Annotated in this window: 44 protein-coding genes and 1 tRNA gene; 26 read left to right on the forward strand and 19 right to left on the reverse strand. The window is 62.5% G+C overall.

What is annotated here, in order from left to right; all coding sequences use genetic code 11:
* Both AC5ZG1_RS38350 and AC5ZG1_RS38355 read left to right on the forward strand, forming a co-directional pair.
* The coding region (locus tag AC5ZG1_RS38350) for a carboxyl transferase domain-containing protein (protein ID WP_496135995.1) at window positions 1-273 on the forward strand (273 nt) is incomplete at its 5' end.
* A gap of 111 nt (window positions 274-384) precedes the next feature.
* A complete protein-coding gene (locus tag AC5ZG1_RS38355) occupies window positions 385-699 on the forward strand; it encodes a hypothetical protein (protein WP_456647235.1) in 315 nt (104 codons plus the stop codon).
* 14 nt (window positions 700-713) lie between these two features.
* Here AC5ZG1_RS38355 and AC5ZG1_RS38360 read toward each other — a convergent pair whose 3' ends face one another.
* Window positions 714-1,175: a VOC family protein gene (locus AC5ZG1_RS38360; RefSeq protein ID WP_456647234.1), complete on the reverse strand. Its 462-nt coding sequence runs from the start codon at window positions 1,173-1,175 to the stop codon at window positions 714-716.
* Window positions 1,176-1,563: 388 nt separating this feature from the next.
* Between AC5ZG1_RS38360 and AC5ZG1_RS38365 the strand changes: the two genes are divergently transcribed.
* Entirely contained in the window at window positions 1,564-1,737 is a 174-nt protein-coding gene (locus AC5ZG1_RS38365) for a hypothetical protein (protein ID WP_456647233.1), read from the forward strand.
* 275 nt (window positions 1,738-2,012) lie between these two features.
* Here the strand turns inward: AC5ZG1_RS38365 and AC5ZG1_RS38370 are convergent, their stop codons facing one another.
* The gene (locus tag AC5ZG1_RS38370; protein WP_080663701.1) at window positions 2,013-2,237 is read right to left on the reverse strand and encodes a GCG_CRPN prefix-to-repeats domain-containing protein; all 225 of its coding nucleotides are present in this window, start codon (window positions 2,235-2,237) and stop codon (window positions 2,013-2,015) included.
* 244 nt (window positions 2,238-2,481) lie between these two features.
* Complete coding sequence (locus AC5ZG1_RS38375; protein ID WP_028164064.1) at window positions 2,482-3,177, reverse strand: ArsR/SmtB family transcription factor; 696 nt, start codon at window positions 3,175-3,177, stop codon at window positions 2,482-2,484.
* A 179-nt stretch (window positions 3,178-3,356) separates the two neighbouring features.
* Here AC5ZG1_RS38375 and AC5ZG1_RS38380 point away from each other — a divergent pair, with 179 nt between their 5' ends.
* Genes AC5ZG1_RS38380 through AC5ZG1_RS38390 form a run of 3 tightly spaced genes read left to right on the forward strand, consistent with a single transcriptional unit; the run spans window position 3,357 to window position 4,896 of the window.
* Entirely contained in the window at window positions 3,357-3,665 is a 309-nt protein-coding gene (locus AC5ZG1_RS38380) for an NIPSNAP family protein (RefSeq protein WP_496135996.1), read from the forward strand.
* 31 nt (window positions 3,666-3,696) lie between these two features.
* Window positions 3,697-4,047 carry an antibiotic biosynthesis monooxygenase family protein gene (locus AC5ZG1_RS38385; RefSeq protein ID WP_496135997.1) on the forward strand — a complete coding sequence of 117 codons (351 nt, stop codon included), beginning with the start codon at window positions 3,697-3,699 and terminating at the stop codon, window positions 4,045-4,047.
* Window positions 4,048-4,080: 33 nt separating this feature from the next.
* Window positions 4,081-4,896: an isocitrate lyase/PEP mutase family protein gene (locus tag AC5ZG1_RS38390; protein WP_496135998.1), complete on the forward strand. Its 816-nt coding sequence runs from the start codon at window positions 4,081-4,083 to the stop codon at window positions 4,894-4,896.
* Window positions 4,897-4,961: 65 nt separating this feature from the next.
* Here AC5ZG1_RS38390 and AC5ZG1_RS38395 read toward each other — a convergent pair whose 3' ends face one another.
* Window positions 4,962-5,369 carry a hypothetical protein gene (locus tag AC5ZG1_RS38395; protein ID WP_496135999.1) on the reverse strand — a complete coding sequence of 136 codons (408 nt, stop codon included), beginning with the start codon at window positions 5,367-5,369 and terminating at the stop codon, window positions 4,962-4,964.
* Between the two features lie 387 nt (window positions 5,370-5,756).
* Between AC5ZG1_RS38395 and AC5ZG1_RS38400 the strand changes: the two genes are divergently transcribed.
* From AC5ZG1_RS38400 to AC5ZG1_RS38430, 7 genes are all read left to right on the forward strand, one after another.
* Complete coding sequence (locus AC5ZG1_RS38400) at window positions 5,757-9,248, forward strand: indolepyruvate ferredoxin oxidoreductase family protein (RefSeq protein WP_496136000.1); 3,492 nt, start codon at window positions 5,757-5,759, stop codon at window positions 9,246-9,248.
* 246 nt (window positions 9,249-9,494) lie between these two features.
* Complete coding sequence (locus AC5ZG1_RS38405) at window positions 9,495-10,652, forward strand: thiolase family protein (RefSeq protein WP_130230346.1); 1,158 nt, start codon at window positions 9,495-9,497, stop codon at window positions 10,650-10,652.
* Window positions 10,652-11,041: a Zn-ribbon domain-containing OB-fold protein gene (locus tag AC5ZG1_RS38410; RefSeq protein WP_028164057.1), complete on the forward strand. Its 390-nt coding sequence runs from the start codon at window positions 10,652-10,654 to the stop codon at window positions 11,039-11,041. The genes AC5ZG1_RS38405 and AC5ZG1_RS38410 overlap by 1 nt, the downstream gene beginning before the upstream one ends.
* Window positions 11,042-11,240: 199 nt before the next feature.
* Window positions 11,241-12,101 carry a MaoC family dehydratase gene (locus AC5ZG1_RS38415; RefSeq protein ID WP_496136001.1) on the forward strand — a complete coding sequence of 287 codons (861 nt, stop codon included), beginning with the start codon at window positions 11,241-11,243 and terminating at the stop codon, window positions 12,099-12,101.
* Between the two features lie 183 nt (window positions 12,102-12,284).
* Complete coding sequence (locus AC5ZG1_RS38420; protein ID WP_496136002.1) at window positions 12,285-13,163, forward strand: SDR family oxidoreductase; 879 nt, start codon at window positions 12,285-12,287, stop codon at window positions 13,161-13,163.
* A gap of 106 nt (window positions 13,164-13,269) precedes the next feature.
* Complete coding sequence (locus AC5ZG1_RS38425) at window positions 13,270-14,226, forward strand: dihydrodipicolinate synthase family protein (RefSeq protein ID WP_496136003.1); 957 nt, start codon at window positions 13,270-13,272, stop codon at window positions 14,224-14,226.
* Window positions 14,227-14,356: 130 nt separating this feature from the next.
* Window positions 14,357-15,157 (forward strand): NUDIX hydrolase, encoded by an 801-nt coding sequence (locus tag AC5ZG1_RS38430; RefSeq protein ID WP_496136004.1) that lies wholly within the window; start codon window positions 14,357-14,359, stop codon window positions 15,155-15,157.
* Between the two features lie 121 nt (window positions 15,158-15,278).
* On the opposite strand, the gene AC5ZG1_RS38435 is transcribed toward AC5ZG1_RS38430, so the two are convergent.
* On the reverse strand, window positions 15,279-16,646 hold the full coding sequence (locus AC5ZG1_RS38435) for a hypothetical protein (RefSeq protein WP_496136005.1): 1,368 nt from the start codon (window positions 16,644-16,646) through the stop codon (window positions 15,279-15,281).
* Window positions 16,647-17,213: 567 nt separating this feature from the next.
* Here AC5ZG1_RS38435 and AC5ZG1_RS38440 point away from each other — a divergent pair.
* Entirely contained in the window at window positions 17,214-19,895 is a 2,682-nt protein-coding gene (locus AC5ZG1_RS38440) for a PAS domain S-box protein (protein WP_130228664.1), read from the forward strand.
* Between the two features lie 203 nt (window positions 19,896-20,098).
* Here the strand turns inward: AC5ZG1_RS38440 and AC5ZG1_RS38445 are convergent, their stop codons facing one another.
* Complete coding sequence (locus tag AC5ZG1_RS38445; RefSeq protein WP_028164051.1) at window positions 20,099-20,449, reverse strand: GrlR family regulatory protein; 351 nt, start codon at window positions 20,447-20,449, stop codon at window positions 20,099-20,101.
* 365 nt (window positions 20,450-20,814) lie between these two features.
* On the opposite strand from AC5ZG1_RS38445, the gene AC5ZG1_RS38450 reads away from it, so the two are divergent.
* Window positions 20,815-21,153, forward strand: a complete 339-nt coding sequence (locus tag AC5ZG1_RS38450) for a hypothetical protein (protein WP_245474950.1) — start codon at window positions 20,815-20,817, stop codon at window positions 21,151-21,153.
* Between the two features lie 150 nt (window positions 21,154-21,303).
* On the opposite strand, the gene AC5ZG1_RS38455 is transcribed toward AC5ZG1_RS38450, so the two are convergent.
* Complete coding sequence (locus tag AC5ZG1_RS38455; protein WP_496136006.1) at window positions 21,304-21,690, reverse strand: VOC family protein; 387 nt, start codon at window positions 21,688-21,690, stop codon at window positions 21,304-21,306.
* A gap of 339 nt (window positions 21,691-22,029) precedes the next feature.
* On the opposite strand from AC5ZG1_RS38455, the gene AC5ZG1_RS38460 reads away from it, so the two are divergent.
* On the forward strand, window positions 22,030-22,626 hold the full coding sequence (locus tag AC5ZG1_RS38460; RefSeq protein ID WP_496136007.1) for a hypothetical protein: 597 nt from the start codon (window positions 22,030-22,032) through the stop codon (window positions 22,624-22,626).
* Window positions 22,627-22,870: 244 nt separating this feature from the next.
* Entirely contained in the window at window positions 22,871-23,368 is a 498-nt protein-coding gene (locus tag AC5ZG1_RS38465; protein WP_028164048.1) for a hypothetical protein, read from the forward strand.
* 16 nt (window positions 23,369-23,384) lie between these two features.
* Here the strand turns inward: AC5ZG1_RS38465 and AC5ZG1_RS38470 are convergent, their stop codons facing one another.
* From AC5ZG1_RS38470 to AC5ZG1_RS38485, 4 genes are all read right to left on the reverse strand, one after another.
* A complete protein-coding gene (locus tag AC5ZG1_RS38470) occupies window positions 23,385-23,765 on the reverse strand; it encodes a hypothetical protein (RefSeq protein ID WP_496136008.1) in 381 nt (126 codons plus the stop codon).
* Window positions 23,766-24,113: 348 nt separating this feature from the next.
* Window positions 24,114-26,354 carry a xanthine dehydrogenase family protein molybdopterin-binding subunit gene (locus tag AC5ZG1_RS38475; RefSeq protein WP_496136009.1) on the reverse strand — a complete coding sequence of 747 codons (2,241 nt, stop codon included), beginning with the start codon at window positions 26,352-26,354 and terminating at the stop codon, window positions 24,114-24,116.
* Window positions 26,351-27,367, reverse strand: coding sequence for an FAD binding domain-containing protein (locus tag AC5ZG1_RS38480; protein WP_496136010.1), 1,017 nt, complete (start codon window positions 27,365-27,367; stop codon window positions 26,351-26,353). The genes AC5ZG1_RS38475 and AC5ZG1_RS38480 overlap by 4 nt, the downstream gene beginning before the upstream one ends.
* Window positions 27,364-27,879: a (2Fe-2S)-binding protein gene (locus AC5ZG1_RS38485; RefSeq protein WP_464346079.1), complete on the reverse strand. Its 516-nt coding sequence runs from the start codon at window positions 27,877-27,879 to the stop codon at window positions 27,364-27,366. The genes AC5ZG1_RS38480 and AC5ZG1_RS38485 overlap by 4 nt, the downstream gene beginning before the upstream one ends.
* Window positions 27,880-28,431: 552 nt before the next feature.
* Here AC5ZG1_RS38485 and AC5ZG1_RS38490 point away from each other — a divergent pair.
* Both AC5ZG1_RS38490 and AC5ZG1_RS38495 read left to right on the forward strand, forming a co-directional pair.
* Window positions 28,432-29,187: an AraC family transcriptional regulator gene (locus tag AC5ZG1_RS38490; protein ID WP_496136011.1), complete on the forward strand. Its 756-nt coding sequence runs from the start codon at window positions 28,432-28,434 to the stop codon at window positions 29,185-29,187.
* A 1,040-nt stretch (window positions 29,188-30,227) separates the two neighbouring features.
* Window positions 30,228-31,217 (forward strand): alpha/beta hydrolase, encoded by a 990-nt coding sequence (locus AC5ZG1_RS38495; protein ID WP_496136012.1) that lies wholly within the window; start codon window positions 30,228-30,230, stop codon window positions 31,215-31,217.
* 9 nt (window positions 31,218-31,226) lie between these two features.
* Here AC5ZG1_RS38495 and AC5ZG1_RS38500 read toward each other — a convergent pair whose 3' ends face one another.
* Complete coding sequence (locus tag AC5ZG1_RS38500; protein ID WP_496136013.1) at window positions 31,227-33,044, reverse strand: glycosyltransferase family 2 protein; 1,818 nt, start codon at window positions 33,042-33,044, stop codon at window positions 31,227-31,229.
* Window positions 33,041-34,768, reverse strand: a complete 1,728-nt coding sequence (locus AC5ZG1_RS38505) for a sugar nucleotide-binding protein (RefSeq protein WP_496136014.1) — start codon at window positions 34,766-34,768, stop codon at window positions 33,041-33,043. The genes AC5ZG1_RS38500 and AC5ZG1_RS38505 overlap by 4 nt, the downstream gene beginning before the upstream one ends.
* Before the next feature lie 649 nt (window positions 34,769-35,417).
* On the opposite strand from AC5ZG1_RS38505, the gene AC5ZG1_RS38510 reads away from it, so the two are divergent.
* Window positions 35,418-35,807 carry a DUF1330 domain-containing protein gene (locus tag AC5ZG1_RS38510; RefSeq protein WP_496136015.1) on the forward strand — a complete coding sequence of 130 codons (390 nt, stop codon included), beginning with the start codon at window positions 35,418-35,420 and terminating at the stop codon, window positions 35,805-35,807.
* A gap of 68 nt (window positions 35,808-35,875) precedes the next feature.
* On the opposite strand, the gene AC5ZG1_RS38515 is transcribed toward AC5ZG1_RS38510, so the two are convergent.
* A tRNA-Arg gene (locus AC5ZG1_RS38515) sits at window positions 35,876-35,958 on the reverse strand.
* Between the two features lie 83 nt (window positions 35,959-36,041).
* Here AC5ZG1_RS38515 and AC5ZG1_RS38520 point away from each other — a divergent pair.
* From AC5ZG1_RS38520 to AC5ZG1_RS38530, 3 genes are all read left to right on the forward strand, one after another.
* A complete protein-coding gene (locus AC5ZG1_RS38520) occupies window positions 36,042-36,620 on the forward strand; it encodes a bifunctional transcriptional activator/DNA repair enzyme AdaA (RefSeq protein ID WP_496136016.1) in 579 nt (192 codons plus the stop codon).
* Between the two features lie 18 nt (window positions 36,621-36,638).
* Window positions 36,639-37,109, forward strand: a complete 471-nt coding sequence (locus tag AC5ZG1_RS38525) for a PaaI family thioesterase (RefSeq protein ID WP_496136017.1) — start codon at window positions 36,639-36,641, stop codon at window positions 37,107-37,109.
* 163 nt (window positions 37,110-37,272) lie between these two features.
* The gene (locus AC5ZG1_RS38530; protein ID WP_496136018.1) at window positions 37,273-38,091 is read left to right on the forward strand and encodes a pentapeptide repeat-containing protein; all 819 of its coding nucleotides are present in this window, start codon (window positions 37,273-37,275) and stop codon (window positions 38,089-38,091) included.
* Window positions 38,092-38,328: 237 nt separating this feature from the next.
* Here AC5ZG1_RS38530 and AC5ZG1_RS38535 read toward each other — a convergent pair whose 3' ends face one another.
* Both AC5ZG1_RS38535 and AC5ZG1_RS38540 read right to left on the reverse strand, forming a co-directional pair.
* Complete coding sequence (locus AC5ZG1_RS38535) at window positions 38,329-38,562, reverse strand: hypothetical protein (RefSeq protein ID WP_496136019.1); 234 nt, start codon at window positions 38,560-38,562, stop codon at window positions 38,329-38,331.
* A 213-nt stretch (window positions 38,563-38,775) separates the two neighbouring features.
* Window positions 38,776-39,039 (reverse strand): hypothetical protein, encoded by a 264-nt coding sequence (locus tag AC5ZG1_RS38540; RefSeq protein WP_496136020.1) that lies wholly within the window; start codon window positions 39,037-39,039, stop codon window positions 38,776-38,778.
* Between the two features lie 212 nt (window positions 39,040-39,251).
* Here AC5ZG1_RS38540 and AC5ZG1_RS38545 point away from each other — a divergent pair, with 212 nt between their 5' ends.
* Window positions 39,252-39,464, forward strand: coding sequence for a hypothetical protein (locus AC5ZG1_RS38545; RefSeq protein ID WP_496136021.1), 213 nt, complete (start codon window positions 39,252-39,254; stop codon window positions 39,462-39,464).
* Between the two features lie 413 nt (window positions 39,465-39,877).
* Here the strand turns inward: AC5ZG1_RS38545 and AC5ZG1_RS38550 are convergent, their stop codons facing one another.
* Together AC5ZG1_RS38550 and AC5ZG1_RS38555 are read right to left on the reverse strand one after the other, a co-directional pair.
* Window positions 39,878-40,165, reverse strand: a complete 288-nt coding sequence (locus AC5ZG1_RS38550; protein WP_496136022.1) for a hypothetical protein — start codon at window positions 40,163-40,165, stop codon at window positions 39,878-39,880.
* Window positions 40,166-40,634: 469 nt separating this feature from the next.
* Window positions 40,635-41,381 carry a hypothetical protein gene (locus AC5ZG1_RS38555; protein WP_496136023.1) on the reverse strand — a complete coding sequence of 249 codons (747 nt, stop codon included), beginning with the start codon at window positions 41,379-41,381 and terminating at the stop codon, window positions 40,635-40,637.
* A gap of 383 nt (window positions 41,382-41,764) precedes the next feature.
* Between AC5ZG1_RS38555 and AC5ZG1_RS38560 the strand changes: the two genes are divergently transcribed.
* Complete coding sequence (locus tag AC5ZG1_RS38560; protein ID WP_496136024.1) at window positions 41,765-41,950, forward strand: hypothetical protein; 186 nt, start codon at window positions 41,765-41,767, stop codon at window positions 41,948-41,950.
* Between the two features lie 448 nt (window positions 41,951-42,398).
* Entirely contained in the window at window positions 42,399-42,626 is a 228-nt protein-coding gene (locus AC5ZG1_RS38565) for a hypothetical protein (protein ID WP_130230575.1), read from the forward strand.
* Window positions 42,627-42,748: 122 nt separating this feature from the next.
* Here the strand turns inward: AC5ZG1_RS38565 and AC5ZG1_RS38570 are convergent.
* The coding region (locus AC5ZG1_RS38570; protein ID WP_496136025.1) for a hypothetical protein at window positions 42,749-42,946 on the reverse strand (198 nt) is incomplete at its 5' end.

Here is a 42,946-nt window from a genome sequence, read left to right on the forward strand (position 1 = left end):
GCCTGGCCGACCGCGCAGATCGCGGTGATGGGCGCCAAGGGCGCGGTCGAGATCATCTTCCGCTCCGACATCGGCGACCCCGACAAGATCGCCGCGCGCACCAAGGAATACGAAGACCGCTTCCTGTCGCCGTTCATCGCCGCCGAGCGCGGCTACATCGACGACGTCATCATGCCGCATTCGACCCGGCGCCGGATCGCGCGGGCGCTGGCGATGCTCAAGGACAAGAAAGTCGAGATCCCCGTGAAGAAGCACGACAATCTGCCGTTGTGATGATGCCGTAGGGCGGATTAGCGTCAGCGTAATCCGCCATCTATGCTCGCGGTTATGTTGCGGTGGATTACGCTGATGCTAATCCGCCCTACAAAATGTACGGAGGATCACATGCCCACTGCGTTTTTCATCGTCCGTGCCACCGTCTCCGACCCCGCGAAACGCGCTGCCTTCGACGCCTGGTATTCGCGCGCGCATTTGCCGGATGCGCTGAAATCGTTCCGGGCGCAGAAGGCGTGGCGGCACTGGAGCGCGACCGATCCGTCGCAGCATCTGGCGACCTATCAGTTTGCCGACCAGGCCTCGCTAGAGCGTGCGGTTGGTGGCGAGGAGATGAAGCGGCTGATTGCCGACTTCAACCGCGATTGGCCTGACGTCACGCGGACGCGTGAGGTGCTGGTGTTGGCGGAGGAGATTGCGGCCTGATCGCCGCGTCGCGCCTACGCCGCCTTGCCCTGGTTCTTGAACATCTCCGCCGCGCGCTTCTTCAGTTCGTCGGGTGCGACGTCCTCGATGTGTGTGCCGAAGAACCAGCTATTGCCGGCGACATCCTTCACGCCCCCGGTGCGGTCGCCGTAGAATTGGTCCGCCGGCTCCATGATCGAGGTCGCGCCGGCCTCGATGGCGCAGCGGTAGGCGGTGTCGACGTCGGGCACGTAGAGATAGAGCATGGCGGGCATGGCCTTGGCGTGCTCGCAGGCATCGGCAATCATCACCATGGAATCGCCGATCCTGAGCGTCGCGTGCATGATCGTGCCATCGGGCCGCAGGGTCGGCTCGTGGTGCTTTCGGGCACCCAGCGCCTGCTCCAGGAAGCTGATGATCTTCTCGGCACCCTCCACGATAAGATAAGGCGTCACGGTGTGAAACCCGTCTGGAGTCGGTCGCGCCTTTGCCGCCATGGCGTTCTCCTTCGGAATTGGAGCTGACCCGGTTAACGCCGAGCGTCCATTTTGGTCGCATCGTGCCGGCAAAAAAAGATCGTGGCGAGTCCGCGGATGCAGAGGCGCGCGCGATTGCCGCGGCGCTTTTTGTCGCGCCCAGCGCACGCGCAAAGTTCAGCGGGCATTCATCTCACGGCGGCAACACTGTTCGAGCATCACATGCTGAGCAAGAAAAGGACAATGTTCATGGAACGCCGCCACTTTTTGAAGATTGCATTGGGCGCTGCCGCAGGTGTGGCAACCTTTGCTGCAACCGCGCAAGCCGCGCCGATGATGCCACTAAGCGAAGACGCGCGGCGGCCTTCCAGCCCGGATGCCCATCCTGCGGTTTCCACCGGCGATGAAGTTGAAAAGCTCAAGCCCGAACAGGTGCAATGGCATGGCGGTCACGGGCATCGCGGTCATGGGCATGGAGGTCATGGACATCGTCGCCACTGGCATCCTCACCGGGGCTGGCGCCATCGCCATCGCCACTGGCACCGTCGGCACTGGCGTCGCTGGTGAGGCCAATCTAGTCTAGCAGGCCCACTAATCGAAAAAGGGCAGGGACCGCGAGCCGCAGTCCCTGCCCACTATTGTTTGGCCGCTAGAGTTTAGCGCGCTCTGCTCGGCCATCTGATTGGCCGAGCTTTGTTCGACTAGAGCTTCGGTTCTGATGGAATCAGATCCGAAGCTCTAGATTCCAGTTTTGACGCGTTTTCTGCGCAGATAAGTCTACGCAATCTGCGTAAACTTGATTGCTATGCGAACCGGAGTCCACTTCGCTCGAAAACGCTCTACGCTTTAACGACAAGTTTAGAAAGGCCGGCAACGGCCATGGCGCCAAATGAAGCCGCGGGGGCAGACGCGAGGCGCCACCACCATTCTCGGTGCAGGCCGCACGTAGACGGCGCGGTTGGGTCGGCAACCGCCATACGGACCACGGTGAAAGCCGGGGCCGCAACCGCCCGCCGCGTTTGCGGAGCTGAAGCTCGCGACCATGCCAGCCGCAACGACAGCCGCCGCCAGAACATACTTCATTCTTTTTCTCCCATTGAGTTCTCGCCGCACTCGAATGCGACAGTGATTCGCCGCGCTGGAGTGTCGCAGACGCCGCATCACTTGTCGCGGAGCATAGTTTCCAGGGCTGAATGCGATGTGAACGGAGCGGTTACTTCTTACCGTGGAGCAAAGAAACCTGCTACCAAGTTAGCGTTCTGCAGCATTTGCCGGTGCAAATGACGAAGCAATGACGGCGCCAGTTCTTCGCTGCGCTCGCGTGCCGCTATTCGCCAGTCCCGAATAGCGCAGCAAATCGCTTTTCGCCGTTCCGCGAAAAATTCACCACGCGGCTGCCCGGCGTCGTGTCGCGCGCCGCCCATTTCAACTCGGTGAAGCGCTCCATGATCGCAGCGCCCAGCGTGCCCGCCAGATGATGCCGCCGCTCGCTCCAGTCGAGGCACGCCTTGCATACGGGGCGGCGAGGATGGAGTAGCGCGTCGGCGTCGATCTGCAGCGCCTTCGCGATGAAGCGCTTGCCTTCGCCGGTCAGCTCCATCGCGTCCTTGCTCTGCCGGATCAGCCGCTGCTTCTTCATGCTGTCGAGCATCTGAACGCCGAGGTCGCCCGCGAGGTGATCGTAGCAGATCCGCGCGCGGCGGAGCGCGGGGTCCTTCGGCCCGGTGCGCACGCGCATGTGACCGGCGCGCGCGGCAAGCCCCGCAAGCCCCTCCAGCACGCCTGCGACGTCGGTGCCGGTGAGGCGGTAATAGCGGTGGCGGCCCTGCTTTTCCGGCTCGATCAGCCCGCCGGTTTCGAGCTTTGAGAGATGCGAGCTCGCGGTCTGCGGCGTAATGCCAGCTTCCTGCGCAAGCTCGCTCGCGGTAAGTGCCCGGCCGCTCAACAGCGCGGTGAGCATGTTGGCGCGCGCGGGGTCGCCGACCAGCGACGCGACCATGGCGATGTCAGGACCAGCTTTCATACTTCGATCTTAGCCGAAGCATTAGCGTCGAGCAAGGCGTTATCATTCGCGCAACCTGATCGAAGTGTCGCACCGGTGCGAGGTGTCGCACCGGTGGCGACGAGGCGGTCCATCATTCCGCGTGCGCGGACGGATGCTTCCGCCTTCGCCCGCAACGACGCAAGCTGTGGGAGCAACCCATGACCATCACCGCGTTCATCCGCTACCAGCTCGATCCCTTCAAACGCGCGCAGTTCGAGGAATATTCCAGGCGCTGGCTCACCATCATTCCCAAATGCGGGGGCGATCTGATCGGCTACTTCATGCCGCATGAGGGCACCAACAACATCGCCTTTGCGCTGATCTCGTTCGAAAGCCTTGCCGCCTACGAGGCCTATCGCGCACGGCTGCGCGAGGACGCCGAAGGCATGACCAATTTCAACTTCGCCGAGGAAGAGAAATTCATCCTGGCCGAAGAGCGGACTTTTTTGCGGCCGGTTACGTTGTAGACTGTCGCCTTCCGGAACGAGGGAGGTGCCGATGATTGCCGTGATCTTCGAGGTCTGGCCGAAGCCCGAACTTCGGCAGCAATATTTCGATCTTGCCGCCGAGTTGCGGCCGATCTTGGAGAGCATTGACGGCTTCATTTCCGTGGAGCGCTTCGAGAGCCTGACCGAGAAGGGGAAGTTCCTGTCGATATCGTTCTTCCGCAATGAAGCCGCCGTCGAGGCCTGGCGCAATGTGGTGGAACATCGCAGGTCTCAGGCGAAGGGCCGCGCGGTCATATTTGAGGACTACCGGATCCGGATCGCCAGTGTGATCCGCGACTACGGCATGAACGATCGCGCGCAGGCGCCCAGGGACAGCCGTGCCGTTCATGAGCCGCCCTAGCTCGCAATACCAATCATCGAAAGGAGAGCAAACATGCCGGTCACGATTGCCGAGAAGCGCGCTGCGTTCAGGAAGCTGCATGAGAGCGGCTGCTTCATCCTGCCCAACCCCTTTGACGTCGGCAGCGCCCGCGCACTGCAGCAACTCGGCTTCAAGGCGCTCGCCTCTACCAGCGCCGGCTTTGCCTGGACCATCGGCAAGGCCGACAACCGCGTCACGGTCGATGATGTCGTGGGCCATCTGACGGCGCTCTGCGCCGCCGTCGATCTGCCCGTCAACGCCGATTTCGAAGGCGGCTTTGCCGTAGAGCCGGACAACGTTGCAACCAACGTTGCCCGCGGCGTCAGGACAGGGGTTGCGGGACTCTCGATCGAGGACTCGACCGGCGATGCGGCAAAGCCGCTGTACGACTCCAGCCTGGCGGTCGAACGCATCAAGGCCGCGCGCAAGGCGATCGACGCCGAGGATAGCGGCGTCCTGCTCACCGGCCGCTGCGAAGCCTTCCTGTGGGGACGGAACGATCTCAATCTCGTCATTGAGCGGCTGCAAGCCTATTCCGCCGCCGGCGCCGATTGCCTCTATGCGCCCGGCATCAAGACGAGGGACGAGATCGCGGCGGTCGTGAAGGCGGTGCATCCCAAGCCCGTCAATCTCCTGATCGGCGCCTCCGGCCTATCGCTGCGGGAAGCGACCGATCTCGGCGTGCGCCGCATCAGCGTCGGCGGCTCGCTGGCGCGCAACGCCTGGGCCGGCTTCATGAAAGCCGCACGCGAGATAGCGGAGCAGGGAACCTTCACCGAACTCGCCCACGGCTATCCCGGCGGCGAGCTCAACAAGATGTTCAAGTAGCGGTTCTCACAAGAAACACGGCGGGCAGATCATGCCCGCCGTGCCTGCGAGAGTGTCGATACCTCTTACTTATTGCTGTCCGGTTTGGCCGAACGGTCGATCTCCTGGCCGGTCGGATTCGACTGCGGTGGTGTCGGGCGGTTGGTCGCCGCGCCCGTCGTCGTGCCGGGTTCGGTGTTGGCCTTCGGCGTGGTCGATGGAGATGCGGGGTTGGCCGGCTGGTTCTGCGCGCTCTGCGATGGCGGCGTCGTGCCGGCATTGTTAACGGACGTGTTGTTCAGGCCATAGAACACTGCGCCAAGCACCACCGCGATCGCAATCGCGAACATCGCGATCTTCGCACCACTGGCCGGGCGCTCGGCAAGCTCCGGATCCGGCTGCAACTCATTGTCCAGATTGTTGAGACGCGCCTGATGGCGGACCTCGTCCTCGGTCATATTGCTGCGGTCAGGGTCATTCGGTTGGTATGCCATTGGGGTTCCTCCGTTAGCCTAAGTTACAACTCGCGAGCGCTCCCTGACGTTCCCGGTCCCTGTGTGCTGCACGTCTTCGTCGAAGAAGAATGCACTGCACAAAAACACTTGAGCGAGAATCGCGCCGGCCGTTTGACGCCATGCCTGCATCCGCCCACCTGCTGTCGGCCTTCCGGGCACCTTACGGCGTTTCGCGCAACACCCCTCCGGCGCACGAAGCGAAAACAAACCCGGTCATTCCAGGCACGAAATTGCGAACTTCGAAAGCGAGCTGTTTCAGCACAGAATTGTGCTGCGCGGCCTTTGAAAACCGACATAGACTGGTTCTAAGGCGCTTGGATGACTAGCTAAAATCAGTCGCTGCGACCAAGGATTACGAGGGCTTAGATGGGAATCAACCAAGGTCCGATCAGTCTCGACCAGAAATATACTCAGGGCACCGGCCATATCTTTCTGACCGGCATCCAGGCCCTGGTCCGTCTGCCGATGGCGCAGATCCGCCGCGACCGTGCAGCCGGCCTCAACACCGCGGGCTTCATCTCCGGCTATCGCGGCTCGCCGCTTGGCGGTTACGACCAGCAGCTCTTTGCGGCGAAGCACCATCTTGAGCAGTACAACATCAAGTTCCAGCCTGGCGTGAACGAGGACTTGGCTGCCACGGCGGTCTGGGGCTCGCAGCAGCTCCACCTATCGCCCGGCGCCAACTACGACGGCGTGGTTGGCATCTGGTACGGCAAGGGCCCAGGCGTCGACCGTTGCGGCGACGTGTTCCGCCACGGCAATGCGGCGGGCTCCGCCAAGCATGGCGGCGTGCTGTGTCTGGCCGGCGACGACCATGGCGCCAAATCCTCCACTGTGCCGCACCAGTCCGACCACGCCTTCATCTCGGCGCTGATGCCCTATCTCTATCCGTCCAGCATCCACGAGATGATCGAGATGGGTCTGCTCGGCATCGCGATGTCGCGCTACTCCGGCTGCTGGGTCGGCATGAAGGTGATCACCGAGACGGTCGAGACCACGGCCGAGATCGACCTCAGCGACGAGATGACGCCGTTCGTGATCCCGACCGATTTCGAGCTGCCGCCGGGCGGGTTGAACATCCGCTGGCCCGACGACCGCTTCGAGCAGGACCGGCGCCTGCAGGACTACAAGGGCTATGCGGCGATCGCTTTTGCCCGCGCCAACAAGGTCAACCGCATCACCATGGATTCGCCGAACGCGCGCTACGGCATCATGGCCTCAGGCAAGAGCTACGAGGATATCCGCCAGGCGCTGCGCGAACTCGGCATCACGGAGGAGATCGCCGCCAAGATCGGCATCCGCCTCTACAAGATCGGCATGCCTTGGCCGCTGGAGCCGGAAGGCGTGCGCAACTTTGCCGTCGGCCTCGAGGAGATCTTCATCGTCGAGGAACGGCGCGAGATCGTCGAGAACCAGGTCAAGCAGGAACTCTTCAACTGGCGCGACGACGTCCGCCCGCGCATCGTCGGCAAGATGGACGAGCACGAGAAGCGCTTCCTTACTTTCGCTGCCGAGCTCAGCGTCGCCTCGCTCGCGAGCTCGCTGACCGAGCGCCTGCTTCGGCTCAATCTCAACCCTGAGATCGCCGAGATGCTGCGCGCCAAGGCCGATTGGTTCAACGGCCGCCAGGCGACGCAAATGCAGGCGACATCCCCGATCGCCCGCGTCCCGTATTTCTGCTCGGGCTGCCCGCACAACACCTCGACCAAAGTGCCGGAAGGCAGCCGCGCGATGGCCGGCATCGGCTGCCACTTCATGGCGCTGTGGATGAACCGCAACACCGAGACCTTCACCCATATGGGCGGGGAGGGCGTGCCGTGGGTCGGCATCGCGCCGTTCACCAACGAGAACCACATCTTCGCCAATCTCGGCGACGGCACCTATTTCCATTCCGGCATTCTGGCGATCCGGCAGGCGGTCGCTTCCAAGGCCAACATCACCTACAAGATCCTCTACAACGACGCGGTCGCGATGACCGGCGGCCAGCGTCACGACGGCGATCTGTCGCCGCAGCAGATCACCTTCCAGCTCCACGCCGAAGGCATCCGCGAGATCTACCTCGTCTCTGAAAATCCCGACGCCTATCCGGCCAGCACCATCGCGCCCGGCGTGAAGCTCGCCCATCGCGATGAGCTTGAGAACGTCATGAAGGCGTGCCGCGAGTTCAAGGGCACGTCCGCGATCGTATTCGTGCAGACCTGCGCCGCCGAGAAGCGCCGCCGCCGCAAGCGCGGCCTGATGGAGGATCCGCAGCGCCGCGTGCTGATCAACCCGGCCGTCTGCGAGGGCTGCGGCGACTGCTCGGTGCAGTCGAACTGCATCTCGGTCGAGCCGCTGGAGACCGAGTTCGGCCGCAAGCGCACCATCAACCAGTCGACCTGCAACAAGGACTATTCGTGCGTGAAGGGCTTTTGCCCGTCCTTCGTCACCGTCGATGGCGGCAAGCTGCGCCGGCGCGCGCCGCCGGATCTCGGCGCCATCGGTGACCTGCCTGAGCCGCCGACGCGGCCGTCGCTGGAGCGTCCGTATAATATCGCGGTCGGCGGTGTCGGCGGTACCGGCGTGCTCACGATCGGCGCGCTGCTCGGCATGGCCGCGCATATCGAAGGCAAGGCCAGCATGATCCTGGACATGTCGGGCCTCGCGCAGAAGGGCGGCGCGGTGCTGAGCCACGTCCGGCTATCAGATCACCCGGCCGACGTTACCTGTTCGCGCATCGTCACCGGCACCGCCGATCTCGTGCTGGCCGCGGACGAGGTGGTCGCGGCGTCCAAGGAGACGATCACGCTCTGCGAATCCGGCCGCACCGCCGGCATCATCAACAGCCATGTGATCCCGACCGCGGACTTCATCCTCAACCGCGACTTCAACTTCCAGGTTCGCAAGGTCAACTCGGTGCTGGAGAACGCACTGCGCCAGGACTCTGCGTTCTTCGATTTCACCAGGCCAGCCGAAGCCCTGCTTGGCGACAGCATCGCCACCAACATCATGATGATGGGCTACGCCTATCAGAAGGGCCTGTTGCCGCTGTCGGCGGCGTCGATCGAGCAGGCGATCGAGGTCAACGGCGTCTCGATCAAGATGAACAAGGAGGCCTTCCAGCTCGGCCGTCTTGCCGCCGCCGATCCGGTGCGGCTGGCCGCGATGATGAAGGACCAGGACGAGCCGGTCGCGCCGAAGACGCTGGATGCCATGACGCTGGACGAGATCATCGCCCACCGCAGCGCCCATCTCACGGCCTATCAGAGTGGCAGGTTGGCAAAACGCTATCGCAAGCTGGTCGATCAGGTGCGCGATGCCGCCACCAAGGGCAGCTATGGCGAAGCGCTGCCGCGGGCGGTTGCGATCAACTATGCCAAGCTGCTCGCCTACAAGGACGAGTACGAGGTGGCGCGGCTCTACACCGACGGCCGGTTCGAGCACCAGCTCCGCGAGCAGTTCGAGGGCGATTTCAAGTTCAGCTTCAATCTCGCGCCGCCGATCCTGAGCAGGGGCCTCGATGCTCAGGGCCGCCCGAAGAAGCGCGCCTTCGGTCCGTCGATGCTCAGCGTCTTCCGCGTGCTGGCCAAGCTGCGCTTCCTGCGCGGCACGCCGCTCGACCTCTTCGGCTATAGCGCCGATCGCAAGCTCGAGCGCGATTTGATCGCAGGCTACGAGAAGGACGTCGCGACCGTGCTCGGCCTGTTGTCGCCGGTCACGGTCGACACTGCTGTCGAGTTGCTCTCGCTGCCCGATCGCATCCGCGGTTACGGCCCGGTGAAGGAAAAGGCGGTGCAGGACGCAAAAGCCCGCTACGCCCAACTCGCCGCCGACCTCGCCAACCCGCCGCCAGCCCCGAGGCAAATGGCAGCGGAGTAGCGTCGGGCCACGGCGCCGCTGCTTCCTCCTCATGGTGAGGAGCGCGTAGCGCATCTCGAACCATGAGGCCCCACTGTCGCCCAGGCCCATCCTTCGAGACGGCCGCTTCGCGGTCTCCTCAGGATGAGGTCGGAGAGTGCGGCCACGACCGCTTCCCTCTCGCCGCACGGAATATTTCCGCGCTTGCCAAGGCCTGCCTGACGGTCCAGAAAAACGCTCGCACCAGAAACGCCAGCGGAGAACGAGTTGACCATCAAAGGCAAGGCTTACATTGCCGGCATCTATGAGCATCCCACCCGGCATGCTCCCGATAAATCCACCGCGCAGCTCCATGCCGAGGTCGCCAAGGGCGCGATCGAGGATGCGGGGCTCACCAAGGACGATATCGACGGCTATTTCCTCGCCGGCGATGCGCCCGGCGGGCTCTGGCCGATGGTCGATTATCTCGGCTTCAACACCAAGAAGTTGCGGCACGTCGATTCCACCGAGACCGGCGGCTGTTCCTACCTGATCCACCTGGGTCACGCAGCCGAAGCGATTGCTGCCGGCAAATGCTCGATCGCGCTGGTGACGCTCGCCGGCAAGCCGCGCACCGGCGTGATGCCGCCGCGCGCCGCCGGAGCCGAGGCCGATTTCGAATCCGCCTACGGGGCTACCACGCATAACGCCTACGGCATGTGTGCCATGCGCCATATGCACGATTACGGCACCACCAGCGAGCAGCTCGCCTGGATCAAGGTCGCCGCATCCCATCACGCGCAATACAACCCGCACGCGATGCTGAAGGAGGTCGTCACAGTTGAGGACGTCCTGAACTCACCGATGATTTCAGATCCGCTGCACCGCATGGACTGCTGCGTCGTCACCGACGGCGGCGGCGCGATGATCGTCACCACGGAGGAGATCGCCAAGAGCCTGAAGAAGCCGCTGGTGCGCCTGATCGGCCATGGCGAAGCGATGAAGGGCCCGCGCGGCGGCAAGGATCTCGATCTGACGTATTCCGCCGGCGTGTGGTCCGGTCCGCGCGCCTTCGAGGAAGCGGGCGTGACGCCGAAGGATATCAAATACGCCTCGATCTACGACAGCTTCACCATCACCGTGCTGATGCAACTCGAAGACCTCGGCTTCTGCAAGAAAGGCGAGGGCGGCAAGTTCGTCGCCGACGGCAACCTGATTTCCGGCGTCGGCAAATTGCCGTTCAACACCGATGGCGGCGGGCTCTGCAGCAACCATCCCGTCAACCGCGGCGGCATGACCAAGATCCTCGAGGCCGTCCGGCAACTCCGCGGCGAAGCGCATCCGAAGGTGCAGGTGCCCAATTGCGATCTGGCGATCGCCCATGGCACCGGCGGCCTGCTCGGCGTCCGCCACGCCGCCTCGACCTGCATTCTGGAGCGCGTGTGATGACTGAAGCGAAGAAATACAATGCGCCGGTGACCAACCCGGAAACCGCGCCGTTCTGGGAAGCGGCCAAGCAGGGCAAGTTCCTGATCAAGCGCTGCACCGCCTGCGGCGAGCCGCATTACTTTCCGCGGTCGATCTGCCCATTCTGCTTCTCCGACAAGACGGTGTGGGAAGAGAGCTCGGGCGAGGCCACCGTCTATACCTACAGCCTGATGCGGAAGTCGCCCACCGGCCCGTACGCGATCGCCTATGTCACGCTGAAGGAAGGCCCGTCGCTGCAGACAAATATCGTCGACTGCGACCTGGACAAGATCAGGATCGGCCAGAAGGTGAAGGTGGTGTGGAAGCCGACCGATGGCGCGCCACTGCCGTTCTTCACGGCGGCCTAGCCTTAACCTTCTCCCCTTGTGGGAGAAGGTGGCGCGCATGCAATGCGCGCCGGATGAGGGGTTCTCTCCGCGAGTTCGGTGCTTGTGGAGGCGACCCCTCACCCGAACGAGTTTGAGGCCGGCCGCGGAGCTGCCCTCTCCCACAAGGGGAGAGGGCGCTGTAACGGGTGCCGGTGAAGAATCCGGGAGGAGTGAAAAAATGCCGATCAACTACGAGCAACTCATGGCCCTGAAAAATCTCGGCCAGAAGTACAGCTACGGCGATCGCGAGGTGATGCTCTACGCCTATGGCATCGGCATGGGCGCCGATCCCATGGACGAGCGCGAACTCGCTTTCGTCAATGAAGCGACGCTGACGCCGCGTCCGCTGAAGGTGGTGCCGACCTTCGCGTCCGTTGCGGCCTGGGGTGCCGGCCCCGGTGAGATGAACCTCAACCGCGTGCTGGTGGTCGATGGCGAGCGCGACATCAGCTTCCACAAGCCGCTCGCAACGGCCGCAAACATCACCGCTGATTCCAGCGTGCTCGACGTGTTCGACAAGGGCAAGGACAAGGGCGCGGTGATCCGCCACCAGACCATCCTGAGGGATGAGAAGGGCGAGAAGCTCGTCACGCTGGTCGCCTCGCGCTTCGCCCGCGGCGACGGCGGCTTTGGCGGACCGTCCGAGGGCCAGCCCGAGCCGCACAAGGTGCCCGAGCGCGGGCCCGACCGGACCGTCGACATCGCAACGCGCCCGGACCAGGCGCTGATCTACCGCCTCTGCGGCGACCGCAACCCGCTGCATTCCGATCCGGAGTTCGCGAAGAAAGCGGGCTTCCCGCGGCCGATCCTGCACGGCATGTGCACCTACGGCATCACCTGCCGCGGCGTGCTGCAAACCTACGCCGATTACGATCCGTCCGCCTTCAAGCAGCACGTCGCGCGCTTCTCTTCGCCGGTCTATCCCGGCGAGACCGTGACGATCGATCTCTGGAAGGACGGCAACGTGATCTCGTTCGAGGCCAAGGTGAAATCGCGCGGCGTCACCGTGATCCGCAACGGCAAGACGGTGCTGGGCTAGTCGGCCGTGGTTGAGGCGCTCTGAGTTATCTCGTCATGCCCAGGCAAAAGCGCGAAGCGCGTCTTCGCGCTAGATGTCCCGGGCATCCACGTTCTTTGTTGCAAATGGCGCCTAAGTCGTGGATGGCCGGGACGAGCCCGGCCATGACGGAGAGGAAGAAAAAACAAAACGGGAGAAGCAACCATGGGATTACTCGACGGCAAGGTGGCGCTGATCACCGGCGCGGGCGGCGGGCTCGGTGAGGCCTACGCAAGACTATTCGCACGCGAGGGCGCGGCGGTGGTGGTCAACGATCTCGGCGGCCCGCGCGATGGCTCGGGCGCCGACAAGTCGATGGCGCAGCAGGTGGTGGATGCGATCAAGGCCGAGGGCGGCCGCGCGGTCGCCAATGGCGCCGACATCTCCACCCTGGAAGGCGGCCAGTCGGTGTTCGACGATGCCATCAAGCATTTCGGCCGCGCCGACATCCTCGTCAACAACGCCGGCATCCTGCGCGACCAGACCTTTGCCAAGTCGAGCGAGGCGGACTGGGACAAGGTGATCAAGGTGCATCTGAAAGGCACCTTCTGCTGCACGCTGCCGGTTTTCCGCTGGATGCGCGAGAACGGTGGCGGCGTCATCGTCAACACCTCCTCGACCTCGGGGCTGATCGGCAATTTCGGCCAGAGCAACTATGGCGCGGCCAAGGGCGGCATCTGGGGTTTTTCCAACGTGCTCGCGATCGAGGGCCGCAAATACAACATCCGGGTCTGGACGCTGGCGCCGGGCGCCTTGACGCGCATGACAGCAGACCTGCCCCGCTATAAAGAAAACCCCGGCGCCGCGCTTGGCCCGGACGGCATTGCGCCGGCCGTGCTATACATGGTCAGCGATTTGTCGGGCGACCAGACCGGCAAGGTGCTCGGCGTCTCCGGCCCGCGCGGGGTGCGGGAGATGCGTATGATGGAAATGGAAGGCTGGAAGCCGCCGTTCACAGGCTGGAAAGCCGAGGATATCGTCGCCCATGCCAAAGAGATCTTCTTCTCCGAGGAGCAGATCAAGATGGGTGCGCGGCGGTTTTGAGTTACACAGTCGTTCCGGGGCGCGCGTAGCGCGAACCCGGAACCTCGAGATTCCGGGTCTGGTCCTTCGGACGATCCCGGAATGACGAAAGAGGATAGAGGCACGAATGACAAAGCTCACCGCCCAAGCCGCCGGCACGTTCGCTATCGCGCCGACGCCGTTCCATGACGACGGCCGCATCGACGAGCGTTCGATCGACCGGCTCAGCGACTTCTACACCGAGGTCGGCTGCGACGGCGTCACGGTGCTCGGCATCCTGGGCGAGGCGCCGAAGCTGGATGCAGCCGAGGCCGAGCAGGTCGCACTTCGCTTCATCAAGCGCGCCAAGGATCTGCAGGTGATCGTCGGCGTCTCCGCGCCGGGCTTCGCCTCGATGCGTTCGCTGGCCAAGGCATCGATGGATGCCGGCGCCGCCGGCGTCATGATCGCGCCGCCGCCGCACCTGCGCACCGACGACCAGATCATCGGCTACTTCAAGCAGGCGCAGGAAGCGATCGGCGACGACATTCCCTGGGTGCTGCAGGATTACCCGCTGACGCTCACGGTGGTGTTCACGCCCGCGGTGATCCGCAAGATCGTGACGGACTGCCCATCGTGCGTGATGCTCAAGCATGAGGATTGGCCGGGCCTCGAGAAGATCACTACGCTGCGCAATTTCCAGAAGGACGGCTCGCTGCGGCCGCTGTCCATCCTGGTCGGCAATGGCGGCCTGTTTCTGGACTTCGAGATGGAGCGCGGCGCCGACGGCGCGATGACCGGCTACGCATTCCCCGAGCTCCTGATCGACGTGGTCAAGCTCTCAAAGGCCGGCAAACGCGACGCCGCGCATGATCTGTTCGACGCCCATCTGCCGCTGATCCGCTACGAGCAGCAGCCGGGCGTCGGGCTCACCGTGCGCAAATATGTGCTGCAGAAGCGCGGCATCATCGCCTCCAGCGCGCAGCGCAAGCCGGGCGCCGTCATCACGCCGCAGGCGAGGGCGGAGGTCGATTACCTCCTGTCGCGCGTGGCCCGCGTCGACCGCCGCGCCAACCTGCAGCCGCAGTCCAGCGCCGCAGGCTGAATTCTTACACCTCATGGTGAGGAGGCGCACAGCGGCGTCTCGAACCATGAGGCCCGGATGTTTCCACATCATCCTTCGAGACGCGGCCGATGGCCGCTCCTCAGGATGAGGTCCTGAGGAGTGAGCCGCCATGGCCGAGATCGTCACGCCGCGCCCTGCCTCCACCATCCTGCTGCTGCGGGATGCCGCCGCGCGGCGCGAAATCGAAATCTTCATGATGGTGCGCCATTATGAGATCGATTTCTCCTCCGGCGCGCTGGTGTTTCCCGGCGGCAGTGTCGACAAGGGCGACAAGGAGATCATCGCCAACCACGCGCTCTATTCCGGCGGCGAGGGGCTCGACGAGAGCGCGCTCAGCTTCCGCATTGGCGCGATCCGCGAGACGTTCGAGGAGAGCGGCATCCTGCTGGCGCGGCCGAAGGGATCGAGCGAGCTGGTGGATGCCGGACGGGCCCACGAGATCGAGCTCGCGCATCGGAGCCGGCTCTGCGAAGGAAAGACCAGCTTCCTGAACGTGCTGGCCGAGACCGGCATGGTGCTGGCGCTGGACGAACTCGTGCCTTACGCGCACTGGATCACGCCGGAAGGCATGTCCAAGCGGTTCGACACCTGGTTCTTCCTTGCCGCAGCGCCCCCGGAGCAGCTCGGCGCCCATGACGGCAGGGAATCCACAGATTCGATCTGGGTTTCCCCTCGGGAGGCGCTGGAGGGCGGGGAGAGTGGCCGCTTCAAGCTGCCGTTCCCGACCACCCGCAACCTGATCAGGCTCGGCAAGCAGGCCAGCGTCGGAGAGGCGCTGCAGGACAGCCGCGGCAAATCCATCGTCACGGTGACGCCTATCATGACCAAGACCGCCACCGGCCGCCAGCTCCGTATCCCGCTCGAGGCCGGCTATGACGGCGAGGTCTTCGAGGTCGGCGCCGCCGGCTAGAGCATGATCCGGAAAAGTGGAAACCGGTTTTCCGAAAAAGATCATGCTCAACAAAGAGATTAGATCATGATCCGATTTCATGATCTAATCGCCAGCGGCGCGCCTGCTCAGCCCGGACGGACTATGTGGGCCTCTTAATGGAGAAGTCTCCGCAGACGTAATTCCAGTTCGTCAGCACCTTGTTGATCCATGCCCGGTCCGAAGAAACGATCAATCCAGTGATGTTTTTCGAGTCCGCGCCGAACATGGGCTTCATTGCGAGCACGTTTTCAAACGATACGGTGGTGTCATCATTCTTGGCCTTGAAGACAAGAAAAATAGATGACGCTCCGTCGATGAACAGTCCTGTCGTGTCTTTCGTTTCTTCGTAACAGCCGAAACGGATGTATCGTCGCTCGGGAGGAGGCTGAGTATTTTCGTCGGTGAGCTTATTGATAAAATCGAGACGTTTGTAAGAACCGTTGCCACCGGCGACCAGATCCGAGGTCTTGTCGACGACTGCAATATCTTCGGCAAGAAGATTGGTGAGATGGTCGGTCGCTTGCTTAGGGTGCGGATTGTTGCGTGCGTATTGGGCGAGAGAAGTGACGAGATCGTCGACCTTGGAAGCGATCACCCTGAATTTTGGCTGAATGCTGCTTCGATCGATGACTGGAAGAATTCCGTCAACGTCATGTTGGGTGAATTTTTGCTCGGCCTGAAAATCCTTCCAGACTAGACTGTCCTGATCTCTGCGGCTCGTAATTGCTGTCGCGTAATCGCGCGAAAGGCATTGCACCGTCTGGTCATTGTCGATGCCGGCCTTGCCGGCAAGCGCAATCATTCCATAGGCAATATCGAGGGTGGAGCGGAAACCGAGGTCCGAGATCCCAAGACGGGCAGCTCGGCAGCTTTGCTCGAGCTTGGTTGCGTCAATCTTGTCTGGCGCAGCCTTCACCTGAGCGCGAAGATCGTCGCGGAAGCTTGGATTTCTGTCCAGCACGATCGATTCGATTGATCGGATCGTCACGTTAATGGCAGCATAGTCGGTGACGTAGCGGTAGGTCCCGGTCCGCAAGACATCGACCGGTCTCGTCTGGGTACTTCCCGATTTCAGCGCGCCGAGCAACTTGCTGAAAGGGTCGGCCGCGGACTGCAAGTTGGTGATCTTCGAGGCGACCGCAGTCGGCAAGGCTTGCCCTGTGAAGAACGAGAACAGCGGCGATACGATGCCGAGCAGACCAGATACAAACTGGCCAATCGGGCCGCTGGCTGGATCGTCGCTTTCGTTCTTCACTGCGACCAAAGCGAGTTTCGAGCCTGGGACGAGGAAATCTTTCTTGCAGTCCCGATAATCGTACGACGTCCAGTCCTTGCTGCTCGCGCTATAGGCCTGAACAGCTCCGATCGCATCGCTCGGGAGCTTGTCCACGGCGGGAGTGCCTGTGCCGACAGATTTTGTAAGCAACACGAGAAGGCTGCGTGTCTTGCCGGTCCATGCGTTCGTCACGCCCTCAAGCGATCCCCCGCGTGGAGTGCATCGGACCTCGACGGCGTAAAGGCCGAGACTTTGAACCTTCGAATTTCTCGATGGAGGCCTGCTCCAATCAACTTGATCTTCCCAAGCGGCACTGACAGGCGTGGCGACGGTAAGAAAACTCAAGAACGATAGCAACTTCGCAAAACGATGCCCCATAAAATCCCCCACTATCAAAGATTGCACGACTAGCAGGCGCAATAGTTGGATGCAAGCTGCCGCCCTGACCAACGATCGTTTCGTCTGTTCTGTCGTTTGGTCTACGCGTGGTCTGGATGGCAATGTAAGGTTGTGTCGTGCGCCGATGGAGGCGCTGTGTTCGCTTTCGCGGCGGCCCGTCTCCCCGGCACAAGGCCTCCGCCTTCCAGGCTGCGCCGTTGAAGGGCGGTATCCTGTGGCCAGCTTTCTCAACGTGCCTATCGATGGGCCCCCGCGAGGCCACTGGAGGGGCGCAAAGCCCGCTTTGGGGTTCGGGCCCGATTTCCACGGAGCCGAATTACGTCGTATATTGGGGTCGATTTCAGCCTGGCCCCCCTTCGCATGACCTCCGAATTGCCGCCGAATCCGCCCCAGAAGCGACCGTTCGCGCTGTCGATCGGTCAGCTTACTTTCGGCAGCTTCCTCCTGGTGCTGGCGGTGATCATCATCACCTCGACCGCCAGCGTGATCGCGATCCGTCACATCGACGCCACGTTCGGCGAGCTGCAGCGGCTGCAGAGCGTCGGCGACCTGGCCGAGGATATCGATCGCAGGATGAACGAGCTGCGGCTTGCGGCACGCGACTTCGTCACTGATCCCGGGACGCAGACGATCCAGGTCGGCGAGGCCGCCAGCGCGCTCGGCGAGGCGCTGAAGAAGACCAGGATCGAGCTTGCCCCCGAGCAGCAGGACATGATCGACGGCGTGACCGAGCGCCTCGCCACCTACCGCGGCGGTATCGAGCGCATCTCGGCGCTGATCAACCGCCGCGCCGAGCTGATCATCGGTCTGCCGCCATTGCGCGAGGCCTTCGAAAAGGCGGTAGCCGAAACGTCCGATTCCGCGACTGCGTCCACCCTGCTGCAGGCCCAGGGCCGCATCGCCACCGCGCTGCTTGCCCACAACCCGTCCGCGGCCGAGCAGGCGGCGCAGAGCATGCGGTCGATGACCATCACCGAGCCGGCGCTGCGCACGGCCGTGAACAATTACGCCGACGCGGTCGTCGCAATATCGATCCGGGAACGCCAGATCGCCGATATCGACCGTGAGGTGCTGGGCACCGAGGGACGGCTGATCCAGCGCGTGACCGAGCTGTTGCGCGAACTCAGTTCGCGCCGCGGTCACGTCCTGTCGCGGGATTTCGCGCGCACGCTTACCGAGGCGAAATGGCAGAGCATCGTGCTTGGCTCGGCCGGCGTGCTGATCGGGATCTTCGCCGCGCTGCTCGTGGTCCGCCGCACCGTGCGGCCGCTCGCCTCAATCACCAAGTCGATCCGCGCGGTCGCAGCCGGCGAGAAGAGCGCGTCGATCCCGGCGACCGACGTCGACAACGAGATCGGCGAGATCGCCCGCGCCGCCGAGGTATTTCGGAAGACGCTGGTCGATGCGGATACCGCGCGCGAAGCAGCGGTGCGCGCGCTCGCCGAGCAGCGGCTTGCAGAAGAGAGCTATCGCAAGCTGTTCGAATCTTCCATCGACGGGATTTATGTGACGACGCCGGGCGGCGCGCTGCTCAATGCCAATCCGGCGCTGGCGTGGATGATGGGCTACGCCACGCCGCAGGACCTGATCAACGGCATCGACGACGTCGCCTCCAATGTCTATGTCGATCCGGCCGCGCGCACCGAATACCAGCGGCTGATGGACCGCGACGGCATGGTGCGCGACTACGAATATCAGGTCCGTTCCCGCAGCGGCGCGGTGCTGTGGCTGTCCGACAGCGCGAGCGCGGTGCGCGACGAGAAGGGCGAGGTGATCCGCTACGAAGGCACGGTGCGCGACATCACCGACCAGAAGCGGGCCGAAGACGCGATCGCCGAAGGCCGGCAGTTGCTGCAGATGGTGATCGACACCGTTCCGGCCGTGATCAACGTCAAGGATCGCAATCTGCGCTACGTCCTGATGAACCGCTACATGGCCGGCATTTTCGGCATCGAGGCGCACGAGGCGCTCGGCCATACCACCGGTGAGCTGATGGCACGCTATGGTGCTGCAAAGACCGACGAGAACGACAAACGGGTGTTGTCGGGGCGAACGGAGCTCGGCTTCTACGAGGAGGAGTACAAGGACGTCGCCGGCAACATGCGGCAATGGCTGGTCAACAAATTGCCGATCCTCGACATCAACGGCGAGATCGAGAACATCGTTACGGTGGCGCTCGACATCGGCGAGCGCAAGCGCAGCGAGCATGAGATGCGGAAAGCGCGCGACGCTGCGGAGGCGGCGCTACGCAATTTGCGCGAGACGCAGAACTCGCTGATCGAGGCGGAAAAGCTCGCGGCCCTCGGGCGGCTGGTCGCGGGCGTCGCGCATGAGGTCAACAATCCCGTCGGTATCAGCCTCACCGTCGCCTCCGCGCTCGAGCGCAAGGCGGCGACCTTTGCCGCGCAGGTCGAGCGCGGCGAGTTGCGGCGTTCGAGCCTGAACGATTTCCTTGCCACGACGAGCGATGCGTCCTCGCAGCTCGTCGCCAATCTCAACCGTGCCGCGGAGCTGATCCAGTCGTTCAAGCAGGTCGCCGCCGACCGTAATTATTCCGATCAGCGCAACTTTGACCTCGGCGACCTCACCGAGCAGGTGGTGATGAGTCTGAGGCCGGGCCTGCGCAAGCACAATCTGACGCTGAATGTCGATTGCCAGCCGAACCTGATCATGAATTCCTATCCCGGCCCTTATGGCCAGGTGCTCACCAATCTCTTCCTCAATTCGGTCGCGCACGCCTTTCCCGACGGCAAGCCGGGTATCGTCGACATCCAGGTTCGCGCTTCCGGCAGGGACAATGTCGAGGTCATCTTCTCCGACAATGGCTGCGGCATGTCGCTCGACGTGCGCCGCCGCGCCTTCGATCCGTTCTTCACGACGCGCCGTGACCAGGGCGGCACCGGCCTCGGGCTCCACATCGTCTACAGCATCGTCACCACGCGCTTAGGGGGCCGTCTCGATCTCGACTCCGAGCCCGGCGGCGGCACCCGCATCCAGATCATCCTGCCGCGCGTCGCGCCCGTGGAGCAGGCCGCAGAGTAATCAGCTTTGCAATGGAGGCGAACGCGCAGCTTGTGCTCCCTCTCCCGCTTGTGGGGGGCTGGGGTGGGGGGTGTCTCCACGAATCGCGCTGTTCGATCGTGGGGAGAGAGCCCCCACCCGGCGCTTCGCGCCGACCTTCCCCGCAAGCGGGAGAGGTGAAGTGAACCCGCAGTCAGATCGTCTCAATCTGATGGCGTGATGCGCTAATCGATATCCACGAGCTTGCGCAGCGTGGCGCCGAAGATCTGGCTGGCTTTGCCGACCAGCGCGGTTCCGCTCATCGTCGCCTGCGTGGCGGTGAAAGTTCCGGTGACGCCGATGCCGACCGGCGCAGGTCCGCCGAATAGCGGGTTGTCGCTGTCGCGCGGCGTGGTGTGTCGCTGCACCAGCACTTCGCCTTTGAAGGTGTTGCCTTTCACGGTGTAGGTGCCGGTGTAATAGAGATAGGCATCGCCGCCGACAATCTGGCCGTCGCGGAACACGATCACCCCGCTGCCCTTGCCGACGCGTCCGTCGAGCAGGGTGACGTGAATAGAATACAGGCCGTTTCTCATAGTGCCCCGCGGCCGGCCCCCTTCGCCCAAGGGCTGCCGGTTCAGAATTTATGCCAAAGCGGCATGGCCGGCGCAACGTGGCAGGTTGCCCATGCGTCGCTCGATGCCGTGCGAACCCGAAATGATTCCATTGGTGAACGACGTCTCGATGACGACGTTGTCGCTGACAGCGCTTGGCGAATCAACTTGGCCCGCGAAATGCATAACATTTGTCGGCACCGGCCGGTGGGTGCAGGAGCGAGAGACAGGTGACGAACTGGATCGATTCCGGCCGCATTTTCGCGCGCCTACGCGCAGAGCTCACAGGTTCCATCCGTGAAATTACGGACCATCGTCGAACGGTCCGCCTCAGAGTCCCACTCACATTGAGTCTTGTCGCGTTGTTGTCGGTCGCCGCCGTAAGTCTTGTGCATGCGCGCGATCCCGATGGCCGTTACGCCAATTCGCCGCTCAAGCAATGGTTCGACAGTTTGAGGAGCGGGAAGGGGCCGTGCTGCTCCGACGCTGACGGCACCGCGGTGAGCGACGTCGATTGGGAATCCAAGGACGGACATTATCGCGTGCGCATCGACGGCGAATGGATCGACGTGCCCGATGATGCCGTGATCACCGAGCCGAACCGCTACGGCCGCACGATGGTGTGGCCGATCCGCGGCTATCTCGGACTGCAGATCCGCTGCTTCATGCCCGGCAGCATGACCTGACTGCTAGAGCGTTTTCGAGCGAGGCATGCCCTCGGACTTGATCCGAGGGTGGACACCGGTTCGCGTGAAGAAAACGCGTCAAAACAAGAATCTGGAGCTTCGGTTCTGATTCAATCAGAACCGAAAATGCTCGACGCGCACGTCGCACGGTCAGGCATATTTCTTGTCGCGCTCCAGGAGCTCGATCGAGATGCCCTGCGGGCCGCGGATGAAGCAGATGCGCACGCCAGGACGGATCGTGGTCGGCTCCGTCGTGAACTCGACGCCCTTTGCCTTGATCTCGGCGGCGACCGCGTCGATGTCGTTCACCGCCAGTCCGAAATGGTCGAGGCCCTGATAGGGCGTCACCGGTGGCGCATTGACGCCGTCGCCCGGTGTGACCGGCGCGATGAACACCTTGGCGCCGCCGAGCTGCACGTCGATGCGACCGGGATTGCGGATGATCTCGGCGCCCAGCACGTCCCGGAGCCATGCCGCGGTTGCTTCGGGATCGGGGGTGCGCAGGTGGATATGGTCCCAGGTAACCTCTATCGGCATTTCATCTCCCATCTTGTTCGATGATTTGTTTGAGCATGATCTTCCCACGCAAATGCTGCGCGTTTGTCGCGAGGAAAACCGGTTTCCACATTCGGATCATGCTCTAACCGCGCGATCCGCTGGTGCGGCAATCTACCGGCTCGGAATCCACAAGGCCATCCTGTCGCAGGTACTGCCGCAATTTTGCCGGGAGAGCTTGGAACCGTAGTTTAGGCGGATGGTTAATTGACTGGCGGTGGTTTCCGTACAGCAGCGCGTCCCTTTCAAGCCGTGCGGTGATCCGCCGGAGCGGCTTTGCGTGCAGGCAGGAAGCGCTGTCACGCGGGTGAGGACATGGCCATGGGCATCGGCAGGTGGTCGTTTCGAGGCTTTGGCGCCAAGCTGGTTCTGCTCACCGTCCTCGCCATCGTCGGATCTGCCGGATGGCTGATGCTCCCCGATCCCAGCGATGCCAATAACAAATCAGTTGCCGCGGCGTCGCCGCCCTCGACTTCTCAGCAGGAGGTCGTTTGGCTCGATAAGGCGACTGCGCCGACCGAGCAGGCGGCTGCGCCAGTCGAGCAAGCGATCGCACCGGCGGAGGATGTCGTCGACGATGAGGCGCCGGCTGCCACCACCAACGAGCCCCTCACGGTCGAGCGGGCGCCGATCGATGGGCTGAAGATCTCTCGCCAGTTCTGGCGCCGCGGCGGCCTCGGCTCGAAAGCGCTGGTCTGGCTGACGCTGCGCAATGCCAACCACTATCCGGTCAAGGATATCGAGATCGCCTGCGCCTTTGCCCGCGCCGACGGCACGCATCTCACCGACCGCCGGCGCGTGATCAGCGACACCATCAACATGAAGAGCCGCAAGACCTACGCCGGCATTCTGGTCGGGTTCGTGAACATCAATGCAAATAAGGCAAAGTGTTCCCTGGTCACGGCAAGCCGAGCCTAGCGCTTCGGTTCTGATTGGATCAGAACCGAAGCGCTAGATTCTCGTTTTGACAGGTTTTCGTGACGCGAACCGGTGTCCACCCTCGGATCAAGTCCGAGGGCACGCCTCGCTCGAAATTGCTCTAGTTCAAGCGTCCCGAAAAAGTGAACGTTTCGGTTGAACCCGTAGCGTGTGGCCAGGAACTAACTCCCTATATCGCCATTAGGCGATTAAACCGCGTCATCGCGCGGGGGAGCTGTTTGTGATGTTGGTGACGCGTTATTTCCTTTATGTCGGCGGAGCCTTGCTCGCGGCCTTATACGCAGTCGACGCTCTGGTGCCGCAGGACGCCGCCACGGCAAGCCACAGCGCGCCCGGCATCGACAAGTCCACCGTCCGCATCCAGTCTGCCCAGAAGCTGCCGGAACGGGTGGTTTTCGACACCAGCCTCCCGACCATCGTGCCGCCGGCTCCCGCCACCCAGATGGCTGCCGCGCCGCTTCCGCCAGCACCCGGTGCCGAGTCGTCGGTTGCCCAGGCTCGCGAGCGCGAGACCTTCGCCCAATACGTACCGGCCGACGCCAAGAAGCACGAGCCGCAGGCGCCGAAGAGGCATAAGGTCGCCAGGGCGCGGGCCTACCAGCCGATGTACGCGGGTCAGCCGATGTATATGGGTCAGCAGCCGATGTTCATGGGCCAGCGGCCGATGCGGGTGGCGCAGCAGTCGCGCTTCGGCTTCTTCGGCGGCTGGGGCACCTGGTAACCGGATTGCGGCCGGATTACTGCGGCAGCTTCGGGATCTTGTCGGCAAAGCCGTTGTAGCAGGTCAGCCGCTCGTCCTCTTCCTTCACGAACCGGCACTCGCTGACGGCCTTGGCCGCGGCCGGCTTCGGCTTGGGTTGCGGCGCGAAGACCTCGTCATAGCAGGTCAGCCGCTCCTTGGTGCCGTCATCGATCTCCTGGCATGCCTGGAGCTTCTGCGCGACGGATGGCTGCTTGCCCTTCTCGCCTTTCTTCGCCGCCGTCTTCTTGGCGCCGACTTGCATCAGGGGCTTGTCGCCGACCATGGGCGGAGTGGCGGGGGCGGCCGGCGGGGTCGTACCTTGGGCGAGCGCGGCGGCCGGATACAGAAGCGCCAGCGCCAGGATGATCTTTCTCATATCGAATTGTCCGAAATGGCGGGACCGGAGAGGGCGCCCGAACGGATCGAACCGGACCGCTGGAATCGCCCCAAAACCCAACGTTGTTTACTCGCGCTTGTGCGCCGGTCCAAGCGGGCGCAACGCCGCTCCGACAGGCCATGTTTCTTTACGGATTTTCCGGTTCCTGTCCAGCGGGACGGAGCCTCCGGCCGGCCCCCCAGCCCCCCAAAAGGAGGGCCGAGAGCATTTTCGGTTCTGATGGAATCAGAACCGAAGCTCTAGATTCTTGTTTAGACGCGTTTTCTTCGCGCGAACCGGTGTCCACCCTCGGATCAAGTCCGAGGGCATGCCTCGCTCGAAAACGCTCTAAGCCGCCTTTCGGCGCTCCAGCACCTTGTCGAGGGTGATCGGCAGGTCGCGCACCCGCACGCCGGTCGCGTGGTAGACGGCATTGGCGACGGCTGCCGCGACGCCGACGATGCCGATCTCGCCGAGCCCTTTGATCCCGAGCGGGTTGATCAGGCTGTCCGGCTCGTCGACGAAGATCACCTCGATGTCGTGGATATCGGCGTTGACGGGCACATGGTACTCGGCGATGTCATGGTTGACGATCCGGCCGAGGCCGTGGTCGTAGACCGTCTCCTCATGCAGCGCCATGCCGATGCCGCCGACGACGGCGCCCATCACCTGGCTGCGTCCGGTCTTCAGGTTCAATATGCGGCCAGCCGCGACTGCGCTGACGACGCGGGTGACCCTGATGACGCCGAGCTGTTCGTCGACCTTGACCTCGGCGAACACGGCCGAATGCGTGTTCCTGGCGTGCGCCTTGTCCTCGGCGAACTCGTTGGTCCTTTCCTTCTCGATCCGCTCCAGCGCGCCATGCCGCATGATGTCGGAAATCGAAACCCCGCGGTCGGTCTGCGTCCGACTGACGAGCTTGCCGTCGGAAAGGGCGACGTCTTCCTCGACCGTGTCGGCGAGGGGCGAGCCCTTCATCAGCTTAGCCAGACGCAACAGCTCGCTCCGAACCTCGCTCGCGGTCGCGATCACGGCGTGGCAGGCGGAGGCCGCTATCCATGACCCGCCCTCGACCGGTGCCTTGGGCAGCGTGGAATCGGCGAGCTTGACGCTGATATTTTCAATCGGAAGACCGAGGCTGTCGGCCGCGACCTGGGCCATGATCGTATAGGTGCCGGTACCGATATCGGAGGCCGCGCAGGAGACTTCAGCGTGGCCGTTGGCGGTCATTACGATACGCACCGCGGTCGGCATCTGCAGCGCCTCCCAAACGCCGGAGGCCATCCCCCAGCCCACGAGAGTCTTGCCATCGCGCATCGAGCGCGGTTCCGCCTTGCGCTTGTCCCAGCCAAAGGCCGCGGCGCCCTCGCGATAGCATTCGCGCAGGCGTTTGCTGGTGTAGGGCAGGTCCTCGTTCTGGTCGCGGTCCGAATAGCAGCGCAGCCGCAACTCCACCGGATCCATCTTCAGCGCGACCGCGAGTTCGTCCATCGCGCTCTCCAGCGCGTAGACACCGGTCGCAGCACCAGGGGCGCGCATGTCGCAGGACGTCGGCACGTCCAGCGGCGCCACGCGATGTTCATATCGCGCGTTCGGCGAGGTGTAGAGCAGGGCCGACCAGCCGGTGTCGTTGCGCGAGAATTCCTCGAACTGCGAGGTCGTGCCAACAGCCTCATGCGTGATCGTATCGAGCGTGCCATCGCGCCGCGCGCCGAGCGCAAGCCGCTCGATGGTGGCCGGACGATAGCCCAGCCCATACATCTGCTGGCGCGTCAGCACCAGCCGCACCGAGCGCTGAAGCTTCAGCGCCGCCATCACCGCCAGCACCACCTGATATTGCGGCCGCAAGCCCGAACCGAAGGCACCACCGACATAGGGCGAGACCACGCGGATCTCTTCCGGCTTCTTCTCGAACACGCTGCAGAGATACTGCTGCACGTTCTGCACGCCCTGGGTCTTGTCGTAGACCGTCAGCGGGCCGCCGGCTTCCCACATCGCCGTGGTCGCAAACAATTCCATCGGGTTGTGATGCTCGGTCGGGATGAAATAATCCGCTTCGTGGCGGACATCGGCCGCCGCAAATGCCTTCGCAGCGTCGCCGCGCGGCTTGTCGGGCTTCTCGACGACGATGGCATCGTCGCGCTTGCGATAGACGTCAGTGACGAACGCCTGCTTCTCATAGTCGACGCGGACGAGCGATGCCGCATACCGTGCGATTTCCCATTCTTCCGCCACGACCAGCGCGATCGGCTGCTGGTTGAACTTGATCGCGTCGTCATAGAGCGGGCGGAACGGCGAACCTTCCTCCGGGGCGACGTCGTCCTTCCAGGCTTTATCGCTGTCGGCGACCCGCGGCCTGTTCTCGTGGGTGATGACGTCGATCACACCGGGTACGCTCCGCGCCTCGCTGGCGTCGATCCGCGTGATCCGGCCCCTGGCGATGGTTGCCTCCACGACCGCGCCATAGGCGACGCCGCCTTCGTTGAAATCGCCGGCATATTTGGCGGCGCCGGTGACCTTGGCGCGGCCGTCGACGCGCGAAGTGGCGGTGCCGGTATAGGTTTTCGCGGTGTTGTTGGCCATGCTCATTGGATTGTCTTGTTCGATTGCGATTGCGGCGTGCCCTGCGCAGCCTGCGTCAGCGTGCGGATGATCGCCCGCCGGGCGAGATCGACCTTGAAGCCGTTATGCGCCTGCGGCCTGGCGTCACGAAGCAGCAGATCAGCGGCGCGGGCAAAGCTCGCTTCCTCAGCGGCCTGTCCGCGTAGCGCCGCCTCGGCCGCCGGATCGCGCCACGGCTTGTGGGCGACACCGCCAAGCGCGAGCCGCGCCTCCTGGATCGTGCCGTCCTTGAGCTCTAGCGCGGCCGCGACCGAGACCAGCGCGAAGGCGTAGGACATCCGGTCACGGATCTTCAGGTAGGAGTAGTTGGTCGCAAAGCCCTTTGCCGGCACCTCGACCGCGGTGATGATCTCGTCCGGCCCGAGATTGGTGTCGATATGCGGGGTATTGCCGGGCAAGCGGTGGAAGTCCGCGAACGGAATGGCGCGCGCGCCGTTGGGGCCCGTCACGTGCACGGTGGCATCGAGTGCGGCGAGCGCTACGCACATGTCGGACGGATGCGTCGCGATGCAGGAGGTGCTCGCTCCGAGGATGGCGTGCCCGCGATTGATGCCATTGACGGCCGAGCAGCCCGAGCCCGGCTGCCGCTTGTTGCAGGCCGTGGCCGTGTCATAGAAATAGGCGCATCGCGTCCGCTGCACCAGGTTGCCGCCGGTGGAAGCCATGTTGCGCAATTGCTGCGAGGCGCCGGCAAGAATTGCGCTTGCCACCAGCGGATAGCGCTTTTCGATCAGCGGATGCCAGGCAAGGTCGGAGTTCGGCACCAGCGCGCCGATCCGCAAGCCTCCCGATGCTGTCTCTTCGACCGAGCTGAGCGGCAGGCGGGAGATGTCGATCAGCGTCGTCGGCCGCTCGACATTGTCTTTCATGAGATCGAGCAGATTGGTGCCGCCGGCGATGAACTTTGCGCCGCTAGTGGCCGCAATCAGCCGCACGGCGTCGGCGACGTTATTTGCTTTCGTATATTGGAATGGGATCATGGCCTGGTCCCCATCGCCTGCTGGATCGCGGCGACGATGTTGGGATAGGCGCCGCAGCGGCAGATGTTGCCGCTCATGAATTCCCTGATCTCGTCAGGGGTCTTGGCCCGTCCCTCGGCGATCAACCCGACGCCGGAGCAGATCTGCCCGGGCGTGCAATAGCCGCACTGGAAAGCGTCATGGTCGATGAAAGCCTGCTGCAACGGGTCCAGCGCCCCATTGGCTGCCAGTCCCTCGATGGTGGTGACGTGTGCACCGTCCCGCATCACTGCAAGAGTCAGGCACGAATTGATGCGGCGACCGTCGACAAGCACGGTGCATGCGCCGCATTGGCCGTGGTCGCACCCCTTCTTGGTGCCGGTGAGATCGAGGTGATCCCTGAGCGCATCCAGAAGCGAGACCCAGGGCAGGACCGAAAAGCGCCTCTCTGTTCCGTTGACGGTCAATGTCACCGACACTTTTTCCGGCAGCGGTTGAGGCTTGGCGTCCGATTGCACGGCTCGATCTTGCATCGTCGGCAACTCCGTCTTGCGGGTGACTGCCATCCGCCATTACAGCGGAGAATACTGGCCGTTTAGATTGGTTCCAAAGCGAGCGGCAGCATGTCGAAGCGGCTGTTCCGGTTCTTTCCAAATTGCACGCCGGATTCCATGAGTGCATTTGCCACGATGCCGCAGGACATCCCGGTGCAAGTTCGTAAGCCTCGCGCTTGCTGTGAATGTATTCCGTGAAGTCGCGGGTCTTTGTCGTGGCAGCCTGTTCGGGAGTGTTCCGGCTCACATTGAGGCAACGCTGGTCAATCGTTGCTTCTGTGCGACCCCATATCAGCGTCGAGCCCGGCAACAATCAGGACGCCAGCGCTGGCGGCCGCCGCCATTAGAATCAGGATGATGCTGAGTGCATAGATCATGATTGGTGACCGTGAGGACTGTTATCCGATATAATCAGCAAGAGCAGCCATCGTTCCGCGCCGCGACATCCCGAGTTGGGGCAGGGTGAGCATGAATGCTCTCGGATTGGAAAATCTCTGACGGCTTTGCCCCAGAAGCGGGCAGCGTTGTTTCGTGCGGTCTGGGAAGGTGACCGGTCACGGTCCGGTGAAGCTTGGCGCTGGCGATACATTGCTGCTCCCGCACGGTGACGCTCATGTGGTCCGCTCGGTTTCGACCGTTGGCACCAACCGCAGCATCGTGACCGAATTCCGCAATGCCATTCGCACGAAGTCGACCCCTGGGGTCGCCTACGACACCGAGCTCGTGTGCGGCGTATTGCGGGGTGAAGCTGCGTCCGAGCAAGCGCTTATGGCCGCGCTTCCGAACTTTGTCGTGCTGGCCGAGCGATTGCACATGCTCGCGATCTGCATCAGCGACGAACTGGATTCGAACGAGACCGGCTCTACGATCATCGCGACCAATCTGGCGACCGCACTCTTCGTGATGATGCTGCGTGAACACCTGAGGGAGGTGCCGCGGGCTAGCGGTCTTCTCGCGCTTCTGACCCATCGCTCGACGTCGCATGCGGTGCTTGCGATGCTGCGGGAGCCCGCCCGCGACTGGACGCTTGATCTTCTGGCGAAGGCGTCCGCGGCATCCCGGGCAACGCTCGTCAGGTCGTTCCGCAAGTTGGCCGGACTGGCACCGCTCGCCTTCCTCACCGAACTGCGTCTCGGCTTCACGCGACAGCGGCTCATGACCACGAACGACCGGATTTGCGTGATTGCCGCCGATGTCGGCTACCAGTCGGAGGGAGCGCTGAGCAGAGCCTTGCTCCGGCGCTATGGCGTCAGGCCCAGCAAACTGCGGCTCGGCAGATCCGGTTGAACGCCGCATTCCGGTCGCGCCGAGGCGCTGAAACGAAAGGGCCGCTGATTTCTCAGCGGCCCTTGCCGGTTAATAAATCTGTTCGGGATGAAATTGGCCCCGGCAAAAGAACCTTAGCGGTATTGTGATCTGATTTGGATTCCGTGAAATCACGGTGGCCCCACTGTGAACACCTTCCGTCAGGGTGCTCCCCGCCGTGAGCACCCCCGGAACTCGATCGAGCGCGACCGCGCAGGACTGGTCACCAGCTCGCATTGAGGATCGCAGCACGTGCGGGTTTGCGCTCGCGAGCGGGAGGCTTAGGGCGCTTCGGCAAAACGGCACGGAACATACTTTGGCCGGGTATTGAGTCGAAATGGACTATCGACGGCCTAAGCTACTCTCATCGCCGATGGGCACCTAGACGAGGCGCTTCGATTAAGGCGGCAACTCCATTGACTTCCGGCGCTCAGCGGCGCAGTGCGAAAACCATCTGACGCTCATTTCCTATGGAGTAGGCGGACACATGGCGAAGAGCATGGGGACGGTATCCACCACCGAGTCAGGGCAAACCATTACATTCTCGCTGGCGCTCGGGCCGGTCAGGCAAGCGTGCCGACTTCGGACGACTTTTCGGACCCAGAACCAAGCTCTCAGCTACTTGCACAGACATCGAACCGAGTTCGAGCATATCGCTCGCGCCAGACTTGCTCGCGGTGAGCTCGAAGATGGTGTGGTCCAGCTCGTGATGCTTTAGGCAGATTGCTCTCATTGATAAGCAGGACGACGGGCGCCTTCGTCGAAGGCTCGCTGCGTGAGGCGGTCGAAGGCTTCACTGGAATGGCCACAAGGGAACTTTGCTTCGCTGGGTTCCGACCGGTTCCGCGCCGCAATCGACAAGTGTACGCCGTTCGGCGGTCTTGCGCGACGTCCCGGCCTGAAGCTGCCGCCCTTTTCTCGCCGCCATCATCATTCAGGAAATTCGTGAGGGGCGGGTCTTACGGAGGCGGCTTCTGAAGTCCCGCGTGATCGTCCGACATTTACTGCAAAACGAAGTCATGATGTCCCGCCGTGCTCTGCTGGGCGGGCTCGCATCCTCCGCGGGCGCACTCGCGCTCGGCGGCTGCGCCAGCCTGGGCGCGACCGGCGCGCGCTACGATGCATCGTCGCTGTCGGTGGACCCCACGCTGCTTGTCGCAACCACGCGCAAGCCCGTAAAAGGCGGGCGCGCGAAGCCTTGGTTCGGGCCGGATCGGGCCTCCGCGATGACCGTCGCACGGGCGAAGCTGGTGCCGCCGGACGAAAGTCGTTTCTCTCTGGCGGCAGCGGGGCTCGCCGATTGGCGTATTGATCAGGTCGAGCCGGTTTCGGGCGACGTCAGCGATCTGCTCGGGCAGGCCGGCGGCGGTGGATCAGACGTCCTGATCTATGTTCACGGCTTCAAGCAAACGTTCGAGACGGCGGCGCTGGATGCGGCCCACCTCTCCGATGGCATCAGGTTCCGTGGCCAGACGATGGTGTTCTCCTGGCCGTCAAAGGCGGGATTGTTCGACTATGCCTACGACCGCGACAGCGCAATGTGGTCCCGCGATGACTTCGAGCGCGTGCTTCAGGCCATCGTAACGCCTCCGGGCGTCGGCCGCGTCCACATCGTCGCGCACAGCATGGGAACGATGCTGGCGCTCGAAAGCCTGCGCCAGCTCCATGATCGATATGGTGACACCGTTGACGGCAGGATCGGCGCCGTGGTGTTCGCTTCGCCCGACATCGACATGGACGTGTTCTCGTCGGCCATCAACCGCATCGGACCGCTCGCCCGCAAGATCACCGTGATCACCGCAACGAACGACCGCGCGCTCGCCCTCTCGGGGTCGCTCGCCGGCGGCATGACACGCGTCGGCGCCGCCGAGAAGGCCGTCATCGAAAAGCTCGGCGTGCGCGTGGTCGATGCGTCCGACTCGGGCTGGGGCATCATCAACCACGATCTGTTCCTGTCGAATGCGGAGGTGCGGCGGGTGATCCGCCGCCAGATCGACACCTCGGCGGCATGAACGCGGCTGTCACGTAGCTGCGGCGCCAGCCACGCTGCTATTTGGCGGCCACCCACGCCGCCACAGGTCGCGGTTCCGCCACAGGTCTCGCCATATTTTTGTACGAGCGAGCCCTGATGTTTCAGCCATTGCGCGCAGTGCTACGCCGCACAGCAGCAGCCCTCGAGCTAATCTGCTTGCGAGCGAGGGCAAGTGCTGGCGGTAGAGGCTCACCTTGCCGCGCAGGATGGCGACCCATCGCTGCGAGTCGCCTGCCGAACTCGCGCCGCCTCGGTGGACATAATGCGCAAAGCCAGTGAATAGCGTGGCGCTCGACAGTCTTTTCGACCGAATGCACAGGTCAACATCTTCGCCATAGAGGAAGTACTGCTCATCGAACCCGCCCAAGCGGTCCCACAATGCGCGGTTGATCAGGAGCGTCGCTCCGGTGAGCACGGGGACTGTTCGAATACCGGTGCGGCACCAGCCGCCGAGCGCATCCGGATCGAGCCACCCGCAACAGGGCCAGCGCCGCAGGCCCAATGCGAACGCGATCGATTGCCGGAGCGACGGTTCGGCAAGGCAGTTGGTCGGGTCGACGCTGCCGTCGTGCCGCATCATCCGTCCGCCGACAATCGCCTCCGTCTCGCTCGCCAGCGAGGCCGCGATCAACTGATCGATCGCGTCGGCTGCCAGTTCGACGTCCGGATTGACGAGCAGAAGATGGTCGACTTCCTCACCGAAATCGGCGGCTAGCCGGTTGACCGAAGCGGCGAAACCGCGATTGACGAGGTTCGCTGTGATCTTCGTGCGGCATCCGGTTCGTCGAACCAGATCGACCGTGCGGTCGACCGACGCGTTGTCCTCGATTCGAATCGAAAGATCGGACCAGCGGGATTTCAGCGAAGCGAGGCAGGCTTCGATCTCGTCAGCGTTGTTATGCGTGACGATGCATATGCCGATGTGCGGCCGGCGTGGTGCGATTGGTGCAATCGGCCGCGGCGTTGGCCCGATCCACGCGGCGGCACCATCGCTCTCGCCTCGTGTGAGCCGTGCCGAGAGCGCAAGCAGTACGAAGCAGGCGAGGCCAGGGCCTTCTCGCCAGAGCCGCCCGACATCGCCCAATCGGGACCGGAACGACCTCTTGGGCAGGTTACCTGGTTGAACATCGTGCAGTCCTGCAAGGGCGCGATTGCCGTGGTCCCATCGGCGCTTGGCGCGGAGCAGATCCGATCCTTGTGGGATGTTGAACAGGAAGCCGCCCGCCGCAAGCAGTTTTCGTTCGCCTCTCGCGAAGCGCGAGCGCACGAACAGATCGTCCGCCGCGATCAGGGGAAACTCGCGCCACCTGCGGCGGCCCGCCGCGTTCGTGGCATAGAGGCCGGCCCCGACGACGTCGTTTTCCATCCCGGAGAGACGCGGCCACACCGAGGCGAACCCGCGCTCCAGTCGGCCCTCTGGCCGAACCAGCACCATGGGGGGCGCGACGAGAAGCGGCTCATCGGTGGCCAGGCCCGCGACAATCGCGGCCAAGGTGCCAGGGAGAATGATGGTGTCAGCGTCAAGGTAAAGGACCGCCCCGCCGCGACGTTCGCGATCGCCCCGATTGAGCGCTGCGGTCTTGCCCGGACAGGTGTTCGCTACGACGATCAATGTTTGGCGTTCATTCTCGAACGCCGTCAGCAATGACCGGGCGGTCGCCTGGTTTTGGCTTAACGCAGGCCCGTTTGCCACCACGATCACCCGAAGGTCGATCTCGTCGCCGTCGCACCGAAGTGCAACCAGGCATCGCAGAAGCAGCCCAGGATCGCCACCTGCGGGGATGACGACATCAAGGGCGCGGTTCACGATGGTCTCATCGTTCGCGCCCCGACGCTTTCCGCCAGCCAGGTCGCCCCATAGGCCGCGACGAAGACCGCGAAGTCGAACCAGGCCGACGGTCGCAACAGCGGCCTGAGCACGCCCCTGTAACGTGGAACCGGATCTGGAGGAGCAAGGTGCGACGCGCGCGCCAGTTCGCGATTACCACGCAGGTAGCGGCGCCGGGCTCGGATCAGCTCGCGCCAGCCTTGCGGCGCCACCACATGATAGCTCTCCGACGTCAGCAGCAGCCGCTCCTTCGGCGCGAACAGCATCCGGACAAACTTGTCGTCCGAAGCGAGCTGCGGGAGCGCGCCCCAACGTCGCCGGCCCTCGGCTGACACCGCATAGGCGCCCATGGTGACGGGCGAAGCATCGCAATAGGGTAAAGCGCACCAGTAGCGGCAGAACGCGCGCACCACCAGGGAAGGGGAGGGATCGAACCGCGCGCGAGGCGCGGCGAATTGAATGCCTGTGCTCGTCGTGAGCGCTGCAAATATGGCGGAAAGCGCGTGCGGAGATAATCTGGCGTCCTGGTCCAGATAGAGACGAAGGCTGCCGGCAGCCGCCACCGCCTCGGCCGCGGCTATGGCGGCGCGGCGGGTCGGCGGGGTCCGTAGCAATCGCACGTGGAAGTTCCGTGCACGCAGGCTCGCGACATGCGCCTCCGCCGCCGCCTCGCTGTCTGGTCGGCCGTCGTTCAGTGCCAGCAGCACCTCGACATCGCTCGCTTGCAGTCCGTCATCGTCATCGAATTGCTGATCGGCAAGTGCAGCCAGGCTCCGCCCCACGGTGTCGGCTCCGTGATACACCGGAATGATCACGGAAAAGCGCGGCACCGCGCCCCGTGGGGTGCGCAGAGCAGAGCGTAAAGGCATGGGTTCGAATCCCGGAAGGAGGCGCCTCAGCCGGCTGTTCGACTGGGTGACGTTGCGCGGCCGGATCATGTTCGGGCTGAACGAGGCCCGCGAGACCCGCTGGATCTCAGACACCGAGTTCATCTCCTGGCGCATCATGCTGATGATCTCGTACGGCGTCATCGCGGATGAGCCTGAAATGTGCACGAGTCCACGATGGCGCTGCGCTGCCAGCTCTATTGTTGCCAAAGCAGCGTCGGCCAGGCTGATTGCCGATCGCCATTCGTTGTCTATCGCGGCGACCGGTTCGTTGCGCTTCAGGCGTGCGGCGATCGTGGTCCATGATGTCTGGCGCTGATTGACCGGGAAACCGAACAGCAGCGAGTAGCGGGCGACCAATCCACAGCCGTGCTCTGCGACGACACGCTCGCCGGCAAGCTTGCTTCGGCCATAGACGTTCGCCGGAAGCGGCACATCGCCTTCATCGTGGAACCCGCCGTTTCCGTCCCACACGAAATCGGACGAGGCATACAGCATCCAGCCGTTCGTGGAGGCGGCGTAAGCCGCCATCCTCATCGCGGCGCCAACGTGGAGCGCATGGCAGGAGGCGGGATTGGACTCGGCGACCACCGGCGGCACTGCAGCAAGGTGCAGGACGCGCGTGGGCGCCGCGCGTTGCAGCAACTCCATCAAAGCCGCGCCGCTTCTGAGATCCACCCATTCGGTGACATGGGCACCCGGCAGCGGGGCACGGCCAAGCGCATGCACATAGTCGCCAGGACGACGATGCGAGAGCGCACGGAGGATATGACCGCCTAACTGCCCCGATGCGCCTGAAATCAGCCAGCGCTGCATCGCACTCTCGGAGATTGCAATATCTATCAACAGCAAACGTATCGACCAATAGTTGTAACTTTATCGGATACGCTCTGAAGCTTCAAGAAGAATTCGGCAGATTGCGGCGCCGCTTGCGAATTGCCTCGGGAGGATTTCGCCACCGACGATGTCGGGAAGGCGGTTCGTCAGGCCGCCGGCACATATTGATATCCCGTGCCCTTCCGCTCGGCAAAGCCCAGGCCGGGATAGGGCCAGTGGAAGCCCAGCATCTTCATCCTGTCGGTTGCGGGGGGTCGAGCAGCTTCTTCCGGTTGGCGACGGCCACCCCGTTGTCCATGTCGTAGGCGAACTGCCATTCCGGATGAGGAAAATAGACCGTGATCGCGTTGGCGGAAGGAAGCGTGACTGCCGAAGCCTACGCTTCAAGCCGGCCAGCCTGTTGTCGTTAGAATGACGGCAATACAACAGCGTGCAAGATCCAAAATCGTAGATGGCGTCTTGCAAGTGGTCTTGTCAGCGCTTGCGTCGCTCCTCCGTACATCCGCTAGGGACAGCAAGCGTTTTGCGCATTAGCAGCCCCTCTGCTTTGAACCTTCAGTTGGCCATTCCGACACACGGCTAGGGGGCACCCGTCTTCGATTGAAATTGCAAAATCGGAGGAAACGCCATGAGATCTAGTTCCAAACTCGCAATGGTATTGCTAGTGGGCGTCGCAATTGGAGCTATCGCGGTCCAAGGCCTCCACGCTCAAGGAGCTAAGCCGAAAGCTTACTCCGTCGGCGAAATTGAGATCCTCGATGCTTCAGCCCAAGCCGCGTACTTGCCTGCCGCCCGGAAGGCGATAGAAGCAGCCCATGGTCACGCTTTGCGCACCGCGGCCGGACGGATTGTTGAGATAGACGGTGGGCCAGCCCCCAAAGGGGTGGGAATCGTCGAATGGAATAGCTTGGATGACGCCGTAGCGTTCTACAAGTCGAAAGCCTGGGCGGACCTTGCACCGCAGCGTGACAAGGCGGTCAAAGTCGTACGGAGGTACGTCGTCGAAGTCGAAAAATAGCCGCGGTCCATCCCAGACCGCGCTGCTGCGGCACGCGTGCGCAGATATTGGCTTACCCCGCTCGAGACTGGCGCGCTCGGAGAGATTCGAACTTCCGCCCCTCGGAGTCGAAATCCGATGCTCTATCCTGCGTGGCTATGGCTATGAGCGCGCACCGTCCTGGCGGCGGTCGTTTTCGGACCCGATCTTGCGGAGTGGCTCGCCACCTGCGGCGATGGTCATTATAGCAATCGCATGCTCGACTTCGCCGCACAGTATGAAGCATTTCGGCGCCGCGATCCGGCGTGGGACGGGCTGGTGTTTGTGGCGGTGAAGACGACGGGGGTGTATTGCCGGCCCGTCTGCCCGGTGCGAACGCCGCTCTCGCGGAATGTGAGGTTTTATCGCAGCGCCGCTGCCGCAGAACACGCGGGTTTTCGACCTTGCCTCCGCTGCCGTCCGGAGGCCGCTCCATTCTGCCCGGCCTGGAAGGGGACCAGGACGACTGTCGAGCGTGCACTGGCCCTCATCGAAAACGGTGCGCTTGATCGGAGCAATATCGAAGCATTGGCCGATCGTCTCGGAGTAGGGGCCCGGCACCTCGCGCGCCTGTTTGCCGAGCACCTCGATGCATCGCCCCTGCAAGTCGCGCTTTCGCTTCGTGTTCAACGTGCAAAGCGTCTCCTCGATGAAAGCGATCTTCCAATTCCTCTCATCGCCAAGCGTGCCGGGTTTTCGAGCGCAAGGCGCATGAGCGCATCTTTCAGCCGGATCTATGGCCGGTCACCATCGGCGTTTCGCAAGAACACGTCGCCAAGAGCGAAAACGAGCTGAGCGAGACGGAGCGATATGATGCTGACCAAGACCTTCGGGACGGTGGATGCCGAGACACAGAAGGCGATGAGTGGATTGGAGTTCGTGCAGGGCCTTGCGAGTGGCACGATTCCTCTCAACACCTTGGCGCAAGCCTTGGGATACGATGTCACCGAAGCGACACGCGGTCGCGTTGTCGTGACGCTCATCCCAACTGGCGCCCACTTGAATCCAGCCGGCACGGTCCATGGTGGTCTCACGGCGACGCTGCTTGATAGCTGTATGGGGCTCGCGGTCCAATCGATGCTGGACATGGGCGTGGCCCAGACAACGCTCGAGTTCAAGATTTCTCTTGTGCGTCCCATCACGCCGGAAACAGGCCAGATCAGGGCCGAAGGAACGGTCTTGAATTGTGGACGCCGCATCGGCACGGCCGAAGGGCGTGTCACTGACGTCAAGGGCCGATTGCTCGCTCATGGCACAACCACGTGCCTCATCTTGCCGAGTTGAACCCGACGATGGCGCGCTACGGCCGATAAAGATGGGCACTATTGCTTCGCCGCAGCCCTATGATCTAGCGGCCTGTTTGCTCCCTCCAACCACCAGGACCGTGACTTGACGCTTCACCTTAATACAAGAGACAATAGCGGGTTACTGGAGCGGAGCGACAGCGATGCTGTTTCGTCTCGCATTTGCCCTTGCGTCGATGACGGCGCTGCTGGTTGATCCCATTGACGCCGTATCGCAGGACCTGCTGCGCAGCGTCGACCTCAACAGTCCCGAAATGTCGACATCGGAGATGACGCGCGCCGAGGTCGAGGCGCTGCTCAAGATGGCGCCTGAGGACGGCGCCGGCCAACGCTCTGCGGATTTGCAAGGAAAGCGGCTGTCGCATCTCGATCTCTCAGGCCTCGACTTTTCCGGCGGCAATCTTCGCCTCGTCAAGCTCAACCGGACTCGCCTGAAACGCGCGCGCTTCGATCGGGCCACCCTGAACCAGGCCTGGCTGGTCGACGCGGATTTGACGGACGCGTCTCTCGTAGGGGCATCGCTGCTCGGCACGCAGATGCAACGCGCCAAGCTTGGCGGCGCCGATCTGAACGGCGCTCGCATCACCGCAGATCTTTCAGGTGCCAACTTGATTGGAGCCACGCTTGCGGGCGCCGATCTGAGCGCTGATATGCGCAACCAATCGATGGGCCTGATGCGTGGCGTGCTCAAATCTGCCGATCTCAGGAATGCGGATCTGAGCGGTGCCAATCTCTCGCGCACCGATCTGGGATTCGCGCAGCTGCAGAACGCCAATCTGGCGAATTGTAACCTCAACCACGCCGACCTTGCGGGTGCCGACTTGTCCAATGCCAATCTCGCCGGCGCCGATTTCACCGAGGCAGATCTCACCTCGGCCCTTTTGCCCAGTGCAGTCGCGTTGGAAAAGGCGCGCAATCTGGACAAGGCCCGGAACTTCAACCTGGCGCGGCGCCCGCCTTAGCGATCGCAGTGAGCCAAAACCTGGCATTTCGACCTGAAGCGATCCGCGTATCGCCGCCAACACGATCATGGAAGGTGCGACCTACCGCGATTTCAGATTTCGCAAAACGCCTTGAGTGTCGCGAGCAGCAGCTCATCGTTGGAATTCGTGCCGTCGGAGGGCCAATGGCTCCGTTGCGATGCGCAACCCACACCGTCTGCGGCACATAAGCGGCGGTCAATCAGAACAGAATATGGTCTAGCGCTCTCCGAGCCTGATCACCCGTTCGAATGCCGCGTCGACCCCATCCATGAACGCCAACGCGCGGGGCAGTGATGGCGCCTCGTAGATAATGGCACCGCCAGGGCCGCCCCACATGATCTCGACGTGCCAGTGATCGTCGACCCGGGCGATCGACCCGGCCAGCGTGTTCGGGGCGCGCTTGATGTTCACCCTATTGTCGTCAACCTGGTCGGTTCGGAATGTTGTCATGGTTCGGCCCTTCTTTGTCTCGGGCCTCCGCCTGGATTACGGCCGTATTTAAACTCGCCCCAACCTTTGGTGTTCCAAAGCTGACCACGTCTGGTCGCCAGGGACAGTACCGGTGATGGAGACGCCAGTGGATATTCCACAACGTGCGTTACCAGGCGCCGGGACGTTGCAGGGCGGGCCGACCGCGCCGCAGCCGCAGGCGTGCTCATGCTCCTATCCGGCCCTGTCGTCGGTCAGGTGCTTCAGCATCGCCTCACACGCATTCTCGGCTTCAGCGAAGGTTTTGAACGGCGAACCGCCCACTCTGATCGCAGGCCTGTTCAGATCGATGGGGCGCCACGAGGCAACAAAGCCGGGCTCTCCGTGAAGCCCGGGGCCGGTTCGGCTCTCATTACTGATCACGAACGAGAACCCGCGGCTTATCGCGCTCCAAACTTGGAAGTCTTCCGTCGGACCGATGATGCGGCTGAATTGCATGATGCACCGAAAGCCCCACATGAGAAGGATATCGCTTCGCCGATTGGGAAAAATGCAGCGCTATTGACGTAACGACCGTTTTTCCCAAAGCCGCGGATGAACCGTTGGCGGCCAGAGTGCGAGAAAAAATTCTTAATAATTAAACTATTTAAATTTTAAATCGAGAATTTATTAGCATTATTTGCGCCTGGTCAAAATGCAGGAGAAATCTAGTGAAGATTTTATCTGGCATTTCCGCCGCGTTTTTTGTCCTCGCCCTGACGATGATTGTCCCGCCTGCAAATGCCTCCGGCGGTCGCCATAGAGGAGACCACCCCCACCACATCAGCGGAGCCCCCGGGCCGATTGCTGGCGCCGGTCTTCCGGTGCTCGCCATCGGCTATGGCGTCTATTGGCTGATTAAGCGCCGCCGCAAGCGCGACTGAGGTTCTGAAACAAGGCGGCATGATATCGGCGAGGCGTACATGCGGCATGCACGTGACGTGGAGAGGATGCTGTCCGGGTATCGAACCCTTTAGGGACCTCGATAGTGGACAGTCGTGCAACAGCCGCCTGTCGCGTCCGGAGAGGAAAGGTCCCAGCTTGGCCCCGATGCTGGGACCTTTCTTTCCGCAGAGCTTCCTGCCAGATCAGCGATTTCAAATAAGCATCTCGGCAGCTTCAGGCGTGATCTTCACGTAGGTGCCGCTCTCGTGCATCCACAAGCCTGCGCTCGATCGCGAACTTAAACCCGGCGCCGTATCCGGGCGGCTTGGCCTTGTCCTGAAAAAGAAACGAGTAGTTGATTTTCTCGATGTGAATGCAGTCCGTCTGTTTCGCTCGACTGCACGCACGCACTTCACGAGCCGGCGAGCGGCTTTCTCCGGACCGGCATAGGGGGATCTAACGCTGGCTTGGAGAAGGCATCGTACTGCTCGTCGTACTGCTCGTCGTACTGCTCGTCGGAGCCCACATGCCCGGTTTGGCTTTTCACGACCTGCTCCAGCTCAAGTGCTTCGATGGCAAGCTCATCCGCCAAACGCTTAAGCAGCTCGCGTTTGTTCGGATCCGTCGCCGACATGGCCATGACGGCACAATTGTTGGCATCCACCCGAAGCTGGTGCAATCTTCCGCTGAGGTCCTTCATGGCTCACGTCCTCGCTGGCCTGTACGCTACGCGGACGTGGGACTCTAGCCAATCGACGCTAAGTCTCTGTTCGGTTGAGCACAGTTCGCTACTATTTTTGCTCGGGGGAGCTGCAGAGGGGTGTGCGCCCGCCGACCCTGCGGGCATTCGAATGCATCCAAGCTGAACCCTGGCCAGCACTTTGCGGGGAGCTGAGTTACGCGTTTCTTGCAGTCGATTGCACGGAGGTGTCAAAACGGGAAAAACGAAAAAACGCAAATAAACCAGTGCGTTACGTCGTGCGGAAGTGGCGTGCCGCGGCCGATGAAGATAGGCACTATTGCTTCGCAGTTCCTTTATGACGCCGTTGCCTGCCGCGCGCTACAACCGGTAGTGATCCGACACCGTGCGATTTCGTGTGTTGCAGCCCGTGGGGCGCTCTGGCCGGATAACCTGCGATGGACTGCGATCTTGCGGTAGCTGTGAACTTTCAGCCCGGACGCGAGGCGACGCGGAACAATCTCCTTGCCCAGCCGGCTATTGACTGCAGGGCGGGCATAGCTCGGATGAGCCACTCCGGAGTCCCGATGTCTCGAAGCATCTCAACTTGACCATCGGCGTGGCGCTCGATGAATTGAGCATCACGAAAATAGTCTGGGTTGGCTTGGTACCAATTTAGATCTCGTGCCCGGTCTTCCCAGAGCTGGGCGCCGTCAGGCAATCGAACGGCAAAGGCCAACTCTCGACGAAAACAGATCGCCTCGATTCTCGCGCGCTGATCTTCGTCGTATTCGATTCCGAACCGCTCCAGCTTTGCGTGCGTGGCTTCGTGCACGATAGCTGAGGCGATCTGTTCTATACGCACCGCCGAATCGGCCACGAATCGCTTGTCGAGCACACACGCCTTGAGTGAATGCTTGTATTCGGCAAGGCCGCCCGGCAGCAGGAAAATCCAAATACGCTCAAGGTCCCTGATAATGCGGGAATACTGCAAGGGACTGTGCTGCTTTACGAGAAGCAGCGCACGTTCGACGCGCGGCAAGTGCTCCGGCGCAAAGTAACTTCCGATCCAAATCCCATCAACCTGCCGACCATAGGACGCCGCCAGCTGTATCCTGTCGATAAGGCTCGGACGAACTTTGGGCGGCTTCTGGCGTTCCCTGCGCATCCTGAACTCGGCGTTCGATGCCTGATTGATACGATACGGTACTTTCGGCCCGCTTACCGGCACGGCCAAAATTCTTACCGGTTGCGTTAGGGGGCGCTAACGAAAACTACGCTCGTTTCGGCTTAGTGTTGCTCTCAACCTCAGAGGTGCCGCAGAAGGGCAGTATCTTGTGCGAGAATTGTAGCACCTCAGCGAGAAGAGGGATCATTTCCACTTCGGCCCAGCAGAGATCGGCGAAGTCGAGGTGTCGTCTGTGCCCTACAGGTCGAACGACCGAATATTGGAGTATGGCAAGGTCTACTTCCGAACCGATGCATGCGGACGCTGGTCACCGCGTACGAGGCGAAGAACGCTTTCGCATAGCGGCAGACCGATCGCATCGCTGATGGAGCCGACGGCGCTTGACTTCGGGCCGCAACGGCTCTTTGGGCGCCGGAGCCTACATCAGCCAAATGGCTGTCGCCAAGACGAAAAATCCGACCAGCGCGCAAGCGAGGAAACCACGCTCAACGGCATCCATGGCGTCATTTCCTTTCGTCATCGGCAAATACCTCCGGGGGCACATTATCTACCTTAAAGCCGTGGTGAGCGGCATCGTTCCCCCGAAAGTTGCCGCGTTTTCCCGGTTGTCTGGCTGAGGAACGCACGCGCTAGCGCCGGAGTTTTTCGCTGGTAAGACGATCTAGTCAATCTCGCCGGCTCGATTTGCGAGCATTCAAGCGGAGATCAGCGCAGGTAAGTTCATTCTGATCTGTCGGGAATCTGACTCGTCGGATTCGCTCAGATAGGCTGTCTATGTTCAAGAGCAGAATAAATCTCGCTTCGGCTTAACACAGGTAAGTGGACCGCCGCTCGGGTGAGGCGATGCTATTTTTTCCCGAGGGAGGCGTAAATGGATTTTCCAATCGAAGGTGGTTCTAAAGAGGACTTTCAAATCGTGATTATCGTTATGGACAGGCTGGAACAGGAAAGGGCTCAGCTGCTTGCCCTTCGAAAGAAGGTGTCGGATGCGGCCGCTGGGCGAAAGCTCTGCAGTGCGCGTCGCACTCGACCGCCAAGAACGACGCCAAACCGAGGACATGAGCCATGAAGGACCTCACCGGGAAGTGGCACCAACTTCGAGCTGACGCGAAGCACTTTGCCGACCTCGGCACGTCGGCGACGGATCCACGTCAACGCGAGCTGTTTAAGCGTTTAGGTGTTGAGCTTGCTATCGCGGCGCTTGAGCTGGAACAGGTCGTGAAAAGGCAAAACCCGCATTTGGACTTCGACGAGCAGTGCGATGTTCTGTCCAAAGCCATCGCCGGGAAATGAATCATCGGCGCTTGGCTTGCCCGATCGCTGTATTTCATGCTTGCGAGCTTATCTTCCTTGTCGGGGCCGCACCGGAGATAGGCATCAGGGGAGAGATTGCGAATGCCTCGCGGGATCAACCCTCACCGATATTGAAGCTGACGATCCGGATAGCGTTGCGGTACTGGCCCTTCATGAGGTGGCACCGACCGCCGCAACCAGAGTCCCTCATGTGCGTTGATAGCGATGCTCAATCGACGCCCGATAGTGCCGTTGAAGCACTTCTTTCGCACCTGCGTTGCGAAGGGCAGCCAGTTGGAGCGCTTTCTGCTAGAACACGG

The organism is Bradyrhizobium sp. Leo78 (assembly GCF_059512425.1).

Bases quoted from the DNA above. Each gene is read 5' to 3' on its own strand.
- AC5ZG1_RS38355 (WP_456647235.1), top strand. From the start codon at position 385: ATGCCCACTGCGTTTTTCATCGTCCGTGCCACCGTCTCCGACCCCGCG.
- AC5ZG1_RS38360 (WP_456647234.1), bottom strand. From the start codon at position 1,175: ATGGCGGCAAAGGCGCGACCGACTCCAGACGGGTTTCACACCGTGACG.
- AC5ZG1_RS38370 (WP_080663701.1), bottom strand. From the start codon at position 2,237: ATGAAGTATGTTCTGGCGGCGGCTGTCGTTGCGGCTGGCATGGTCGCG.
- AC5ZG1_RS38375 (WP_028164064.1), bottom strand. From the start codon at position 3,177: ATGAAAGCTGGTCCTGACATCGCCATGGTCGCGTCGCTGGTCGGCGAC.
- AC5ZG1_RS38380 (WP_496135996.1), top strand. From the start codon at position 3,357: ATGACCATCACCGCGTTCATCCGCTACCAGCTCGATCCCTTCAAACGC.
- AC5ZG1_RS38385 (WP_496135997.1), top strand. From the start codon at position 3,697: ATGATTGCCGTGATCTTCGAGGTCTGGCCGAAGCCCGAACTTCGGCAG.
- AC5ZG1_RS38390 (WP_496135998.1), top strand. From the start codon at position 4,081: ATGCCGGTCACGATTGCCGAGAAGCGCGCTGCGTTCAGGAAGCTGCAT.
- AC5ZG1_RS38395 (WP_496135999.1), bottom strand. From the start codon at position 5,369: ATGGCATACCAACCGAATGACCCTGACCGCAGCAATATGACCGAGGAC.
- AC5ZG1_RS38400 (WP_496136000.1), top strand. From the start codon at position 5,757: ATGGGAATCAACCAAGGTCCGATCAGTCTCGACCAGAAATATACTCAG.
- AC5ZG1_RS38410 (WP_028164057.1), top strand. From the start codon at position 10,652: ATGACTGAAGCGAAGAAATACAATGCGCCGGTGACCAACCCGGAAACC.
- AC5ZG1_RS38415 (WP_496136001.1), top strand. From the start codon at position 11,241: ATGCCGATCAACTACGAGCAACTCATGGCCCTGAAAAATCTCGGCCAG.
- AC5ZG1_RS38420 (WP_496136002.1), top strand. From the start codon at position 12,285: ATGGGATTACTCGACGGCAAGGTGGCGCTGATCACCGGCGCGGGCGGC.
- AC5ZG1_RS38425 (WP_496136003.1), top strand. From the start codon at position 13,270: ATGACAAAGCTCACCGCCCAAGCCGCCGGCACGTTCGCTATCGCGCCG.
- AC5ZG1_RS38430 (WP_496136004.1), top strand. From the start codon at position 14,357: ATGGCCGAGATCGTCACGCCGCGCCCTGCCTCCACCATCCTGCTGCTG.
- AC5ZG1_RS38440 (WP_130228664.1), top strand. From the start codon at position 17,214: ATGACCTCCGAATTGCCGCCGAATCCGCCCCAGAAGCGACCGTTCGCG.
- AC5ZG1_RS38445 (WP_028164051.1), bottom strand. From the start codon at position 20,449: ATGAGAAACGGCCTGTATTCTATTCACGTCACCCTGCTCGACGGACGC.
- AC5ZG1_RS38455 (WP_496136006.1), bottom strand. From the start codon at position 21,690: ATGCCGATAGAGGTTACCTGGGACCATATCCACCTGCGCACCCCCGAT.
- AC5ZG1_RS38460 (WP_496136007.1), top strand. From the start codon at position 22,030: ATGGGCATCGGCAGGTGGTCGTTTCGAGGCTTTGGCGCCAAGCTGGTT.
- AC5ZG1_RS38465 (WP_028164048.1), top strand. From the start codon at position 22,871: ATGTTGGTGACGCGTTATTTCCTTTATGTCGGCGGAGCCTTGCTCGCG.
- AC5ZG1_RS38470 (WP_496136008.1), bottom strand. From the start codon at position 23,765: ATGAGAAAGATCATCCTGGCGCTGGCGCTTCTGTATCCGGCCGCCGCG.
- AC5ZG1_RS38475 (WP_496136009.1), bottom strand. From the start codon at position 26,354: ATGAGCATGGCCAACAACACCGCGAAAACCTATACCGGCACCGCCACT.
- AC5ZG1_RS38480 (WP_496136010.1), bottom strand. From the start codon at position 27,367: ATGATCCCATTCCAATATACGAAAGCAAATAACGTCGCCGACGCCGTG.
- AC5ZG1_RS38485 (WP_464346079.1), bottom strand. From the start codon at position 27,879: ATGCAAGATCGAGCCGTGCAATCGGACGCCAAGCCTCAACCGCTGCCG.
- AC5ZG1_RS38495 (WP_496136012.1), top strand. From the start codon at position 30,228: ATGTCCCGCCGTGCTCTGCTGGGCGGGCTCGCATCCTCCGCGGGCGCA.
- AC5ZG1_RS38505 (WP_496136014.1), bottom strand. From the start codon at position 34,768: ATGCAGCGCTGGCTGATTTCAGGCGCATCGGGGCAGTTAGGCGGTCAT.
- AC5ZG1_RS38510 (WP_496136015.1), top strand. From the start codon at position 35,418: ATGAGATCTAGTTCCAAACTCGCAATGGTATTGCTAGTGGGCGTCGCA.
- AC5ZG1_RS38520 (WP_496136016.1), top strand. From the start codon at position 36,042: ATGCTCGACTTCGCCGCACAGTATGAAGCATTTCGGCGCCGCGATCCG.
- AC5ZG1_RS38525 (WP_496136017.1), top strand. From the start codon at position 36,639: ATGCTGACCAAGACCTTCGGGACGGTGGATGCCGAGACACAGAAGGCG.
- AC5ZG1_RS38530 (WP_496136018.1), top strand. From the start codon at position 37,273: ATGCTGTTTCGTCTCGCATTTGCCCTTGCGTCGATGACGGCGCTGCTG.
- AC5ZG1_RS38535 (WP_496136019.1), bottom strand. From the start codon at position 38,562: ATGACAACATTCCGAACCGACCAGGTTGACGACAATAGGGTGAACATC.
- AC5ZG1_RS38540 (WP_496136020.1), bottom strand. From the start codon at position 39,039: ATGCAATTCAGCCGCATCATCGGTCCGACGGAAGACTTCCAAGTTTGG.
- AC5ZG1_RS38550 (WP_496136022.1), bottom strand. From the start codon at position 40,165: ATGAAGGACCTCAGCGGAAGATTGCACCAGCTTCGGGTGGATGCCAAC.
- AC5ZG1_RS38560 (WP_496136024.1), top strand. From the start codon at position 41,765: ATGGCTGTCGCCAAGACGAAAAATCCGACCAGCGCGCAAGCGAGGAAA.
- AC5ZG1_RS38565 (WP_130230575.1), top strand. From the start codon at position 42,399: ATGAAGGACCTCACCGGGAAGTGGCACCAACTTCGAGCTGACGCGAAG.